This is a genomic window from Stenotrophomonas acidaminiphila (assembly GCA_002951995.1).
Classification (GTDB): Bacteria; Pseudomonadota; Gammaproteobacteria; order Xanthomonadales; family Xanthomonadaceae; genus Stenotrophomonas; species Stenotrophomonas acidaminiphila_A.
The window spans coordinates 174,926-231,488 of the sequence record CP019797.1; the positions used below are offsets into that span (position 1 = coordinate 174,926).

The following is a 56,563-nucleotide window of genomic DNA, read 5'->3' on the forward strand; positions in this document are numbered from 1 at the left end:
CGGAATCGCCCCTGAATATCAAACTGACCAGTACATAAATTAGGTGGCGTCCACGGGAACTTCCGCGTGGGCTGCCGACGGGCACTACCGCGGCCGCCGTTGCAACGGACTGGCGCAGCGTCACCCTGCCGATTCCCCTGGGCCAGCGCGGTCGTCCGCGCGCGGCGGGGCGGGTGGCAATGGACCCGCCCACGCTTGCCGGGGTGCTTTCACCCCGGATTTCCTCCGCCACCGGCACAGTGCGGCTTCACGCCCGGCAACCGTCCCGGGCCGGGCACCGCGTCGGCCGACCGGGGCGTGCCCGGCATGACCGGGCGCGTGCCCTCACCCGGAAGGAGACGCCCATGAACCCGAACCCGCTTTTCGATCTCAGTGGAAAGGTCGCCATCGTCACCGGCGGCGGCAACGGCATCGGCCGCGCGAGTGCGTTGATGCTGGCCGCCCACGGCGCGGCGGTGGCGATCGCCGACCTGAAGCTGGCCGATGCCGACGCCGTGGCCGCGGAGATCACCGCCAACGGTGGCCGGGCGCTGGCGCTGGAATGCAACGTACTCAAGGACGAGCACCTGGTGCGCACCGTGGAGCGCACCGCCGCCGAGCTGGGCGGCATCCACATCCTGGTCAACAACGCCGGCGGCGGTGGCGCCGGGCGCGAGAGCCCGTTCGAGATCACCGTGCAGCAGTTCGAGCGGCCGTTCCAGATCAATGTGTTCAGTGCGTGGCGGCTGGCCCAGCTGTGCGCCCCACACATGAAGAAGGGCGGCTACGGCTCGATCATCAACATGTCCTCGATGAGTTCGATCAACAAGAGCCCGGCCATCAGCGCGTATGCGGCGTCCAAGGCCGCGATCAACCACATGACCGCCAACCTGGCCCATGACTACGGCCCGGACAACATCCGCATCAACGCCGTGGGCCCCGGTGCGGTGCGCACCGCCGCGCTGGCTACGGTGCTGACCCCGGAGATCGAGCAGCGGATGCTCTCGCACACGCCGATCAGGCGCCTGGGCGAGCCGGACGACATCGCCGGGGCGGTGCTGTACTTCGCCGCGCCGATCTCCAGCTGGGTCAGCGGGCAGATCCTGTTCGTCAACGGCGGCGGCGTGCAGACCCTGGATTGAAGCCGCGCGGCTGCCGGCGCGGATCGCCCCCGGCAGCGGTCACGGGGAGTGGATCGCGCCCCTGCCGCCGCGCGCCGCCGGGCGTTGGCCATCCGGGGGGCGTCCGCTGCCTGGCGGAAGGGCTTGCGGCAAGGCATCCACAGCGCGCGTCGCCTCACGGGGAGGCGGCGCCCGGGCCGATGCTGGCCCGGCCGGGGGCACCGCGTGCGCGAACCCGGCGGAGTCCTGCATGCCGCCGGAATCATTCCTTGACAGCGCGTTGGCGCGAACTGACGCTAACGCCATGCCTATCGACCTGACCCCGCTGAGCGTCCGCGAGCTGGACGCGCTGATCCGTGATGCCCGCGCGCGGCACACGACCCTCACCGAGCGCCCGCCCGCGGCCCAGGTCAGGCGCCTGCTGGCGGCCCAGGCACGCACTGCCGGTTATACGATCGAGGAAATCTTCGGGACCGACGCCGCCATGGTGCCCCCGGAACCCAAGGGGCGCGCCAAGCGCAAGCGTGGCAAGGTCGAGCCGAAGTACCGCGACCCGGAGAACCGCCGCAACACCTGGACCGGTCGTGGCCGCATGCCGCGCTGGCTTGCGGCGAAGACGAAGCATGGCCGCAGCGTGGCCGACTTCCTGATCCCGGGCGTGGCCCGGCTGACCCCCAAGGCGCAGGCGGCCACCGGCCGGCGCCGGCTGGTCAAGCACAGCTGAGTCCCACGCCGCGGCGCGCGCCGGCCCGCGGCCGGCATCCGCTGCCCGCGCACCCGGCGCTGCTGGCCGTGGTCGGAGGGGCCGGCTTCACGCCCGCGCCTACGCCGGTTCACCGGCGCATGACGAACGCGATGGGACGGTGGCCGCTCCGCATCGGGAGCGCCCATGTCGCCGTGTCGTCATCGCTGTCTGTTGCTGTTCCACCGTCGCGGGTGCTTCGCGTCGGCGCCCGGCGCCGCGGCCGGCGCACGCGCTGGGCGCCATGCCTGAGGGCCCGTCGATCGTGCTGCTGCGCGAGGCGGCCGGGCGCTTCGCCGGCCGCACCGTGCGCGAGGTCGGCGGCAACTCCCGCCAGCCGCTGGCGCGCATGCACGGTCGCCAGGTGCGGGCGGTGCGCAGCTGGGGCAAGCACTTCCTGCTGGAATTCGACGACTTCAGCCTGCGCATCCACCTGATGATGTTCGGCAGCTGGCTGATCGACCAGCGCAAGCCGGCCACCCCGCGGGTGGCGTTGCGCTTCGACAACGGCGAGCTCAACTTCTACGCCTGCTCGGTGATGTTCATCGAGCAGCCGCTGGACCAGGTGTACGACTGGCGCGCGGACGTGATGAGCGATTGCTGGGATCCGGCCCTGGCGCGCCGCAAGCTCAAGGCCTCGCCCGGCATGCTGGCCTGCGATGCGTTGCTGGACCAGCAGATCTTCGCGGGCGTGGGCAACATCATCAAGAACGAGGTGCTGTTCCGCATCCGCGTGCATCCGGCCACCCGCGTCGGCGACCTGCCGCCCCGCAAGCTGGGCCAGCTGATCGCGCAGGCACGCGGGTACAGCTTCGAGTTCCTGGCCTGGAAGCGTGCGTTCGTGCTCAAGAAGCACTGGCAGGTACATACGCGCCGCACCTGCCCGGCCTGTGGTGGACCGGTCAGCAAGCTCTACCTGGGCAGGACGCGGCGCCGCACGTTCTTCTGCGCCCGTTGCCAGGCCACCTACGGCACCGGCGACATGCCGCCGCCCTGAGCGGCGGCGTGCCCTTCCCGGGAACCGGTCGATACCCTACGCTGCGCGCACTACGTGGCTTCTGGAGTGTTGTCATGGGAAGGGGATGGCGCGGGCTCGTGTTGCTGTTGGCAGGGACGTTGGCAGGCATGGCGGCGGTGCCGTCGACACAGGCCCAGGCATTGCCGGTGGAGGCGTTCGCCAAAGCCAGCCCGTTCTCGATGCCGCGGCTGTCGCCGGGCGGCGACTACCTGGCGCTTTCCACCGACTTCGGCCAGGGCAACCACGCCGTGTAGGTGCTGCGCCTGTCGGACATGAAGCGGATGGCGGTACTGCGCCTGCCGCGTTACGAGAGCCCGTTCCAGATCGTGTGGGTGGGCGACGGGCGCCTGGTCGTGGCCAAGGGTCGCAAGTACGGCTCGCTGGAGAAGCCGCTGCCCACCGGCGAGATCATCGCCAGCGATTTCGATGGCCAGAACCAGCGCTACATCTACGGCTACGAGCAGCAGAACGCCGCAGCCGGCCTGGATCGTGGCTTCGGCTACATCGAAGGCGTGGCCGAGAGCAACGATGGCCGCTTCTACATGCGCCAGCTCAAGCGCGATCCGACCTCGTCCATGCTCTACGTGGTCGACACGCAGCGACCGACGTTCAAGCTCATCGCCGACATCAACGTGCCGCAGCTGGAGTTCGTGATCGACCGCAACGGCGTCGCGCGCTACGCATGGGGGCGCGACGAGGCTGATGCCCATCTGCTGTACCGGTCCGATGACGGCAGGCGCTGGCAGCCGTTGCCGCCGCCGCAGGCCGGGAGCGTGTGGACGCCGCTGTCGTTCTCGGCCGACAACACCCACGTATACGGCGCGCTCAGCCGGGCCGAAGGCCCATCGCAGCTGGTGTTGAGCGACCTGGATGGCGGCAATGCCGAAGTGCTGGTCGGCGACGGCTTTTCGAGCGTCGGCCTGACGCAATGGACCGGCTACCCCTCGGTGCCGTTCGCGGCGGCGCCGCAGGGCGGCCGCCCGCAGCTGGTCTACTTCGACCCGGGTCGCGCGGAGGCCGAGCTGCACCGGACGCTGGCGGGCCTGCTGCCGCAGCAGCACGTCAGCTTCGTCGATGTCAGCCGCAACGGCCAGGTGGTGCTGGTGCACATCGCCAGCGATCGCGACCCCGGCAGCTGGTATGTGTTGAAGCGCTCGACCAACAAGCTGGAGAAAGTACTCGTCGCGCGCGAGGGGATCGACCCGGTGCTGATGGCCGAGCGGCGCCCGCTGCGCTTCAAGGCCAGCGACGGGGTCGAACTGGAAGCGGTGCTCACGATCCCGCGCGACGGCGACGGGCGCCGTCATCCGGTCGTGGTGCTGCCGCATGGCGGCCCGCACGGGGTCAGCGACGACTGGTTCTACGACACCGACGCGCAGTTCCTGGCCAACCGTGGCTACCTGGTGGTCCAGGTCAACTACCGCGGCAGCGGTGGGCGCGGGCGCGCGTTCGAGCGCCTGGGTTACCTGCAGTGGGGCACGCGCATCCAGCAGGACCTGCTGGACGGGCTGGACCACGCGGTGGCCGCCGGGCTGGCCGATCCGCAGCGGGTCTGCGCGTACGGCGCGAGCTTCGGCGCCTACTCGGCGATGATGCTGGCCGCGCGCGCGCCGGAGCGGATCCGTTGCGCGGTGGGCCTGGCCGGCGTCTACGACCTGAAGATGATGTACAGGAAGGGCGACATCAAGGACAGCGCCTACGGGCGCAACTACCTTGAGCGGGTGATCGGCCGCAGCGACGACGAGCTGCTGGCGAACTCGCCGGCGAACCTGGCGGCCCGCATCAAGGCGCCGGTGCTGCTGGTGCATGGCGAACGCGATGAGCGCACGCCGATCGCGCAGGCCAACGCCATGCGCGCCGCGCTGGTCGCGGCGGGCAACGCGCCACGCTGGATGGCGGTCGCGGGCGAGGGCCACGGCTTCTACAACGACGACAACAGCACTGCGTTCTACCGCGCGCTGGAAGCGTTCCTGCGCGAACACATCGGGAGCTGAGTGCGACCGCGGCCGTCCGCCTCCGGCGTGGCCGCGCCGGCCCGGCTAGCGCGGGGTGCCGCCAGGTACTCGATCACCGCCCTGCGGCGTTGCGGGTCGGACGTCGCGTTGGGCATGCGGGTGCCCGGCACCTGTTTCTGCGGCGAGGCCAGGAACGCATCCAGGGTCCGCGCGTCCCAGACGATGCCGCTGTCGCGCATCGCCTCGGAATAGGCATAGCCCGGCGCGGTGCCGGCCCGGCGGCCGATCACGCCGTGCAGGTTGGGGCCGACGCGGTGGCCCAGGTCGGCGCGGGTGTCGTGGCAGCCGGCGCAGATGGCGAACGCCCGCTCCAGCTCGCGCTGGTGCGGGGTGGCGTCGCTGGCATGGTTGAACACGTCGCGCTGGCCGCAGGCGCACAGCACTGCCGCCATCCCGAGCAGCAACAGGCAGCGCCGCACGGCGTTCCCCCGGCACTGCTTCCGCAGCGGCCGGGCCTGCCCGGCGGAAAGCCGTGCCGTTTCCATTCCCCTGCCGGCAAACACGCGCGGTCGCGCCATCACATCGCCGGGTAGTTGGGCCCGCCGCCGCCCTGCGGGGTCACCCACACGATGTTCTGGGTCGGGTCCTTGATGTCGCAGGTCTTGCAGTGCACGCAGTTCTGCGCGTTGATCTGCAGGCGCGTGTCGGCGCCTTCGCCGACGAACTCGTACACGCCCGCCGGGCAGTAGCGCGCTTCCGGCCCGGCGTACTCGGCCAAGTTGATGCGCACCGGCACCGTCGGGTCCTTCAGGGTCAGGTGGCTGGGCTGGTCTTCCTCGTGGTTGGTCGAGGACAGGAACACCGAGCTCAGGCGGTCGAAGGTCAGCACGTTGTCCGGCTTCGGGTACTCGATCTTCGTGTGCCTGGCCGCCGGCTCCAGGCATTCGTGGTCGGCCTTGGTGCGGTGGATCGTCCACGGCGCGTTGCGCACGCCCAGCTTGGGCAGCAGCCACTGCTCGATGCCGGTCATCAGCGTGGCCAGAGTGCGGCCCTTCTTGAACCACTGCTTGAAGTTCTTGGACTGCAGCAGCTCGGTCTTGAGCCAGCTGTTCTCGAACGCCTCCGGGTAGGCGGCCAGCTCGTCACGCGAACGCCCGGCCGCCAGCGCCTCGAACGCCGCCTCGGCGGCCAACATGCCGGTCTTGATCGCGGCGTGGCTGCCCTTGATGCGGCTGACGTTGAGGTAGCCGGCCTCGCAGCCGACCAGCGCACCGCCCGGGAACACCGTCTTCGGCAGCGACAGGATGCCGCCGGCGGTGATCGCGCGCGCGCCGTAGGCGATGCGCTTGCCGCCTTCCAGGTGCTTGCGGATCGCCGGGTGGGTCTTGAAGCGCTGGAATTCCTCGAACGGGCTCAGCCACGGGTTGCGGTAGTCCAACCCGACCACGTAGCCGATCGAGACCTTGCCGCCGTCGGCGTGGTACAGGAACGCGCCGCCGTAGGTGTCGTCGTCCAGCGGCCAGCCGGCCGCATGCACCACCAGGCCCGGCTCGTGCCTGGCCGGGTCGATCTGCCACAGTTCCTTGATGCCGATGCCATAGCTCTGCGGGTCCTTGCCCGCATCGAGCTTGAAGCGGCTGATCAGCTGGCGGCCGAGGTGGCCGCGCGCGCCTTCGGCGAAGATCGTGTAGCGCGCATGCAGCTCCATGCCGCGCTCGAAGTTCGGGCCCGGGGTGCCGTCCTTGTGGATGCCCATGTCGCCGGTGGCCACGCCCATCACCGCGCCGTTGTCGTCGTACAGCACCTCGGCGGCGGCGAAACCCGGGAAGATCGCCACTTCCAGCGCCTCGGCCTGCTGCGCCAGCCAGCGGGTCACCTCGCCCAGGCTGACGATGTAGTTGCCGTGGTTCTGGAAGCACTCCGGCAGCAGCCAGTTGGGCGTGGCCTTGGCGCCGGTGGCATCCAGGAACAGGAACTCGTCGCGGGTCACCGCCTGCTTCAGCGGCGCGCCCATTTCCTTCCAGTCCGGGAACAGCTCGCTCAGCGCACGCGGGTCCATCACCGCGCCGGACAGGATGTGCGCGCCCGGCTCGGAGCCCTTCTCCAGCACGCACACCGACAGCTCCTGGCCCTTTTCCACCGCAAGCTGGCGCAGGCGGATGGCCGTGGCCAGCCCGGCGGGGCCGGCGCCGACGATCACCACGTCGAATTCCATCGCTTCGCGCGGCGGGAGGGCGGAGGAGGCTTCAATATTCATGCGGGGACTCTTGGCTGGGGCCGGCGACGGCGTGGCGACGGGCTGAAGGCCCATTTTCACCGACCCGGCGGCGATGTTCCAATCCACGGGCACCCGCGCCGGTGGCCGCCGCCGCTGCCGCAGGGCCGGGGCGGTGGGTCAAGCGTTGTCGCGTGGCCCGTGCTGCTTCAGGAACTCGACGATTGCCGGTGGCATCGGGCGGCAGCCGCAGGCCGCGGCGTGCGCCACGTGCCAGGCCACGCCCTGCTGGAACGTGGGATTGCGCGGCATGCGGTTGTGCTCATGCCAGGCTTTGTTGGTCGTTCCCATCGTATGCCTCCAGGGCGGCCGGAAGCGCGCCGATCACGACCGCGTCGGCGGCGGGCAGGCCGACAAGCACGGCGCCGAGCACTTCCTCGCGCGACGCACCGTGCGCCTTTGCCGACAGCACGTGGAACGGGACGCCGGCATTGTTGCCGGTGGCGGCCAGCACCGCGATATAGGCCAGCTCGGCGGTCTTCCCGTCCAGCGCGCCACGCCCCAGTGCATCCGCCACCTGGCCCCAGGCGCTGGCGACGGCGGGCGCCTCGCGCATGAACAGGGCAAACGCTTTCGATACGCTCATGCGTGTCTCCTGTGGGGCGCCGTGGTGGCCGGGTGCACCTGCATGATATCGGCATCGCACGGCGGCGTGACGCCGTTCCGGCACGGGGGGCGCCGTGGAGCCAGTGGATGCCGTTGCCGGTGCGCCGCGCCGCGCCGCCGGTCCGGTGGCCCGCAGGTGAGCCGTGCGTGCGGACGATCTGCGGCCTCGCGCACTGCCGTGCCGCCGGCATCCTGCCCCCGCAGGATGGCGTTGGTTGCCAGTCGATCGAGTGCGGGCCGTGCGCATCGACATTGTCGGTGGATGCAACGAAGGCCGCCCGCGCCGGGCGAGCGGAAGCGCCGCGTGGCGCTTCTGGCACTTCCGGCACGCGCGAGGCCGCCGTGGCGTGGCCGGCGGAGCGTCAGCCGGCGTTGTCCCGCGCCGGCAGGCGCTTGGTCATGAAGACATTGAACGCCGTGGCCGTGTACCCGCCGAACGGCCCACACCAGGCAAAGCCATTGCGCAGGTACAGCGCGTGCGCGGCGGCGAACGGCGCCCCGGTTCCGGTCTCCAGATACAGCCGGGTGTAGCCGCTGTCGCGCGCTGCGCGCACGATCTCGTCCAGCACCGCCTGGCCGACGCCGCGGCGCAGGAACGGCGGCCGCGTGCGCATGGATTTGATCTCGCCGGCACCGTCGCCCAGCGCCTTCAGCGCACCGCAGCCACACAGCTGGCCGTCCAGCCACGCCGACCAGAAGCTGACCCCCGGTGCGCGCAGGCCATCAAGCGCCAGCGCATGGACATGGCCTGCGGGGGTATTGCCGTGCATGCCGGCAAGGTGCTCGCCGACCAGCGCCTGGACCTGCGGCGAGGACAGGTCATCGCGGCGGACGAGGATCGACATGGCGGGCAGTCCGTAGGGTCGGATGGCGGCGCCGGTGGCGTGGACAACGGCACCGGCCAGCATGGCGCATCAGCGCTGTCAGGCCAGGAGCACGGCCTCGGCGATCAGCCGGTCGAGCCGGCGCACGTCGATGCCCTTGTTGAGGTTGACCTTGATGTGGCCGGCCTTGGTCCACAGCTCGATCTCCGAGTTGAAGTTGAAGATGCCGTGCCCGTTCTCGGACGACCACATGTAGATGGACGAATACGGCAGCGAATAGATCTCCACCTTCTTGCCGGTGAAGCCCTGGGCATCCCTGACGATCAGGCGCTTGTTGGTGAAGATGGCCGCGTCGCGGAAGGTCTTGTATGCGGCGATTGCGGTTTCGCCGGCGACCAACAGCTCATGCACGTCATTCGGGACCGGGCATTCGGACACCAGGGTCCATGCCAGGATTGCGGCGGTTTCTGCCATTGCGTGTTTCTCCTTGGGTAGCAGGCGCGGAAAGGCGCGCCGCATGCAGGCGTGCTGTGCGCTAGCGGATTTCGACCCGCTTGAGCGGGGTGCCGACGATGCTTCCGTCCGCACGCCGGTCCAGCTTGAGCAGCAGCACGAACGAGGTCAGCGTGCTGCCGATCTCGCGCGGGTGCGCCGTGCGGTCCTTGGCCTCGATGAAGTAGCACCACGGCTCGTAGCCCTGCTCGAACACCAGCGCCAGCTTCGCATCCTGGTCGTTCCTGGCCGGCGACTTGCTGCCGTTCTCGTTGATGCCCCACTCCGGCCCCTGGACGATGTACGCCTTCGCGCCATCGTGCGTGCAGCTGTTGTCGGTCCAGATGCTGAAATACACCCTGCGCTCGGAATCATTGACCGCGCACCAGCTCCAGACGGTGTTCAACTGCACGGCACCCAGCCGGTCCATCAGCTGCGAGCGGTTCTCGGGTCTGGCCATGTCGATCCTCGGGTGTGCAACGGGTGTCGCGCCGCGGGCCCGCGGCAATCGGGCGAGTATGGCCGCTGGCAAACGCCTTGTGAATCAGGAAAACCCCGCGCCCGCGGCTGTGCTGCATGGCGTTGCCGCACCCGCTCATCCACCGGGTGGTGCGCCACCCCGGACATCGAGCCAGGCTGCCGGGACCCCGGACCCCGGACCCCGGGGGGTGCGCCCGGATCACCCCGCACCGGGGTGCGGCGGATGCGCAGCCCGCGGCACGTTCGCAGTCGTCCGGTTACCCGGGCCTCAACCAACCCGCACCGGCCTGGAATTCAGACGGCACGCCCGCGCCAGTACGCGTGCAGGCCGGCAATGTCGGACGTGCACAACAGCGGCATGGCGGCCTCGATCCAGTCGATCGGCCAATCCCACCACGCCATCTCCAGCAGCAACGCGATCTCCGTATCGGAGAAGCGCTTCCTGATCGGTCTGCCGGGGTTGCCGCCCACGATCGCATACGGCTCCACATCCCGCGTGACCAGGGCGCGGCTGCCGATCACCGCGCCATGCCCGATCCGCACGCCAGGCATGATCATCGCCTCGGACCCGACCCATACGTCGCTGCCCAGCACCGTGTCGCCGGCGCGCTGGAACGCATCCTGCGCGCTGGCGAAAGCGGGCTCTTCCTGCATGTAGAAAAACGGAAAGGAAGACACCCAGTCGTGCCGGTGGCCCTGGTTGCCGGCCATGATGAAGCTGGCCCCCGAGCCAATGGAGCAGAAGCTGCCGATGACCAGCTGGTCGACATCCTCCCGGTCCGGCAGGAGATAGCGCGCGCAATCGTCGAACGAATGGCCGTGGTAGTAGCCGGAGTAGTAGCTGTATCGCCCGACCTTGATGTTCGGGTTCGTCACCTGCTCGGAGAGCAGCTTGCCCTTGAACGGGCTGTCGAAGTAATTGGTCATGAAGGACTGCCTGTAATGCACGTCTTGCCCGGCCTGCGGGCGCCTGTGCCGGTCGCCGTCCGGAAACCGGCCTGGATGGAACGCCGGCGACGGCCGGCGTGAGGCCGCGTCATGGATGCTGGGCAACCCAGGTGCGCATGCCATGCCACGGCCGCGCATGGTAACCCCACCACGGTGGCGGCCACGCGCAGCGGCGGAGGAAGGACAGCCTGGCCTGGCAACGCGATGCAGGCCGACGAGCAGCAGCGCTGCGCTGATACTGGGCACCGCGCACGGCCGCTCACGGGCACGCACCGCGTATGCGATCGGGCTGCCGGGCACAGACAGCACGAGAAACGCCTGCCCGGGCGATGGCCGGCACCCCGCATGGCTTTCCTGCACCGCGTAGTGCCCGCGGCGGCCCATGGCACGCGGCGCGCGCGTGGGCCGACCTGCAGGCCTCGGCGCGGCCGCCTACCGCTTCTCTTCCGCAGGGCAGGCCAGCGCCTTGCTGTAGAAGCCCGATGGATCAAAGCAGCACACACGCTTCTTCCCCTTCTCCAGCATGTCGATCGCATTGGCGGCCCGCTCGCGCCGGGTCGCCTCCTGCTTGGCGGACTCCATCCAATGAACCCAGTCGATCCTGGCCAGCGTGGTGGTATCCGCCCAGGTCGCCCGTGCCGATGGACTTCCGGCCAGAAGCGTCTGGAAGTAATCGGGAAGCGCCGGATCGGGCTGCTCATCCAGGCTGGCCAGGGTGAACAGCACATTCCCCTCGGCCGCCAGCGCTTCCGTGCCGATGACGCCGGGCGGAACAACGAACCAATGCCCGAGCTTGCCATCGGGCTCCATCAGCGCATCGAAATGACGTTCACCGATGGACACGCGGGCCGTCATCCTGCCGCGTCGCAGATGGGATCTGCTCACTTCGGGCGGAACCCGGGCGAACGAGAACGCCCGGCCCGCGGCAACGAAAACCGGGCTGGAAAACATGGTCGGCGGGGTTCTGGTGGGCATGCGGCACGCTCCTGTCGATATCCCTGGCACCTGGGCTGCGCTGCGGTGCCGGGCGACGCCAGTTTCCGTGGATTGCCAGGTGGTGATGCGCGGGATGCGGCGGACCTTTGCGGAGCAGAATCCGCACACGGCCCGGATAACTGTGCCCGCATCGGTCGGCGCTCCCGCCACCATCTTGCTGCGCCCCATCCTCGCACGTCATGCACCGGCCCTGCAGCCCTGAATCATCCGGGGTATCGAACGCCCCCGCACGGCAGGCGACTTCTCCTGTGGCGCGTTTGCCGGGGGCAGGGTCGGGTTCGGTTTGATGGCATGTGCCGGGCGGGCCCGGCACCTACAGGACGTGTGCGAGCCGCGGAGGGGCGGCCCCTGTGGGCGTTCAGCCGTCCAGCAATGCCTTGTCGCGCACGGCGCCCTTGTCCGCGCTGGTCGCCAGCAGCGCGTACGCCTTCAACGCGGTGCTGACCTTGCGCGGGCGTGGCTGTGCCGGCTTCCAGCCGCGCGCGGCCTGCTCGTCGCGGCGGCGGGCGAGTTCGGCGTCGTCCACCAGCAGGTGGATGCCACGCTGCGGAATGTCGATGCGGATGCGGTCGCCGTCGCGGACCACGCCGATGCTGCCGCCGGCGGCGGCTTCCGGCGAGCAGTGGCCGATGCTCAGGCCCGAGGTGCCGCCGGAGAAGCGGCCGTCGGTGAGCAGTGCGCAGGCCTTGCCCAGGCCCTTGGACTTCAGGTAGCTGGTGGGGTAGAGCATTTCCTGCATGCCGGGGCCGCCCTTGGGGCCTTCGTAACGGATCACCACCACGTCGCCGGCCTGTACCTCGTTGCCGAGGATGCCCTTCACCGCGGCGTCCTGGCTTTCGTAGACGCGGGCGCTGCCTTCGAACACGTGGATGGATTCGTCCACGCCGGCGGTCTTGACCACGCAGCCATCGGCGGCGAGGTTGCCGTACAGCACCGCCAACCCGCCTTCGCTGGAAAACGCATGGGCGACGTCGCGGATGCAGCCGTCGGCACGGTCGGTGTCCAGCGACGGCCAGCGCGTGCTCTGGCTGAAGGCCACCTGGGTGGGAATGCCCGCCGGGCCCGCCTTGTAGAACTCATGGACCGCCGCGTCCTGCACCTGGGTCACGTCCCAGCGCGCGATGGCGTCGCCCAGGGTGCGGCTGTGCACGGTCGGCACGCCGGTGTGCAGCAGCCCGCCGCGCGCGAGTTCGCCGAGGATGGCCATGATGCCGCCGGCGCGGTGCACGTCCTCGATGTGGTACTTCTGCGTGTTCGGCGCCACCTTGCACAGCTGCGGCACGCGCCGCGACAGGCGGTCGATGTCGCGCAGGTCGAAGGCCACCTCCGCTTCCTGCGCGGCGGCGAGCAGGTGCAGGATGGTGTTGGTCGAGCCACCCATGGCGATGTCCAGGGTCATCGCGTTCTCGAACGCCTCGAACGTGGCGATGCCGCGCGGCAGCGCGCTGGGGTCCTCGCCGCCGTACCAGCGGTGGCACAGCTCCACCACCAGCCGCCCGGCGCGCTTGAACAGCGCCTCGCGGTCGCTGTGGGTGGCCACCACGGTGCCGTTGCCCGGCAGCGACAGGCCCAGCGCTTCGGTCAGGCAGTTCATCGAGTTGGCGGTGAACATGCCGCTGCACGAGCCGCAGGTCGGGCAGGCGCTGCGCTCGATGGCAGCCACCTGTTCATCGCTCACCGCCTCGTTGCCGGCGGCGACCATCGCGTCGATCAGGTCCAGCTTGTGCTCGGCCAGCCGGGTCTTGCCGGCTTCCATCGGCCCGCCGGAGACGAACACCACCGGGATGTTCAACCGCAGCGCGGCCATCAGCATGCCGGGGGTGATCTTGTCGCAGTTGGAGATGCACACCAGCGCGTCGGCGCAGTGCGCGTTGACCATGTACTCGACCGAGTCGGCGATGATCTCGCGGCTGGGCAGCGAGTACAGCATGCCGTCGTGGCCCATCGCGATGCCGTCGTCCACGGCGATGGTGTCGAATTCCTTGGCCACGCCGCCGGCCGCCTCGATCTCGCGCGCCACCAGCTGGCCAAGGTCCTTCAGGTGCACGTGCCCGGGCACGAACTGGGTGAAGGAATTGGCCACGGCGATGATCGGCTTGTGGAAGTCGCCATCGGTCATGCCGGTGGCGCGCCACAGGGCGCGGGCGCCGGCCATGTTGCGGCCGGCGGTGGAGGTTTTCGAGCGGTAGTCGGGCATGGGGAAGGCAACGGAACGCAGTGCCATCGATTCTGCATGAAGAACCCGGTTGCTGTTGCAACCATCGCGCTCGCCACGCCGCGGCGGAAAAGCCGTCCACCGGGCACGCGGCTGCCTGGCCGATGCCCGGCGCAGGGGCCGCGGGACCGGGGGTTACCTGAAACGACGTTCAGGTTGGTGGCGCGGCCGATTTCCGCCCGCGCGCGTGGATCGGGCATCATTCGGGGACGACTTTCATGGGGCTACGACGATGAAGCGATCCAGGACCACCGCGCTGCTGCTGATGAGCACCGCGCCGCTGCTGTTCACCGCCTGCCAGAAGGAGCAATCCGTGCAGGTGCAGGAAGGGCTGTACACCTCGGTGGAAGCCTGCAGCGAAGCCACCGGTGATCCCTCCGCCTGCCGCACCGCGTTCGCCGCCGCGCAGCAGCAGGCCGCTGACGCCGCGCCCAAGTACGCCAGCAAGGAAGAGTGCGCCAAGGAGTACCCGGCCGAGCAGTGCGTGCAGCAGCACACCAGCGCCGGCACCTCGTTCATCGGGCCGATGATGATGGGCTTCTTCATGTCGCAGATGCTCAACGGCGGCCGCGCCGGGGCGGTGGCCGCGCCGCCGGCCGCGCAGCCGGCGTTCAAGGACAACGCCAATGGCTGGGCCAAGCCGGCCGGCACCGGCGGCATGAACACCGCCAGCGGCATCGGCGCCGGCAAGGCCGGGCTGGCGCCGGTCAGCAGCGAGCCCAACCGTGCCGTCACCGCCAGCCGCGGTGGCTTCGGCGCGCGCAGCGGCGGCCGCACCACCGTCGGCGGTTGATGCAGTGAAGCGGGTTGCCATTGCCGAACGCTCCAACTGGCGCGCGCGCGCGGCCGAGGCGGGGTTCCGTTTCCACACCATCGACGGCGCGCCGTACTGGGACGAAACCGCGTACTACGCCTTCACCCTGCGCCAGATCGAGAACGACCTGGAAGACCCCAGCGCCGAGCTGCACGCGATGGCGCTGGACCTGGTCGGCGACGTGGTCGCCAGCGAGGAACTGATGGAGCGGCTGGCGATCCCGGCGCCGTTCCGCGACTGGATCGCCGAGAGCTGGCGGCGCCGCGACCCGCACCTGTACGGCCGCCTGGACTTCGCCTACGACGGCAATGGCCCGGCCAGGCTGTACGAACTGAACTACGACACCCCGACCTCGCTGTACGAGGCGTCGTTCTTCCAGTGGCAATGGCTGGAAGACCAGCGCAACCGCGGCGCGCTGCCGCAGCAGGCCGACCAGTTCAACTCGCTGCACGAGGCCCTGGTCGAGCGCTTCGCCGAGCTGTCGGCGCAGCTGCCGCCGCCGCTGTATTTCAGCGCGGTGGGCGCCTCGGAGGAGGACCAGGGCACGGTGGCCTACCTGCGCGACTGCGCAGCGCAGGCCGGCCTGCACGGCGCGGCCATCGCCATCGAGGACATCGGCCTGTCGGCCGACGGCCGCTTCACCGACCTGGACGACGTGGTGATCGGCAGCCTGTTCAAGCTGTATCCACTGGAAGACCTGATGCGCGAGGAATTCGGCGCGGCGCTGCCCGGTTCGGGCGTGCGCCTGCTGGAACCGGCGTGGAAGGCGGTGCTGAGCAACAAGGGCATCCTGCCGCTGCTGTGGCAGCGCCACCGCGGCCACCCCAACCTGCTGGAAGCGCACTTCGACGACGGCAGCGCGCTGCCGGCGGGCTGGGTGCGCAAGCCGCTGCACTCGCGCGAAGGCGCCAACATCGCCATGCACATGAGCGATGGCCGCTGGCAGGAGAGCGAAGGCCCGTATACGGGGCCGTGCATCGTGCAGGCGTTCCATCCGCTGCCGGCATTCGACGGCAACTACCCGCTGGTCGGCAGCTGGGTGGTGGGCGACCGTGCCTGCGGCATCGGCGTGCGCGAGGACGACAGCCGCATCACCCGCGACAGCGCGCGTTTCCTGCCGCACGCCATCATCGACGACGCCCCGGCCGGCAGCACCCGCATCTACGTCTGAGCCCAAAGCCAGTGCCTGGCCCGGTCCCGCCCGCGCGGGGCCGGGCGTCGCCCGTGCGCGGAACGCACTGGAAGGCAGCGGCGTGGTCGCGCGCAACCGTAAAACAGGGGCAGAAAACCTCATGAAAAACGCGGGTCTGCGAAAAATATAGTGATTGACTTCGCGTCCCCGCGAAGCTCAAATCCCGCTGCCAATTCATGAATACACCGGCGCCGTTGGGGAGAACGGCGCCGCGTGCCAGGGCACCCATCCCCTCTGTGCATGAAGGAACCCTGATGTTCGACAAGAAGCTTTTCGCCGGCGCGCTGCTGGCGGCCCTCGCGTTTGCGCCGGCGGCCCACGCCCAGGACCTGGTCTTCACCCTGAAGAACGGTACCTCGGCGGTGATGACCTACTTCCATACCTCGCCGGCCGGGGTGGACGACTGGGAAGAGGACGTGCTCGGCTCCGATGTCCTGGGCCCCGGCGAGTCGGTCCAGGTCACCATCGCCGACGGCCGCAGCCAGTGCGTGTACGACATGCGCTTCGAGTTCGACGAGGATTCGGGGCTGGAGATCACCGAAGACACCCAGGACCTGTGCAAGCTCGGTTCCTACACGATCCACGAGTGATTGCCGCCGCTGGCGGGTCCACCAGGACCTGCCAGCGCTGCCCCGCGCGCGCTTACAGCAGGCCGTCGCGCTTGACCGCCAGATAGCGTTCCACCAGCGCGCCGGGCAGCTCCTCGGCGGTGACGTCCAGCACCATCACCCGGTGGCTGCGCAGTGCCTCGTGCGCGGCGGCGCGCTGCTGCAGGTAGCGGGCGATGGCGCCGGCCTGCACCGCGTCGGGCAGGGTATCGGCGCCGCGCGCCAGGGCATCGTCCAGCTCGCGCTCGCGCAGGCTGGCCACGCACACCAGGTGGCGCTTCTGCAGCAGGCGCACGGCGGCCAGCAGGTCCTCGATGTCCTCGTCGCGCACGTTGGTCACCAGCATCACCAGGCAGCGGCGCGACTGCCGCAGCGACAGCCCGGTGGCGGCGGCCAGGTAGTCGGTGGCCACCGGCTGCGGCTGCAGGTCGAAACTGGCGCGCAGCAGCGTGTCGATCGCGCCCAGCCCGCGCTGCGGCGCCACCCAGCGGCTTTCGCCGCCACTGGCGAACAGGCCCACGCCGTCGCCCTGGCGCAGGGCCAGGTAGGACACCACCAGCGACGCGTTGAGCACGTGGTCGAAATGCGACAGCCCGCCCTCGTCGGCCAGCATCCGCCGGCCGGTATCGATCATCATCACCAGCTGCTGGTTCTTCTCGTCCTGGTACTCGCGCGAGATCAGCTTGCGCGCGCGCGACGTGGCCTTCCAGTCGATCTGGCGCAGGCTGTCGCCGACCCGGTACTCGCGCATCTGGTGGAAATCCGTGCCTTCGCCACGGCGCCGCTTCAGGTGCGCGCCGACCAGGCGCGAGGCCATCTCCGCGCTGAGCAGCGCCAGCCGCGTGAGCGGCACGAAATTCGGGTAGACCCGCACGTTCTGCACCGGCCCGGCGACGCGCGATTGCCGCCACAGCCGCAGCGGCGAGTGCAGGCGCAGCTGCACGCCGTCAAAGACGAAGGAGCCGCGCGCGCCGGGCGTGAAGTGGTAACTGAAGCGCGACTCGCTGGCGCGCGCCAGGCGCAGCGTGCGTGGCAGGCCACGCAGTGCCCAGCCGCCGGGCACCAGGTCGAACACGTCCACCCGCTGCCGGACGGCAGCGTCCAGCTGCAGCCAGGTCTCGCGCTCCACGCCCAGCGCCAGGGTTTCGGGCAGCTCGCGCCGCACCGTGGGCGTGGGCCGGCGCCACAGCCGCAGCGCGTCGACCAGGGCGGGCAGGGCGATGGCGCAGGCGGTTGCCGTCCAGATTTCGACGGGCAACAGGTGCAGGGCAACAGGAATGCCGAGCAGGCCCCATGCAGATAGCAGTGCAATCAACAGTGGTGAAGGCCTCATGCGGTGGGCCTCATGGAAGGTTTGAGGCTTGCGGGCAGGTGGGGAAGCGCGAAGATTCTTGCGGTTGCTTGCTCTTGATCTACCCATCCCCTTCCGCAGCGACGGAGCCGACGGGAAAAACCCGAAGGGCGACGCGCAGGACGCGCGTCGTTTTTCGACGAGACAGGGATGTCTCGTCGAAAAATCCCGACGGCGGAGTGGCCCCGGAGTGCCGTAGGCACGGAGGGCGCGGAGGCAGGGGCGTGTTTCTTTGGGCCACGTTTCTTTGCACGAGCAAAGAAAGGTGGCTCGCGCCCCGAAGGGGAGCGAAAGCCTTTGATCCTGCTCTTGTCGGCCTCAATTGCTTCAGGTTCAGAAGGAAGAGGACGTGCAAGGGGAGGAGAGTACGCTGCCCAAACGCTGGGAAAGCCATGGGAAAGGCGTGAAAGCAGAAGCTTGAAAGCAGGGCTTTCGCCCCTGCTTCGCAGGAGCGAGTTACTTCTCTTTGCTCGTGCAAAGAAACGTGGCCCAAAGAAACACGCCCCTGCCTCCGCGCCCAGCCCGCTGCGCGGGCTGGGTCCACTCCGCCGCCGGGATTTTTCGACGAGACATCCCTGTCTCGTCGAAAAACGACGTGCATCCATGCACGCCGCCCCTGCGGGGTCTTGTCCGTCGACTCCGTCGCTGCGGAAGGGGACCCGGAAGGCAGAAGCCGAAAGCAAAATCACGGCAACGGCAACGGCAACGGCAACGGCAACGGCAACGGCAACGGCAACGGCAACGGCAATTCCTGCCGGTGCAGCCGCCGCGACGGGCGCATGCAGCGCCATGACGGCAACACCGGCCCACCCCAACCCCACCCCTCGCACCACGTACGAAGAAGCGCGAACCGAAGCCGCCTGGCCGCCACGCGGGCTCATTTGCGCGGTGCCTCCACCTTGGCCAGCAACGCGGTCAGCGCATCGTCCGCCGACTGCCCTTCGATCTGCAGCTCCGGCGCCAGCGCGATACGGTGCCGCAGCGCCGGCCTGGCGATCTCGCGCACGTCGTCGGGAGTGACGAAATCGCGCCCGGCCAGCACCGCCTGCGCGCGCGCCGCGCGTACCAGCGCCAGGCTGCCACGCGGGCCGGCGCCCAGCGCGATGCCCGGCCATTTGCGGGTGGCGGCGACGATCCGCACCGCGTAGTCGATCACCTGCGGGTCCACGGTGATCGCCGCCACCGCCTGCTGCAGGGCCACCACGTCGGCGCCGTTCATCACCCGCGGCACCTGCGACAGGTCGAAATCGCTGGCGCTGCGGCCGGCGGTGATCGCCGCGACCATGCGCTTCTCGTCTTCCAGCTGCGGGTATTCGATCAGCACCTTGAGCAGAAACCGGTCCAGCTGCGCTTCCGGCAGCGGGTAGGTGCCTTCCTGCTCCACCGGGTTCTGCGTGGCCAGGGTCAGGAACGGCGGGGTGAGCGGGAACGCGCGGCCCTCGATGGTGACCTGGCCTTCCTGCATCACCTCCAGCAGCGCCGACTGGGTCTTGGCCGGGGCGCGGTTGATCTCGTCGGCCAGCAGCAGGTGGGTGAACACTGGGCCGCGGCGGATCTTGAAGCTCTCGGTCTTGGGGTCGTACACGGCGTGGCCACTGACGTCGCTGGGCATCAGGTCGGGGGTGAACTGCACGCGCGCGTAATCCAGCTCCAGCGCCTGCGCCAGCGCGCGCACCAGCAGGGTCTTGCCGAGGCCGGGCACGCCTTCGATCAGCACGTGGCCGCCGGCCAGCAGCGCCACCAGGATCTGGTCCAGCACCTCGGCCTGGCCGATGAAAGCCTGGCCGACGGCGTCGCGCAGGCGTTCGACGCGTTCGATCAGTTCGACGTTGCCAGGGGCGGGCGCCGGAGTCGGGGCATCGCCGGGCAGGGCGGGCGGAGCGGGCAGGTCGGTCATAGCTGGTTTCTCATCTGGATGAGCAGGGCGATACGTTCGCGCAGCGCGGCGTCGTCGCGTGACGGGGGCAGTTGCAGCGCCAGCCGCACCCGTTCGGTGGGCCAGCGCAGGTGGTCGGCGATGGCCTGCAGCTGGGCGTCGCCGGCAAGTGCGGCGGCCAGCGGCGCGCGCCGCCGCAGGCGCGCCAGGAACGACTGGCGCACCGCGTCGTACAGCAGCGGCGCCTTGCCGTAGCGGTGCAGGTGTTCGCCGCTGGCGCGCACGTGTTCCAGCAGCGAGCGGCGCTCCTGCCGCGGCGACGGCTGCAGCGGGCCGAAGCGCTGGGCGCGCATCCACAGCCACGCCAGCAGCGCCAGCAGCAGCGGCAGCCAGATCGGCCAGCCGCGTTGCAGCACGGTGCGCCACAGCGACGGCGCTTCGGCGGCGTAGACCAGGTGCATGCGGCCCTTGCCGTAGTTGGGCGCGAGCACCAGCCGCGCCAGGTCGCGGTGCGGCAGGTCGCGCAGGCCGGTGTCCTGTTCGTCCTGGCCGTTGCGCAGGAAATCCATGTCGGCCAGCACGTCCACCCGGCCGCTGCCGTAGCGCAGCCGCGCGTAGGCCAGGGTGGTGTCGGTGGCATCGCCCCAGCGGCGTTCGACGCGGGCATGCTCGCCCACGGTGAAGCGCGGTCCGGCGCAGAATTCCTGGTGTTGTTCCTGCCCCGGCACATGCCAGGGCTGGCAGCGCGGCGCCACCTTGCCCGGTGCGATGCCGAAGCGGCCCAGCAGTGTCTGCTCGCCATCCAGCGCCTCGTCGGCCGCGGGCATGCGCAGCAGCAGGTGGCCGCCGTACTCCACCCAGTCCACCAGCTGCGCCACCTGCGCGGGCGTGAGCTGGCGCGGGTCGTCCAGCAGCAGCACGGTGTCGCGCGGCTGTAGCTGCATGCCGGCCAGGTCGAGCGTGCGCCGGGTGTCGGCGTCCACGCCGTCGCGGCGCAGCGCTTCGCGCAGCGCGAACAGCGGGTTGAAGGTGGGCTCGCCGTAGGCCGGCAGCGTGGCCGGTTCGCATGTGCGCTGGTGGGTGCGCAGGAACCACGTCACCGCCAGCGCGGCCAGCAGCAGCACCGCCAGGGCGATCAGCGCATTGCGCACGCGTGCGCTCATGCGGCCCACCCGTACTGCTGGCGCAGGTCGTCAAGCAGCGCCTGGAATTCGGCGTCCGACGGCAGCCGGCCGGCATAGGCGGCGTACTGCCAGGTGCGCACCATGCGCGCGAACAGGCGCCGGTCCGCGTCCTGCGGCATGCGCCTGGATGCGCGCAGGCACTGTGCCTCGGTGCTGCCCGGCGGCAGCACGATGTCGGCGCGCTGCGCCAGTTCGTCCAGGCTGGCGCGGTACAGCAGCGCCAGCGCATGCCGCGGCCTGCCGTCCTGCCACAGGCGGCGGGCGCTGGCGAGGATGTCCGGCGGCAAGGTGTCGGGCAGCTGCAGCGCGTGCGCGGTGACCTCCGATTCGGCTCCGCGCCGGCGGCGGTGCCCGCTGCCCCGCAGCCACGGCAGCCACCAGCGCACGGTCAGCGCCAGCGCCAGCAACAGCGCACCGACCAGGATCCACAAGGCGGCTTCGCTGAGCAGCGCCAGCAGCCTGGCCGCCGCGGCGAACAGTGAGCCCCCCGGGAAATTCCAGTCGCGGTCCGGCTTCTCCACCTCCGCGTCGCGGCGCTCCCAGCGGCAGACGGTATGCCGGGCGCCCAGCTGCGGGTCGTCATAGGCGCGTGCGGCCGCCTGGCGGAAGCCGGCGGTATCGGCCGGTGCGGCGCCGAACACGCCCGCGGGCGTGGCGGCGGCCGTGGCCTGCGACCCACCCGCCTTGTGGTTGTCATGTGCCGCCGGGGCCTGAGCGGCGGCATCCTGGGCATGCACCGGCGCCGCCAGCGGCAGCATGGCCAGCCCCATCATCATTACCAGCACCAGCGGCGCCGCCTGCGCCAGCCGTGCGCGCAGGCGGCGGAAGGCGATTTCCACGTCCCAGGCTTCCAGCTGGGTGCGGCGGTTGAGGTACAGGCCGAAGCCGGCGCCGCTGTAGAACGGGCCGATCAGCGTCATCGCCGCCCACGCCAGCAGGTTGAAGCCCAGCCACACCCACGCGGGGGTGTCGCTGCCGATCAGCGACACCGCCACGCGCAGCGACTCGGGCAAGGAATCCAGCGGCACGAACATGAATACCAGCGCGATGCCGGCCACCTGCAGCATCACCTCGAAATGCCAGCACACCAGCGTCAGCAGCGTGGCATGGCCATAGGCCGCACCCCCAGCACGCGCCGCCGTTGCCGCCGCTGCGCGGCGTCGCCGCCTTCGAGCAGGTCCACCGGCATCAGCAGCGCACGCGCCGGGCCCAGCCGGCGCCACAGAAGGTAACCGGGCAGCGCGCGCACACCCCAATGCATCTGCGCGCGCAGGGTCTGCACGGTACCGGGCACCGCACCGAACGCGCCGCGCGAGATGACGTACAGCGGGATGCGCTCGAACACCGGCTTCAGCCACCACAGCAGCAACGCCGGCAGCCAGAAGGCGTCCAGCCACCACCCGCCCAGGTTGAGCAGCACGAACACCGGCGCGGTGAGCAGCAGCCACGGCGTCCAGATGGCCGCGGCATGGCGCCGCACCAGCGCGGTGCCCAGCTCCATCGCCTCCCACTGCGAGCGGGCGCGCAGCACCACGTCGAGCTGGTCAATGCGCATCGCGTCCCCCGTGGCCGCCGCGCCACAGCCAGCCGAACACCAGCGCCCACAGCACGCCGGATACGGTGAACTTGCCCCACGCCGGCACCGTGGCGATGGACGACCAGAACGCCTCGACGAACGCCGCCAGCAGCAGCATGAACGCTACCCCCAGGCACAGCCGCGCGCCGATCACCCCGCCTTCCACCAGCGCGTCGATGCGCCGCTTGCGGCCCGGCGCGATCAGCCGCAGCCCCAGCTGCAGGCCGGCGCCACCGGCAATGACAATCGCGGTCAGTTCCAGCGGCGCGTGCCCGGCGACGAAACGCCAGAACGGGTCGCCGTAGCCCATGTGCTGCAGGTGGCCGGCCACCGCGCCGATGGCCAGCCCGTTGTACAGCAGCACCAGCACCGTGCCGACGCCGGCCAGCAGCCCGCTGGCGAAGGTGCGCAGGCCGATGCTGATGTTGTTCATGATGTAGTGGCCGAACATCGCCCAGTCGGTGCCGCTGTCGCGGGTGCGGCCCAGGTGCTCGGCGGACGGGTCGTACGACTTCTCCATGTGCGCGATCTGCTGCGGGTCCAGCAGCAGGTGCACCAGTTCGGGCTTGTACTGCAGCAGCACGAACACCCCCACCAGCGGCAGCACGAACAGCGCGCACGCCACCCACATGGCCGCGGCCTGGCTGCGCACCAGCTGCGGGAACCCGGCGAACAGGAATTCCAGCGCGCGCTGCCAGCGCGGCGGCGGCGCGCGGTACAGCAGGTTGTGGCCGCGCTGCATCAGCTGCTGCAGGCGCTCGACCAGCTGCGGGCTGTAGCCGCGGCGGCGCGCCAGCGCCAGCTGCTGGCACAGGCGCCGGTAGCGTTCGGGAATGGTCTCGTCGCCGGGCAGGTCCGGCGCCGGCGTGTTGCGCGCCTTGCGCGCACTGCCGCCGCGCTGCTGCAGCCAGTCCTCGAACTGGCGCCATTCGTGTTCGTGGCGGGTGACGAACTGTTCCTGCCTCATCGCCGCCCCAGCAGCCAGTTGGCCATCGCATACAGGCGCAGCACGCCGGTCTGCCCGCGTGCGCCGCTCAGCCCGCTGGCGATGTCGGCCAGCTCGTTCTGGCGCGGGCCGGACAACGCCGGCGCGCGGTCGGCAAAGGCGATCACCGCCTGCTGTTCGGCCGGCTGCAGCGGCAGCGGCGGCGCCAGCACGCTGTCGATGCGTGCCGGCGGCACTGGTGCCGGCGCCGGTACGTGCACCACCAGGCTGCCGGCCACCAGGTCGCCCAGCCGCCGCCCGTGCGGATCCCACAGGCAGGCCAGCAGGCCCAGCGCGTAGCCGAACGGCAGCATGTCCACGGTGCGCAGCAGGTTGCGCACGATCGCCGGCACCCAGCCCAGCGGCGCGCCGTCGCGCGCCACCACCCGCAGGCCCAGCGCGCGCTTGCCCAGGGTCTGCCCGAACCACACCTCCAGCACGATGGGGTAACCCCAGAACAGCAGGAACATCAGCCCCAGGTACAGGCCCTGGCCCAGCCCGCCCAGCGCCATCAGCAGCGGGCTCATCAACCCCAGCACGCCAAACCGCACCATCAGGTCGATCAGCCACGCCAGCGCGCGTGGCACCGGGCCGGCCGCCGGCAACTGCAGCGGCACGCCTTCGGGCGTGATCACCTCGCGGTAGGTATCGAGCATGGGCGGCGCGGTGCTCAACGGCCGGGCGCCGCCGGTCGCGCGCAGGGTCGTGGGTTGTCGCAAACCCGGTATCCAAACCGGGCGGCTGCCGCTGGCATGCGTGTCTCGGTGGCGTCCTGTCAGCGGCTGACTTTACCCGCCGCCGCCGCCGATGCCCAGCCTGCGCCGGGCACCGTGGCGGCGTGCGCGCAGCTCAGCGCACCGTGCCCTTGTTGCGCTCGCCGAAGAACTTGCGCGCCACCCCGCCCAGCGCGATGGCGCCGATCAGCAGCAGCTTCCAGAACTTGGCGAAGACCAGGCCCAGCTTGGCGAACAGCCCGGCCTTGGCCGCCAGCCCGCCGCCGATCAGCGTGGCCACGCCGTAGGCGGCGATCTTGTCGGTCTTGGGGTTGTGGTCGGCATAGCGCGCGCCCGGCTCGAACTCGGCCATCGGCAACAGCTTCTCCATGCCGCTGCGCACCAGCCCCAGCTCATTCATGCCCGACACCGCGTTGAGGCTCAGGTAGCCGTGGCGGCCCAGCACGCGGATGTCGTAATTGAGCACGTGGTTGGGCTGGCCGTTGAACGCCAGCTCCTTGGCCCAGTACAGCTTGTTGTTGCCGGCGTCGTAGCGCGGCGGCACCGCCCAGCCCACCAGCTGCAGCGTGCCGTAGCCGGCCTTCTCGCGCTCGGGGTTGGCCGCTTCGGTCTGCTCCTGCATTTCGCGCAGCAGCTTGGCGTAGTTCATTTTCGACGCGTCCTCGTCGGACACGTAGCCGTCGTCCGAGTAGGTCACCACCACCGCCCAGCTGTCGTCATCGGCCAGGCTGGGCGAACGCGGCACCACCAGCCCCAGTACGTCGGCGTCGGGCGGGTTGCCCCACAGGTCTTCCAGCACGCGCCGCGCATCGGCCTGGTCCAGGTACTGGAACTCCGGGCCCAGGTTGAAGCGCGCCTTGGCCGCGGGCACTTCGATGGTGCCGGAGCGGAAATGCAGCGACTGCACGAACGCCGCCGGGTCCGGAGCGTCCTGCTCATCCTGTGCGTGGGCGGCCGGCGCAGCGGCGCAGAGCAGCGTTGCACCGGCCAGCAGGGCCAGCGCCATGGTTCTGATCGACATGAAATATTCCTTTCCCTGGAAAAAGGGCGTCCCCACGCCCGAGGCCGGCAGTGTGGGCCAAGCCCGGCCCGCGGGCAACGGCCAGCGCCGCCGATGCCCTGTAGCTGCGGGGCTTGCCCCGCAGGCTCCTTCAGCCCGCCATGCCCAGGTACTGGTCCTTCAACCGCACGTAGTGGTCCGCCGAATAGCGCAGCCCTTCAATGTCCTTCGCACTCAACGTGCGTACCGGCCGCGCCGGGTTGCCCACCCACAACTCGCCGCGCGCCACCCGCTTGCCCGGCCCCACCACCGCGCCGGCGCCGATGAACGCCTCGTCCTCGATCACCGCGCCATCCAGCACGCACGCGCCCATGCCGATCAGGCAGTAATCGCCAATGCGGCACGCGTGGATGATGCAGCCATGCCCCACGGTCACGCCCTCGCCGATCAGCGTGGGGTAGCCGCCCTTGTTGTACGGGCTCTCGTGGCTGACATGGATGATGGTGCCGTCCTGCACATTGGTGCGCGCGCCGATGCGTACATGGTTCACATCGCCCCGGATCACCGTGCCCGGCCACACCGACACGTCATCGCCCAGCACCACATCGCCGATGATGGTGCAGGCAGGGTCGATGTAGACGCGCTGGCCGAGGGTGGGGGTTTTGTCGAGGAAGGGGCGGAGGGATGGCATCGGAACAACTCAAGAGTTCAGACAAGAAACGAATGATACGGGTGCTGAGTGAAGCTGTTCGTCTGTCCGTTTTTCGACCCTTTGCAGTCGCTTGGAGCACGCGAGCTGTGTGCTTGCCACCAGAAATACGCGTGTTCCAGTGTCGTGGCCTAGTGCCGGCAGTGACCCGACTGCTGGTTATCAGGGAGGTCTTTAGAGCCTTGTCAATCTTCTCACCTACGGGTAAATAGAGGAAATCTGCACGGCACGTGCACCTTTACCTAGCCCGGTTACGGGCTCCGGCATTCAAACGGAACTGTTTGTCTGGGGGAGACATGTCAGTAATCGAACCTACGCTTCTCGCGCCGGACCAAGTCCTAGCGAAGAACGACCCAGGTGATGCAACCGAGCAACGATATAGGTTTCAGCACACTTGGGCAGCGGTCGTATCTTGTATGCTGCTGGATGACACCCAGGATGTTTGCGAGATTTTCTGTGAGCATCATGAGGATATCCTGCTAAAGCATCACGATGGCACCTTTACGGGCGAGCAAGTAAAGACCCGTGACTCGAGCCAGCCGATTTGGAAAGCAAGCGATTCCCAAGTGCGCGATGCATTCGCGCGATTTGTCCGACTTCAGGAGCAGTATCAGGGGCACTTTCGTGCCTTTCGGTTCCTCACCAATCATCCGCTTCATGTCGCGAACAATGCTCAGTCCATTGGATACGTACTTTCAGAAATAGCCAAAGCCCCTGAAATTTCGGATCTTCCCTCACCTGTCAAAGCTTGGCTTAAGCGCATTGCTCGCGATGTCGATGTCCCGGAGTCAATCGCATTTGGAGCACTGAAGAAGGCCACCGCTTCGGACAAACTCCCCAAGCTGGCTGACTCCACCATGCGACTTGTGCATGCTCTTGTGGGGTGTTGGTCGGGTGCAAAGGAATGTCCGCATGCTTCCGTTGAACGCGCTGCGTATAGTCTGATCGATGAGTGCGCGCGCGCCGCATCTCTAGATCATCTACAGCTGCTGCCCGCCTATTTGTTGGCAACTGACAGTCCTAATGTTGATGCATTAGCGCGCATTAATGGGAAGCGCCTGACGGCTGAACGAGTCATAGCCGTCCTTGACCAAGGGGTGAGCGCTACAGCTTCACTTGCGGGCGCACCAGATAAGTGGGCGGAGCCAGGACAGGGAAGCACGGACCTCATGCTGAGGAAGCTTGATGCCGGTGGTTTCTCAGCTGTATCTCGTAACGCAGCCGAGAACCTGCGTGATAAGGCTGACTACCTAGCAATTTCATGGACAAAGAAGTTCGGCCGCGAAGGAATGGGACGGTATGAGCACATTCGCACAATTGCCCTGAGCGACGCGGCCAAAGCGTTTGAAGCGACAAAAGCTGAAGGCAAATACTTCGGCCCCGAGATGCAGGAGAACCTGCGAGAGCGCTTTCAAGCGCGGAGAACCAACAACGAGCAGCTATTTGACTGCACAAACGACCATCTAGAGGGTTTCGCTTTCTCGCTTACCTCGCAGTGCAAAGTACAGTGGAGTATCGATAGACCTTGGGAAGATGACTAATGGACATAGTCGAGGCTGTCGTCAACCTAGATGGAGCACCGGAACTTCATCTGGCTCGGATCCTATTACTGCTCAATGCATTTGCAGGGGACGAGGGTGACGGATCAATTGAAGGACTTACGAAGCTTGCGAAACTGGACTTCTTGTTGCGTTATCCCGTAATGCTAGATCGAGCGCTTCAGGCAAAAGGCCGCTCCGCCAAAGAGGTTCGACTGGAAGACTATGAGCGGCAGAGCGTGGAATCCGAGATGGTCCGCTATCGCTTTGGCCCTTGGGATCACCGTTACCGTGAGTTTTTGAACATTCTTGTCGCCAAGAATCTAGCTGCTGTCTCAATCGAAGGTCGCAAAGTGGTGATAACGCTGACAGACAAGGGGCGCGGGATCGCAACGAATCTCATGGAGAGGCCAGCCTTCGAATCGTACGCACGCCGATCACTTCTGCTGAAGCGGAACTTCGACATGACTGCCACCAACCTTATGCGTTTCATCTATCAAACATTTCCGGAGATTGTGACGCTTCGTTCTAACCAAGTCATACCCACATGAATATACGGCTCAAAAGTCTCTTCATAATAACTAGGCAAACGACCGAGGTGCTTGAATTCTCCCCGGCGTCACCTTTTTGTATGGACCAGTCGGGACCGGAAAATCCACTGTCGCTCGCCTCATTGACTACTGTTTGGGCGGGGAGCTTGAACGAACACCTGCCGTGCAGAAGGAGTTTGTCTCCGTGCGACTTTCCGTAGGGCTCGGAGCTTTCGCCTGCACTCTAGAGCGATCGGCAACAGACACACAGGCAGTGCGAGTTTCCTGGGAAGCATCAGAGAATCAGATTGAATCGATCAATGCGCCGCTAGACGCAGGCTCTGAACCTATTGTCGGTGCAGACATTTATAATCTGAGCGACCTCTTGTTTCATTTGTGCGGAGCTGTCCCGATCAAGGTGAGAAAACGCGCTCGTGACCCGGACTCGCCGATGATCCGACTCAGCTTTCGGGACGTTTGGTGGTACTGTTATTTAGATCAAAGTCATCTTGATTCGTCATTTTTTAAGCTTGAAGACCCGTTCCGTGGTCGCAAGAGCCAAGATGCAATGCGCTTCTTTACTGGGCTTCATTCCGAGCGACTGAGCCAGTTGGAGACGGATCTTTATCGTGCAATCGACGATCAGAAGGGAAAGCGCGAGGCGGCGAATCAGATCCGGCGATTCATGGATCGGTTCGAGCTTGGGTCAGAGCTTGATGTTGAGAGCCGAATTGAAGCCGCCAAGCGCGATTTGTCTGACAATGAGGATAAGAAGCAGAAGCTCGAGTTGGAGCGTCACGCCGACATTCATCCGACAGACCCACTGCGATCTAAGCTGCGAGAAATGGGGGCACAGATCGCGGACTTGCGTAGTTCGATAGCAGAGACGGAGGCCGCAATCTCTGAGCAGAGATCGCTTCGGGCAGAGCTCATCACCACTAAGCTCAAGGCAGACCGTGCTGAGCAAGCTGGTCAGCTCCTTTCAGGAGTTGAGTACGTTAGGTGCCCAGAGTGCGCAACCGATATTTCAAGTCGTGCAGTAGAAGCTGGCAAGTGCGGACTCTGTTGTTCCGCGGCATCACCGCTGTCTTCTATTTCAAGCTTGGAACTGGAGGCCATGCGTCGCGAACTTAATGATCGAATTGATCAAATTTCCGATTCCATCCAGCGTCGGGAGCGCGCCATGGGTAAGTCTGTGAGGCAACTCGACATGGTTATGTCGGAGAAGGCGGCCCTAGACAGAACGTTGCAGCAAGAACTTGCTAGGTACGATTCCGCCTTTGTTGAGAATATCCGTTTATTTGACCGTGAAAGTGCCACGCTCTTGGAGCGTATCCGGTCACTTGAGAAGCTTCGTCAGATGCCTATGGCAATTACGGACCTCGAGAACCAAGCCGGTGAGCTGCAAGGGAAGATCGATTGCGTGCGAAGCGCCATCGAGAGCGAGGTCGAACGACTCAGAGCAGCAGATGCGAATGTGTCCGCTATTGCTGACCATTTTAAGGCAATCATGATTTCAGTCGGGTTTCCAGGAGTATCGGAAGATGATGAGGTGATAATCGATACTCGGACTTGGCGTCCCACTATTCTACATGGGGGCCAAGAGTGGACTTTCTGGGACGCCGGTAGCGGCGGGAAGAAAACGCTCTTCAACGTCTGCTATGCCCTAGCTGTCCACGAGGCTGCATTAGAGCGCGGCATGCCGGTGCCCAACGTGCTGGTTATCGACAGTCCTACTAAGAATATCAGTGACGATGAGAACCCTGAGCTTGTAGCCGGGCTGTATCGTGAGATCTATCGAATTGCATCGCGTCAGGAGGGAGACGCTATCCAGTTCCTGCTGATCGACTCCGATCTTGTAACCCCAGCTGGCGAATCCGCGTTCTTTACTTCCAGACACTTGGCAGGGGAACCGGGCGCTCCGAGCCTAATCCCCTACTACGCGGGCCCTTAGTCTTCGTTAGGAGACGTCGGGTGACCGGTTGATATCGCGTTCGACTAGCGCATTCTTTCCGCCAGTGTTAACGCGCACTGCGATGTCCGCTTCTGGCCGTAGCGGAAAGATCTGATTGACGATCTCGAAGACCACCTAGCACCATCAGCTCGCTACGGAGAAATCCGCAGCCGAGTTTGGCAGCTCGAAAACACAAGGATTCCCTATCGCACACGGAGTCCTACATGAGCCGTACCAAGGAAGTCACTCGCGTCTCCACCCCTGCGTCCAACCGCAGCCCATCCAGGCACGAGGCGTCCGCGCCGCGGATGATCGATTCGGCGCCCGTCCCGGAGTTGTTTTCGCCCCCGTTGCCACGCCATCTGCTTCCAGCGGTTGGGCGCGCATGCCCAAGCGCTGCACGATGGGCTGCCTGTACTACGACGAGCGCCGGGGCCAGCAGGTCGTGGGCAGGGCCGTGCCCAGGCTGCGCCTGTCCGGCCGTTGGCTGGAACGTTGCGGCTTTGCCGTGGGCGATGCGTTGCAGGTGACGGTGGGGAACGGGTTGTTGTTGATCAGCCGCAACACGAACGACGACTGAGCGGTGCCGCGCTGCGTCTGTTCAACGGTTGATGGCCGCCGCAGCGTGCATTCCGCAGTCATGAAAAGAAGAAGCCCGCTTGTGCGGGCTTCTTCTTGGTAATGCAGTCAGGTGCATGACGCGAAGGCATTGCGCAGGAGATCAAACGCCTTCTGCTCGACCAACGCCCCGCGCAGCAGACGCACTCACGCCACCTTCCCGCGCCGCGCCCGCTCCAGGTGCACCAGCAGCAGCGAGATCGCGGCCGGGGTCATGCCGGGAATGCGCTGGGCCTGGCCGATGGTCTGCGGGCGCACGCGTTCGAGCTTCTGCAGCACTTCGGCGGAGAGGCCGCGCACGGCGGCGAAGTCGAAGCCTTCGGCAATGGCGGTGTTCTCGTGGCGCTGCTGGCGTTCGATCTCTTCGCGCTGGCGGTCCAGGTAGCCGGCGTACTTGACGCTGATTTCCACCTGTTCGGCCACGCGCGCATCGTCCACGCCGGGGCCGAGCGAGGGCACCCGCATCAGCTTGGCGTAGTCCAGTTCCGGGCGCTTGATCAGGTCGAGCACGTTGGTTTCGCGGCTCACCGCCACGCCGGTGGTTTCCTGCACCTCGCGGCCCAGGGCGTTGGCGGGGGTGGCCCACAGGCCGCGCAGGCGCGCGCTTTCGCTGGCCACGGCGGCCTGCTTGGTTTCGAAGGCGTGCCAGCGGCGGTCGTCGACCAGGCCCAGTTCGCGGCCGGTGGGGGTCAGGCGCGCGTCGGCGTTGTCCTCGCGCAGCTGCAGCCGGTATTCGGCGCGGCTGGTGAACATGCGGTAGGGCTCGCTGGTGCCGTGGGTGATCAGGTCGTCCACCAGCACGCCGATGTAGGCCTCGTCGCGGCGCGGGCACCAGCCTTCGCGCCCCTGCACGAACCGCGCGGCGTTGATGCCGGCCAGCAGGCCCTGCGCGCCGGCTTCCTCGTAGCCGGTGGTGCCGTTGATCTGGCCGGCGAAGAACAGGCCGGCCACCTGGCGGGTTTCCAGCGTGTTCCTGAGCCCGCGCGGGTCGAAGAAGTCGTACTCGATGGCGTAGCCGGGGCGGGTGATGTGCGCGTGCTCGAAGCCGCGGATGCTGCGCACCAGTTCCAGCTGCACGTCGAACGGCAGCGAGGTGGAAATGCCGTTGGGGTAGATCTCCACCACGTCCAGGCCTTCGGGTTCGACGAAGATCTGGTGGCTGTCCTTTTCGGCGAAGCGCACCACCTTGTCCTCGATGGACGGGCAGTAGCGCGGGCCGATGCCTTCGATCTGGCCGCTGTACAGCGGCGAGCGGTGCAGCGCGTTGCGGATCACCTCGTGGGTGCGCTCGCTGGTGTGGGTGATCCAGCAGCTCACCTGGCGCGGGTGTTCGGCCACGTGGCCCAGGTAGGACATCACCGGCAGCGGGTCGTCGCCGGGCTGTTCTTCCATGACGCTGTAGTCGAGCGAGCGGCCGTCGATGCGCGGCGGGGTGCCGGTCTTGAGCCGGTCGATGGCGAACGGGCGCTCGCGCAGGCGCGCGGCCAGGGTGGTGGCCGGCGGGTCGCCCATGCGCCCGGCGGTGTACTGGGTTTCGCCGATGTGGATCTTGCCGGCCAGGAAGGTGCCGGCGGTGAGCACCACGGCCGGCGCATGGAAGGCCAGCCCGGTCTGGGTGATGGCGCCGCGCACGGCGTCGCCTTCGATGATGAGGTCGTCCACCGCGGCCTGGAACACGCTCAGGTTGGGCTGCGATTCGACGATGCGGCGGATCGCCATGCGGTACAGGTTGCGGTCGGCCTGGCAGCGGGTGGCGCGCACCGCCGGGCCCTTGGACGCGTTGAGCGTGCGCCACTGGATGCCGGCCAGGTCGGCGGCATGGGCCATGGCCCCGCCCAGCGCGTCGATTTCCTTGACCAGGTGGCCCTTGCCGATGCCGCCGATGGCCGGGTTGCAGCTCATCGCGCCCACGGTTTCCACGTTGTGGGTCAGCAGCAGGGTGCGGGCGCCGCCGCGCGCCGCGGCCAGTGCGGCCTCGGTGCCGGCGTGGCCGCCGCCGATGACGATGACGTCGTAACGATGGAAGGAGTCGGTCATGGGAAGCGGTGTGCCTGAAATGTGAAATCCATCGCCGGGGGCCGGGTTGCGGCCGCGGCGGCGGGCTGGTGATTTTACCGCCAATGCCCGGTGGGTACCGGCGGTGGCCTAAAGTTGGCACGCAAACTGCAGTTAACGTCATTGCACCCGGTGTGGCATGCGACATGGGCGCAGTGGCTGGAATTGGAACAGGGGCCAGCCGAAGCGCATACCGGGGAAGCATGGGGCCGGCAGTCGGGGACTGCCGGCCCTTGTTCTTTCCAGGGCCTGCACGGCGCCCGCGGCCGGTGGCCCTGCGTTGCCGCCCGCAGGTTGCGGTGGTGCCCGGCGCTGCTGCCGCTGGCTGCTCGCGCGGCGCCGGCGGGCGCCTGCCGCGATGCGCTGAAGCCAAAAAAGACGAAGCCCCGGCATGGCCGGGGCTTGTCATGTGTAGGCGCCGATGCCCGACAGGGCCGGAACAGGGGGGATCCAGATTTCCTGTGCGGACATCGACATGGAAGCGGTCGAGTGTGAAAGCCGGTTCGCGTCAGTTATGGACGCTTTCGGTCACTCGGCCAGACAAGATTGCCTGGTTTTTCAACAAATGCAAGCGGTTTCAGGGTTCCTGCTGCTGTGCCGATTCCATGCGCCGGGACTGTGACGGCGGTCGGGGTGGCGCGGGGCGGTGCATCATCGGCCGGGGTGCGCCGTTGGCCTGGGGCGAGGGCATGGCCCGCGGCACCTGCGCCTGCGGGCGCGGTTGCGGGCGCTGCAGGCGGTCCATGTCGCGCCAGGGCGACTTGCCGCCGCCGTCCACCGGCGGGCGGGGGCGCGGCGGGCGTCCGTCGCCATCACCGGGCCACGGCGGGCGGTGGCCGCCATCGCCGTTGCCATGCCCCGGCGGCGGCCGGTGGCCACCGTCATGGCCGTGCGGCGGCCGCGGCCGGTACGGCGGGCGGTACACCGGGTACGGGTAGCGGTAGTCGTAATAGCCGTAGCTGCCATAGCCATAAGGGCCGTAGCCATAGGCGCCGTAGGGATAGCCGTACGGGTAGGTGCGCTGCACCGACGTCGCGCCGCGGTAATAGCCGCCCGCGCCGCCGTCGACGTAGTCGTAGGTGGCGCAGCCGGACAGGCCGAGCAACAGGCCGGCCGAAAGGATCAGGCGCTTTTTCATGACAGTCCCCCGTTGGGTGCGCGGCCAGCTTCGGGCCCGCGCATTGAATCGGTCCTTAACCCTGCCGGCAGGGCTGAACGCAGGTGCAGTGGTGGCGTGAGATGGTCCGGCACCGGGGGCCTACGTTAACCTTTCCCCATGGTTGAACTCACCCTGCCAGGGCCGGCCGACGTGCTGGCCGCCGCGGCCCGCATCGCGGCCCACGCCACGGTCACCCCGGTGCTGCGGTCGCGCGAACTGGATGCGCTGGCCGGCGCCCGCCTGCATTTCAAGGCCGAGCACCTGCAGCGCGGCGGCGCTTTCAAGTTCCGCGGTGCCTGCAACGCGGTGTGGGCGCTGGACGCGGACACCGCGCAGCAGGGCGTGGTGACGCATTCGTCCGGCAACCACGGCGCGGCGCTGGCGCTGGCGGCGCGTTCGCGCGGCATTCCCTGCCACGTGGTGGTGCCCGAGGGCGCGGTGGCGGCCAAGCTGGCCAACATCGCCCGCCATGGCGCCACCCTGTGGCGCTGTGCGCCCACCCAGGCCGCGCGCGAGGCCGAGTGCGCGCGGGTGCAGCGCGACACCGGCGCGGTGCTGGTGCACCCGTATGCCGACGCGCAGGTGATTGCCGGCCAGGGCACGGCGACGCTGGAACTGCTGCGCCAGGCCGGCACCGCGCTGGACGTGGTGGTGGTGCCGGTCGGCGGTGGCGGGCTGGCCTGCGGCACCCTGCTGGCGCTGCAGCAGGCGGCGCCGGGCTGCGAGCTGGTGCTGGCCGAGCCGGCCGGGGCGGCGGACACCGCGCGGTCGCTGGACGCCGGCCGGCGGCAGGTGGATTTCGTGCCCGATACCGTCTGTGACGGCCTGCGCGGCGCGCTGGGCGAACCCAATTTCGCGCTGCTGCACGGCAAGGCCACGGTCGTGACCGTGGACGACGACGCCACCGTGGCGGCGATGCGGCTGCTGTGGCAGGTGCTCAAGCAGGTGCTGGAGCCGTCCTCGGCCACGGTGCTGGCGGCCGTGCTGGCGCAGCCGCAGCGCTTTGCCGGGCGCAACGTGGGCCTGGTGCTGTCCGGCGGCAACGTCGACCTGGACGCGCTGCCGTGGATGGGCGCATGAGCCGCCGGCGCGCGCGTCTGTTCGACTGGCTGTGGCGCCTGTGCGTGCTGCTGCTGCTGTGGCTGCTGGGCGTGGCGGCGTGGATCATCTGGGTGGGCGACCGCGACCAGGCCGCGCCGGCCGACGCGATCATCGTGCTGGGCGCGGCGGCCTACGACGCCAAGCCGTCGCCGGTGTTCGAGGAACGCATCCGCCACGGCCTGGACCTGTACCGCCAGGGGTTCGCGCCGAAGCTGATCTTCACCGGCGGTTTCGGCGGCGCCGGCGCGCGTTTTTCCGAATCGCAGGTGGCGCGCCGCTACGCGCTGAAACAGCAGATTCCGGCCAAGGACATCCTGATCGAAAGCCAGTCGCGCACCACCCGCCAGAACCTGGTCGAGGCCAAGCGGCTGATGGACGCGCACGGCATGCGCCGCGCCATCCTGGTCAGCGACCCGCTGCACATGGCGCGCGCGCTGCGCCTGTCCCAGGAGCTGGGCATCGACGCGCTGGCCTCGTCCACGCCGAGCACGCGCTTCCGCAGCTTCCACACCAGCTGGCGCTTTCTGGCGCAGGAAATCTATTTCTTCCACCGCGACCTGTTCGCCCGCGGCGCCTGAGCGCCGCTGTTCCTTCCGCGAGAACCCCATGAGCCACGACCTTTCCCCGCGCAGCAACAGGCCATCGACCTGGTGCGCGGTTACTACGATGCCTTCAACCGCGGCGACTGGGCCGGCATGCTGGAGCGGCTGAGCGACGATGTGGCGCACGACCTCAACCAGGGCGCGCGCGAAAGCGGGCGCGAGGCGTTTGCCGCGTTCCTGCGGCGCATGGAGGCCAGTTACCGCGAGCAGCTGCGCGAGGTGGTGGTGATGGCCAGCGCCGACGGCACCCGCGCCGCGGCCGAGTACGTGGTGCATGGCGAGTACCACCACACCGATGAAGGCCTGCCGCCGGCCAACGGCCAGCGCTACGTACTGCCGGGCGGCGCGTTCTTTGATATCCGCGGCGGGCGCATCGCGCGGGTGAGCAATTACTACAACCTGCAGGACTGGATCGCCCAGGTCGGCGGTTGAACGCAGCGCGGCGCATGCGCCGCGCACCCTTCCCGGCCGCGGCCGTGGCGGCAGGCCCCGCGGTTACGGGCTCTGCGGCCGGCGCCGGATCGGAATGGCCGACAGCGGCACCGCGGCCACGTCATGGCCGTGTTCGCGGATCGGCGCGCCCGGCTCCGGCGCCCAGGCGTGGGCGTAGATGACTTCCCAGCTGCTGGGCAGCTTGCCGTCGGCACGGCGCAGCGGTTCGTAGGCCGCCTGCGCGGCGTTGAAGCGGCTGCGCCCGGTGAGGGTGTGGCGGCGCCCGCTCAGCGCGTTGGTGGCGCCGATGGCCTTGAGCTCGCGCATCAGCGCCGGCAGGTCGTCGTAGGTGAGGGTGAACAGGTCGCGGTCCAGCACCGGGTCGCGGAAGCCGGCCATCATCAGCGCGTCGCCGAACTGCGCGATCTGCACGAAGCGGCTCACGTGCGGGGTGTCGTCGGCCTGGGCGAACGCCTCGCGCAGTTCCACCAGCGTCTCCGGGCCGAAGGTGGAGCACACCAGCAGGCCGCCGGGCTTGAGCACGCGGCGGAAGCCGGCGAACACCGACGGCAGGTCTTCCACCCACTGCAGGCACAGGTTGCTGAAGATCACGTCCACGCTGTTGTCGGCCAGCGGCAGCGCCCGCGCGTCGGCGCACACGCGCGAGAACGGGCGCCACCAGCCGGCCTGCTTCCTGGCCTCGGCCAGCATCGGCAGGGCCAGGTCCAGCGCGATCACCTGCGCCTTGGGCCAGCGCTTTTTCATCGCCGCGGTGGCATGCGCCGGGCCGCTGCCCACGTCCAGCACCACCTGCGGCTGCCGCGCTTCCAGGTAATCCAGCGATTCCAGCAGGCGTTTGCCGACCTCCTGCTGCAGCACGGCGGCGGCGTGGTAGCTGGTGGCGGCGCGCGAGAAGGCGCGGCGGACGTGCTTGGAGTCGAACAGGGCAGGCATGGGAATACGTGGTTGCTACGGGGTCAGAAGGTACCGGGGTAGGCGCCGCCGTCGATCAGCAGGTTCTGCCCGGTGATGTAACCGGCGTGCACGCTGCACAGGAAGGCGCAGGCGGCGCCGAACTCGTCCGGCGTGCCGAAGCGGCCGGCGGGAATGCCGGCGCGGCGGCGCGCGGCCACCTCGTCCAGCGGCAGCTGCTGGCGCCGCGCGCTGGCGTCCAGGGTGCCACGCAGGCGGTCGGTGTCGAACGCGCCGGGCAGCAGGTTGTTGAGGGTGACGTTGCGCGCCAGGTGGGTGCGGGCGACGCCGGCGACGAAGCCGGTGAGCCCCGAGCGCGCGCCGTTGGACAGGCCGAGGATGTCGATCGGCGCCTTCACCGCGCTGGAGGTGATGTTGACCACGCGGCCGAAGCCGCGCGCGGCCATGCCGTCGACGGTGGCGCGGATCAGTTCGATCGGGGTCAGCATGTTGGCGTCCAGCGCGGCCAGCCACTGTTCGCGCTCCCAGTCGCGGAAGTCGCCCGGCGGCGGGCCGCCGGCGTTGGTGACCAGGATGTCCACCTGTGGGCAGGCGGACAGCGCGGCCGCGCGGCCGGCGGCGGTGGTGATGTCGGCGGCGACGGCGATGACCTGCCCGGCGCCGGGCAGCGCGCGCAGTTGCGCCGCGGCCGCTTCCAGCGCGTCGGTGCCGCGGGCGACGATGACCACGTTGGCGCCTTCGCCGGCCAGCGCACGCGCGCAGCCCAGCCCCAGCCCCCTGCTGGCGCCGCAGACCAGTGCCCAGCGCCCGGCGATGCCCAGATCCATCGCGTTACTCCCGGTGTGTCCCGTGGCCGCACATGATCGGCGATGCGCGCAGCTGGCGGCTCACGCGCAGGCCGCAACGAAGCGTTGCAGCCGCCCGGCGACGTCGTCGGCGTGGCCCAGGAACGGCGCGTGGCCGCCGCCGTCGATGGTGTGCGCGGTGTGCAGCCCGGGCGGGGCCAGCGCCGCGGCGCCGTGCATGGCGTTGGCCGGCACCAGCCGGTCGCGCTGGCCGCCGATCCACAGGCCGGGCACGCGCAGCCCGGGCAGGGCGCCGCGCAGGTCGCTGCGGTCCAGCAGGGCCAGGCCTTCGTGCAGTGCGCGCGGTGCCGGTTCGCCGCGCGCGACCAGGGCCTCGCGCAGGGTGCGCAGTTCGCTGCGCGCGTGCTGTGAGCCCATCACGTCCAACGCCAGGAAGCGTTCCAGGGTGCCGCGGTAGTCCTGTTCCAGGTCCTGGCCGAACTGTTCGAACACGCTGCGCTCCACCGCGTCGGGCCAGTCGGCGTCGCGCACGAAGCGCGGCGTGGCGGCCAGCATCGCCAGCCCGCGCACCTGCGGCAGGGTGGCCGCGCCGTGCAGCGCCACCAGCCCGCCCAGCGACCAGCCGCACCACACCGCCGGCGGGGTGGCCGCGGCAATGGCGTTGACCAGGTAGGGCAGGCGCAGCGGGGTGTCGTCGTCGCGGCTGAAGCCGTGGCCGGGCAGGTCCACCACGTGCAGCTGGAAGTGTGGCGACAGGCGCTGCACCAGCGGCGCGAAGATGCCGCCGTGCAGCGCCCAGCCGTGGATCAGGACCAGTGCCGGGCCGCTGCCGGTGACGTCGATATGCATGCGTATACGGTGTGCTTCAGGCGCTGGCGGTGTTCAGCGACTGCTCGTAGGCGAGCAGGTCGCGGGCGCGGGCGGTGGCTTCGACCAGCGCCTTGACCTGTTCCAGGGTGTGCAGCGCCGACAGGGTGATGCGCAGCCGCGCCTTGCCTTCGGGCACGGTGGGCGGGCGGATCGCCCCGACCATGAACCCGGACTGCTCCAATGCCGCGCCCAGCGCCATCACCGTGGCCTCGTCGCCGCACAGCAGCGGCTGGATCGGCGTTTCCGAGGGCATCAGTTCCAGGCCGTTGCGGCGCGCGCCATCGCGGAACGCGGCGATCAGTTCGACCAGCTTCTCGCGGCGCCAGTGGTCGCGCCGCGCCAGCTTCACCGCGGCCAGCGAGGCGGCGGCCTGCGCCGGCGGCAGCGCGGTGGTGTAGATGTACGGGCGCGCGGTTTCGGCCAGGTGCTGGATCAGGCTTTCCTCGCCCAGCACCACCGCGCCGTGGCCGCCCAGCGCCTTGCCCAGGGTGGCCAGCTGCAGCGGTACTTCGTTGACCCGAGCCCGGCGTCGGCCACGCAGCCGCGGCCGTGTTCGCCGACCACGCCGATACCGTGCGCGTCGTCCACGTAGAACAGCGCCTCCTGCATGCGCGCCACCAGCGACAGCGAGCGCAGCGGGGCGACGTCGCCGTCCATGCTGAACACGCCGTCGGTGGCGAGCATGGCGGCGCCGTCGGCGGCGTTTTTCAGCTGGCGCATGGCGCCTTCGCTGTCCAGGTGCGGGTAGCGGCGCAGGCGGCAGCCGGCCAGGCGGGTGGCGTCGAGCAGGCTGGCGTGGTTGAGGCGGTCCTGCACGCAGACGTCGCTCTCTTCGGACAGCAGTGCCTGCTGCACGGCGAGGTTGGCCATGAAGCCGCTGTCGAACAGCAGCGCGCGCGGATAGCCGAGCCAGTCGGCCATTTCGCGTTCCAGCTGCTCGTGCAGCGCGTGGTGGCCGCAGACCAGGTGCGAGGCGGTGCTGCCGGCGCCTTCGCGGCCGGCGGCGTCCTGCAGCGCGGCGATCACTTCGAACTGCTGCGACAGGCCCAGGTAATCGTTGCTGCAGAAGCCGGTGAGCCACCTGCCGCCGACTTCCAGGCGCACGCCGTCGCGGCGGCCGACGCTGCGGCGCACGCGGACGCGCCCCTGCGCTTGGCGGAGCTTGCGCTGGTCCTGCAGGCGGGCGAGGAGGTCGGGGCGGGCCATGGCGTCAGTTCATGGACGGGTGGGCGGCTAGCGTAACCGGTCGCCGCTGCAGCCGCTTGCGGCGCGGCCCGGCGGCAGGCCGCGCGGCGTGGGGGCGCGGCGATGCCGGGCACCGCCGCCGCTGCCTGCCGCGGCCGGTTCAGGCGGTCGCCGCGCAGGCCGGGGCGATGTCCAGGTGCACGGTGCCGGGGTGGTCGTGGTCGTCGGCATCCACGTTGACCTGCATCGGCGAAATGCCCAGCCGCGCGAACAGCGCCTGGTCGCGCGCGGTGTCCGGGTTGCCGGTGGTCAGCAGCTTTTCGCCGTAGAAGATGGAGTTGGCGCCGGCGGCGAAGCACAGCGCCTGCAGTTCGTCGCTCATGCTCTCGCGCCCGGCCGACAGCCGCACCATCGAGCGCGGCATGGTGATGCGCGCCACCGCGATCATGCGCACGAACTCGAACGGATCCAGCTCGGCGCTGCCATGCAGCGGCGTGCCGGCGACCTGCACCAGGCGGTTGATCGGCACCGAGTCCGGGTGCGCCGGCAGGTTGGCCAGCGCCAGCAGCAGGCCGGCGCGGTGTTCGCGGGTCTCGCCCATGCCGACGATGCCGCCGCAGCAGGTCTTCAGCCCGGCGTTGCGCACGTGTTCGAGCGTGTCCAGCCGGTCCTGGTACTGGCGGGTGTGGATGATCGAGTCGTAATAGTCCGGCGCGGTGTCGAGGTTGTGGTTGTAGTAGTCCAGCCCGGCGTCCTTGAGCGCCTGCGCCTGGTGGCCTTCGAGCATGCCCAGGGTGGCGCAGGTTTCCAGGCCCAGCGCCTTCACTTCGCGGATCATCGCCGCCACCTTGGGGATGTCACGGTCCTTGGGCGAGCGCCAGGCCGCGCCCATGCAGAAGCGCGAGGCGCCGGCCTGCCTGGCGGCGCGGGCGCGGGCGACCACGCTGTCGGTGTCCATCAGCTTCTGCGCGTCCACCCCGGTGTCGTAGCGCTGCGCCTGCGGGCAGTAGGCGCAGTCTTCCGGGCAGCCGCCGGTTTTGACCGACAGCAGGGTGGAGACCTGCACCTGCGCCGGGTCGAAATGTTCGCGGTGCACGCTGGCGGCGCGGAACAGCAGTTCGGGGAACGGCAGGTCGAACAGCGCCAGCAATTCCTCGCGGCTCCAGTCGTGGCGGATGACGGCGGGCATCGGTGTTTCCTGACAGATCGGGCAACGGAAGCGGGGCAGTCTGGTGAGCATGCAGTCTGCTGTCAACAAATCATTCGGCGCTTTGGTTTACAGGGTGGGCGCGGCGCTGTCCGGGCTGGTGTTCCCGCCGTTGTGCCTGGTCTGTGGCGAGCCGGGCACGCCCGGCCGCGACCTGTGCGCCGCCTGTGCGGCCGCGCTGCCCTGGCTGGAATGCGCCTGCCGTGGCTGCGCCCTGCCACTGCCGGTCACCGAGCCGGACGGGGCGCTGTGCGGCGCCTGCCAGGGCGCGCGTTCGCCGCTGGCGGCGGTGCATGCCGCGCTGCTGTACGCGGCGCCGGCGGACGGGCTGCTGCGGCGTTTCAAGTTCCATGGCGACCTGGCCGCCGGGCGCCTGCTGGCGCAGCTGATGCACGCCCGGCTGGCGCCGGTGGCGCGGCCGCAGGCGCTGGTGCCGGTGCCGCTGCACCTGTCGCGCCTGCGCCGCCGCGGCTACGACCAGGCGCTGGAGCTGGCGCGGCCGCTGGGCCGCGCGCTGCAGCTGCCCGTGCTGGCCGGCCTGCACCGCACCCGCGCCACCCCGCCGCAGTCCGCGCTGGATGCGGCCGCGCGCCGGCGCAATCTGCGCCAGGCCTTCGCCGCCCGCGGGCGCCTGCCGGCGCACGTGGCGCTGGTCGACGACGTGATGACCACCGGTGCCACCGTGCAGGCCGCCGCGCGCGCGCTGCGCCGGGCCGGGGTGGTGCGGGTCGATGCCTGGGTGTGCGCGCGGGTACCCTGAACACGGCAGGGCGACACGCCCGGCCTATGCTTGTCCTGCAACGCATTCCCTGACTGCAAGGAGCGATGACATGAATGGCAACCCGAATTTCCCTTCCGACACGCTGCTTGGCGCGATGTCGCGCCACTGGTGGGTGGTCCTGCTGTTCGGCCTGTTCGCGGTGGCTTTCGGCGTGCTGGCGGTGATGGCACCGGTACGCACCGCCGCGGTGCTGGCGCTGTGGCTGGGGGTGGTGGCGATCGTCGAGGGCGTGGTGGCGCTGGCCGCGGCGATCGCCGGTTCGGCGCCGGTATCGCGGGGCTGGGCGGTGTTCTACGCGCTGGTGTCCATTGCCTTCGGCGTGCTGGCGATCCTCAACCCGCTGGCCACGGCGAGCGTGTTGCTGCTGTTCCTGGCGGCGTGGCTGGTGGTCGGCGGCATCTACCGCATCGTCTTCGCCATCCGCGTGCGCAAGCACATCCGTGGCGAATGGCTGCTGGTCCTCAGCGGCCTGCTGGCGGTGGTGCTGGGCGTGCTGTTCGCGCTCAACCCGCTGAGCGGGCTGATGGTCACGTCGCTGTGGATCGCCGCGATGGCGCTGGTCTACGGCGTGCTGCAGGTGGTGGCGGCGTTCCGCCTGCGCCGGCTGGGCAGGATGGCGGCCTGAGGCACCGCCGCGATGGCAGCGGCCCGTCCGGTGGCGGGCCGCTGCCCGGTCAGTGCAGGTACTGGCTGGCGACGATGCCGGCGAACAGCACCGCCCCGACCCAGTTGTTGTGCAGGAACGCGCGGAAGCAGGCCTGGCGCTCGCGCGTGCGGCAGATCCAGAACTCCCAGGCCACCAGCGCCACCGCCACGCCGAGGCCGGCCCAGTACGCCATGCCCAGCCCGGCACGCTGGCCGGCCAGTGCCATGGCTGCGAAGAACAGCGCGTAGAGGATGCCCTGGATCACCAGGTCCAGGTCGCCGAACAGGATGGCGGTGGAATGCGAGCCGACCTTGAGGTCGTCGTCGCGGTCGACCATCGCATACCAGGTGTCGTAGGCGGTGGACCACAGGATGTTGGCCGCGTACAGCACCCAGCCCAGCGGCGGCACTTCGCCCTGTACCGCGGCGAAGGCCATGGGGATGCCCCAGCCGAAGGCCATGCCCAGGTAGACCTGCGGCAGGTGGGTGTAACGCTTGAGGTAGGGGTAGGTGGCGGCCAGGAACACGCCGACGAAACTCAGCCCGATGGTCAACGCGTTGAGGGTCAGCACCAGCGCGAATGCGACCAGCATCAGCCCGGCGAACAGCGCCAGCGCCTGGCGCCCGGACACCGCGCCGGTGGCCAGCGGGCGGTCCTTGGTGCGCTTGACGTGCGGGTCCAGCCAGCGGTCGGCGTAATCATTGATCACGCAGCCGGCCGAGCGGGTCAGCCACACGCCGGCGGTGAACACGAACAGCGTCCACGGTGCCGGCATGCCACCGGACGCCAGCCACAGCGCCCACCACGTCGGCCACAGCAGCAGCAGGGTGCCGATCGGGCGGTCGGCGCGCATCAGTTTCCAGTAGCTGGCCAGCCGCGACGGCACCGGCGCCGGCTGTTGTTGGTAGCGTTCGTAACCCATGCGCACAGGTTACCAGCCGGGCCCGGCGGTCCGTTGCCCCGGGTGGGTGCGATGGGGGCAGACCTGCGCATGCATTTACCGTTAGAATGCGCGTCCGCCCGGCAGCGCCGGACGGTGGGGAGCCACCTGGCTCCCGCAGCGACACACAACGCGCCCGTAGCTCAGCCGGATAGAGTAGTGGCTTCCGAAGCCATTGGTCGGGGGTTCGAATCCCTCCGGGCGCGCCATCTTTCGATGTCGCTTCGTCGCGATTGCCGGCCTTCGCGCAGGGCGCCAAGGCGTTCGATGCCGCGCACGCCGGTGGCGTGCAGGCGCGGCCTCTCACCCCTCCGGGCGCGCCATCTTTCGATGTCGCTTCGTCGTGATTGCCGGCCTTCGCGCAGGGCGCCAAGGCGTTCGATGCCGCGCACGCCAGTGGCGTGCAGGTGCGGCCTCTCACCCCTCCGGGCGCGCCATCTTCGATGTCGCTTCGTCGTGATTGCCGGCCTTCGCGCAGGGCGCCAAGGCGTTCGATGCCGCGCACGCCGGTGGCGTGCAGGCACGGCCTCTCACCCCTCCGGGCGCGCCATCTTCGATGTCGCTTCGTCGCGATTGCCGGCCTTCGCGCGGCGCGCCAAGGCGTCCGATGCCGCGCACGCCGGTGGCGTGCGGCTCGCGTCATCCCATGCTGGCGTCGCTGCTGGAAGTGCCCCCGCGTGCCGCAAGAACTGCTAAACGCCGCGTTTCCGGCTCCGCTATCCTTGCCCGTGTTCACCCGCAGGACGCAGCATGAACGCAACGGCAAAAGTGTTGTGGCACATCGAATGCCATGACGATGGCGCGCTGGCGCTGGCGGATATCGCCGCCGCGGTGGGGCTGTCGCCGTTCCATCTGTCCCGCGTGTTCCATGGCCGCACCGGTACCCCGTTGATGCGTTACCTGCGTGGCCGGCGGTTGACGCTGGCCGCGCGGCGCCTGGCCCAGGGCGGCGATGACATGCTGCAGCTCGCCCTGGACAGCGGCTATTCCACGCATGCCGCCTTTACCCGCGCGTTCTGCGGCCAGTTCGGCAGCACTCCCGTGCAGGTGCGCGACCGTGGCCTGGCGTCCCTCGCCCTGGTGGATGCGCTGAAGGTGGACGAGGCGGCCGCGGGCGACGGGATCGCGCTGCGACGGGCCGCGCTGCCGGCGTTCTCGGTCGCCGGCATCGGCCGCCGCCATAGCCGCTTCAGCAACGGCGAAATCCCCGGCCAATGGCAACAGCTCGGCCGCCAGTGGACGCGCCCGGCGCCGGTCAGCTATGGCGTCTGCATGAACCGCGACGACGACGGCGGATTCGACTACATCGCCGCGGTGCCGCTGGACCCGGCGCTGCCACCGCCCCGCCACTGGCAGCGTGTGGACCTGCCGGCGATGCGCTACCTGGTGGCCTGGCATGCCGGGCACGTGTCGTCCATCCGTTCGACCTGGCGCTGGCTGCGCGAGCACTACCTGCCCGCGGCGCGGATCGCGCTGGCCGACACACCGGCGTTCGAGCGCTATGACCGGCGCTTCGACGACCGCAGCGGCGATGGCGGCGTGGAGCTATGGCTGCCGCTGGCCGAAACCCCGCAACCGGATTGACCGATGCCCTTCCTGTACCCGGCCCTGGCGCTGGCCCTTGGCGCCCTGCAACTCGTTTCCACCCCACCGCCGCCCAAGGCGGGCGAACGGACCGGCATGGCCACCTCGGCGACCGCTGCCATCCGCGATGCCGGGCAGCGCGATGCCCTGCGCTTCACGGTGTGGTATCCGACGCACACGGCAACCGCGGAAACGCCGCTGGCGATCGGCCCGCCCGGCGCCCCGCTGTTCCAGGAAGCGGGGCGGGTCGAGGACGCACCGGTCAGCGGCGGGCGGCTTCCCACCCTGCTGCTGTCCCACGGCAACGGCGGAACGGCGCGGATGATGGGGTGGCTGGGCACGGCGCTGGCCCGCGCGGGCTACCTGGTGATTGCGGTCGACCACCCGGGCAACAACGGCATCGACCCGATGACCCTGGCCGGCAGCGTGCTCCCCTGGCTGCGCGCCGATGACCTGGCGACGGCGCTGGCGGCGGTGCAGGCGGATCCGGTGCTTGGCGCGCATGTGGATGCCACGCGGCTCGGCCTGGTCGGGTATTCGGCCGGTGGCTTCACCGCGCTGGTCGCGGCCGGGGCGCGCCCGGACATGCCGCGCCTGGCGCGTTTCTGCGCCGCGCACCCCGACGATGGCGTATGCCGGCCGCAGGACGAGTCGCCCACCCACACCCAGGCCGCCCGTCTGGCCGCGGCGGCCTCCCCGGAACTGGCGCCGCATGTGCGCCAGGCGGGCCAGTCCCGCGCGCTGCCCGGGGTGCGCGCGGCTTTCCTGCTGGCGCCGGCGATCGTGCAGGCGTTCGACCCGGCGGAACTGGAGGCGCTGCCGCTCCCGCTGTCGATCATGGTGGGCACGGACGACGCGGTGGCCGCCCCCGCCAGCAACAGCGACGTGGCCGCGGTGCTGGCCGGCAATGCCGTGCTCCGCCACCTCCCCGGCGTGGCCCACTACGATTTCCTGTCCGAATGCACGCCGCTGGGGGCGAGCCGGCTGCAGGCGCTGTGCCACACCCGGGTCCCCAAGGCCGCCACGCACGCGGCGGCGGTGGACGAAGCCCTGCGTTTCTTCGGCGAAAACCTGCGTTAGCGGCGCGGGCCGTGCCTCCGGCGCGGGCGCGCCGGGGATCGGCCGCGGCGCCGGGAAGTACCCGCACCACCCGCGGGCGGCGGGCAGCCCCGGCACTTTGCGGCGGCAGCGGGGCAGCACTGGCTACGGCGCTCGCTTGGGTGTACAAATGTACACCCATGATCCCCGCCGACCTGCCACCGCAGCGCGCCGCCGTCCTCGCCTTCCTGCGCGGGGAGCTGGCGGCCGGGCGCGCGCCCAGCCTGGCCGAGATCGCCGATGCCTTCGGCTTTGCCTCGCGCAACGCCGCGCAGAAGCACGTGCAGGCGCTGCTGGCCGATGGCCTGCTGGAGCAGCTGCCGGGGCGCAAGCGCGGCCTGCGCCTGCCCGGTGGCGACGCCGACCTGCTGCCGTTGCCGGTACTGGGGCGGGTGGCGGCGGGCCAGCCGATCGGCGCCGACATCGGCCTGGACCAGCAGTTCTGGCTGGACCGGCGGCTGTTCGCGCTGCGCCCGGATTACCTGCTGCGGGTGCAGGGCGATTCGATGATCGACGACGGCATCCTCGACGGCGACCTGGTCGGGGTGCAGCGCACGCCCGAGGCGCGCGACGGCCAGACCGTGGTGGCGCGCGTGGACGGCGAGCTGACCATCAAGCGCCTGCAGCGTGGGCCGCGGCGCATCCACCTGCTGCCGCGCAACCGCGCGCATGCGCCGATCGAGGTGCGGCCGGGCCAGGATTTCGCCATCGAAGGCGTCTACTGCGGGCTGGTACGCCCGGGTTGAATGGGCACCGTGGTCGCCCTCGACAGCCTGCTGGCGGCGCAGACGCTGTGGCACGCCGGGCGTGCCTCGGCCGCGGCGCTGGGCGAGCCCACCGGCCACGCCGCGCTCGATGCGCTGCTGCCGCAGGGCGGCTGGCCGCGGCACGCACTGACCGAACTGCTGTTGCCGGCCGATGGTGTAGGCGAGCTGGCGCTGCTGCTGCCCACGCTGGCGCGGCTGAGCCAGGCCGGCGCCACGGTGGCGGTGGTGGCGCCACCGTATGTGCCCTACGCCCCGGCCTGGCAGGCCGCGGGCGTGGCGCTGGAACGGCTGGAGATCGTGCAGGCCACGCCGCGCGATGCGCTGTGGGCGTTCGAGCAATGCCTGCGCAGCGGCGCCTGCGCCGCGGTGCTGGGCTGGCCGCGGCAGGCCGACACCCCGGCGCTGCGGCGGCTGCAGGTGGCGGCCGACAGCGGCCAGTGCCTGGGGTTCGCCCTGCGCGACCGCCGCCATGCGGCCAATCCCTCGCCGGCCGCGTTGCGCCTGGAAGCGGTGCGCGACGCGCACGGCGGCAGCGCCTGGCAGGTGCGCAAGTGCCGTGGCGGCCCGGCGCCGGCGCGCGCCTTCGCCCTGGCCAAGCGGTGAGGCGCGGCCATGCTCTGGGCCTGTGTACTGCTGCCGCAGCTGGCGCTGGACGCCGTCCTGCGCCGTTGTCCTGACCCGCAGGCGCCGCTGGCGCTGGTCGGCGGCCCGGCGCAGCTGCGCACCCTGCAGGCGGTCAACGCCGCCGCGGCCGCCGCCGGGGTCCAGGCCGGCATGCGCCTGACCGCGGCGCATGCGCTGCTGCCCGGGCTGGCCCTGGTCGAACACGATCCGCAGGCCGAGGCGCGCTGGCAGCGCTTCCTGGCCGCCTGGGCCTACCGCCACAGTTCGCTGGTCAGCGCGCAGTGGCCCGGCTGCATCGTGCTGGAAGTGCGTGCCAGCTTCGCCCTGCTCGGTCCGTGGCCGCGCATCGAGGCGCGGCTGCGCGAGGAACTGGCGCTGCTGGGTTTCAGCCACCGCATCGGGCTGGCGCCGACGCCGCGCGCGGCGCAGGTGCTGGCCGGCCTGGGCGATGGCCTGGCGGTCACCCAGCCGGCGGCGATGACGGCGCTGCTGGACCGGGTGCCGGTGGCGCACGCGCGGTTGCCCGGGGACACCGGCGAGCGCCTGCGGCACATGGGCATCGGCGACCTGCGCACGCTGCGCGCGCTGCCGCGCGATGCGCTGCGCCGCCGCTTCGGCCTGCCGCTGCTCGAACACCTGGAGCGCCTGTATGGCCAGGCCGACGACCCGCTGGCGTACTACGCGCCGCCGGACCATTTCGACGCGCGGCTGGAGCTGGGCTACGAGGTCGAGAGCCACACCGCGCTGCTGTTCCCGCTGCGCCGCCTGGTCGGCGACCTGTGCACTTACCTGTCGGTGCGCGACGGCGGCGTGCAGCGTTTCGTGCTGCGGCTGGAACACGAGCAAGGCCACAGCGACGTGGCGGTGGGGCTGCTGGCCGCCGAGCGTGAGCCGGCGCTGCTGTTCGAACTGGTGCGCAACCGCCTGGAGCAGGTGCGGCTCGAGCGGCCGGTGGTGGCGCTGCGCCTGCTGGCACGCGAACTGCCGCCGTTTGTGCCGGCCGCGCGCGACCTGTTCGATCCGCGCACGCGCCAGCAGCAACCGTGGCCGCAGCTGCGCGAGCGGCTGCGCGCGCGCCTGGGCGACAGCGCGGTGCATCGCATCACGCCAACCTGCGATCCGCGCCCGGAGCGTGCCTGGCGGCCGCTGCAGGGTGACGAGGTGCGCATCGGCGATGCCGCGCCGGGGCTGCCGCCGCGCCCGGGCTGGCTGCTGCCGCAGCCGGTGCCGCTGCGCGATCCGCGCCTGCGCATCGTGTCCGGCCCGGAACGGCTGGAAAGCGGCTGGTGGGACGGCGACGACGCGCGCCGCGACTACTACGTGCTGGAAACCTCGCAGGGCCAGCGCGCCTGGGCGTTCGCGCCGCCGGGCGAGCAGGGCGGCTGGATGCTGCACGGGTGGTTCGCATGAGCCGCCGCGAAGCCCGCGATTCGCATGCCGGCACCCGCGTGCCGCGCGCCTGGGAAGTGGCGCAGCGCCTGGGGCGCGTGGCCGCCAACGACGGCGCGCCCGGCGAGGACGCCCTGCCGGCCTATGCCGAACTGCATTGCCTGTCGGATTTCTCGTTCCTGCGCGGCGCGGCCAGCGCCGAGGAACTGTTCACGCGTGCGCGCGACTGTGGTTACGAAGCGCTGGCGATCACCGACGAATGCTCGCTGGCCGGCATCGTGCGCGCCTGGGAGGCGGCGCGCGCCAGCGGCGTCAGGCTGGTGGTCGGCAGCGAGTTCACCCTGGCCTGCGGCCTGCGCTGCGTGCTGCTGGTGGAAACCGCCGACGGCTACACGCGCCTATGCGAGCTGATCAGCCGCGGCCGCCTGGCGGCCGGCAAGGGCACGTACCGGCTGGCACGGGCGGACGTGGAAGCGGTGCTGGGCGGCGCCGATGCGGAGGCCTCGGGCCTGTTCGCGTTGTGGTTGCCGGGCGCCGAGCCGCAGACGGAACAGGGGCGCTGGCTGCGGGCGCTGTTCGGCGCACGCGCGCACCTGGCGGTGGAACTGCACCGCGAGCAGGACGACGCCGCGCGCCTGCAGCAGCTGCTGGCGCTGGCCGATGCGCTGGCGATGACGCCACTGGCCAGCGGCGACGTGCACATGGACGTGCGCCGCCGGCGCATGCTGCAGGACACGATGACTGCCATCCGCCACAACCTGCCGCTGGCCGAATGCGGCGCGCACCTGTTCCGCAATGGTGAGCGCCACCTGCGCACCCGCCGCGCGCTGGGCAACATCCATCCGCCTGCGCTGCTGCAGAACGCGGTGCGGCTGGCGCGCCGTTGCCGCTTCGACCTGGGCCAGCTGCAGTACCGCTACCCGACCGAGCTGGTGCCCGACGGGCACACGCCCGGCAGCTGGCTGCGCGAACTGACCGAACGCGGCATGCGCGAGCGCTGGCCGGAAGGCGTGCCGCCCGATGTGGTCCGGCAGATCGAAAGCGAACTGGAACTGATCGCCTACAAGCAGTACGAGGCGTTCTTCCTGACCGTGCAGGACATCGTCCGTTTCGCGAAGGAGAACGGCATCCTGTGCCAGGGGCGCGGTTCCTCGGCCAATTCCGCGGTGTGCTTCGCGCTGGGCATCACCGTGGTGGATCCTGCCGAGAGCCGGTTGCTGATGGCGCGCTTCCTGTCGCGCGAGCGCGACGAGCCGCCGGACATCGACGTGGACTTCGAGCACGAGCGGCGCGAGGAAGTGCTGCAGTACGTCTACGCCAAGTACGGCCGCCACCGCGCCGCGCTGGCGGCCACGGTGATCCGCTACCGCGGCAGGAGCGCGGTGCGCGACGTGGCCCGCGCCTTCGGCCTGCCGCCGGACCAGATCGCGCTGCTGGCCGGATGCCATGGCTGGGGCAATGGCGAGGTGCCGATGGCGCAGCGCCTGCGCGAGACCGGCTTCGACCCGGACAACCCGCTGATCCGGCGGCTGATGGCGATCACCGCGCAGTTGAACGGCCACCCGCGCCACCTGTCGCAGCACGTGGGCGGTTTCGTCATCAGCGATGCGCCGCTGTCCACCGTGGTGCCGGTGGAGAACGCGGCCATGGACGGGCGCACCATCATCCAGTGGGACAAGGACGACCTGGAGACGATGAAGCTGCTCAAGGTCGACTGCCTGGCGCTGGGCATGCTCACCTGCATCCGCAAGGCACTGGAGCTGGTGGAGCGGCACCGCGGCCAGCGCATCGACCTGGCGCGGTTGCCGGCCGGTGACGAACCGACCTACGCCATGATCCAGGCCGCCGACACCGTGGGCGTGTTCCAGATCGAATCGCGCGCGCAGATGAGCATGCTGCCGCGGCTGAAGCCGGCGTGCTTCTACGACCTGGTGATCGAGGTGGCGATCGTGCGCCCGGGGCCGATCCAGGGCGACATGGTGCATCCGTACCTGCGGCGGCGGCAGGGCCGCGAGGAGGTGACCTACCCCTCCGATGGCATCCGGAACATTTTGAGGCCCACGCTGGGCATTCCCCTGTTCCAGGAACAGGTGATGGAGCTGGTGATCCATGCCGGCTACCAGGAGCACGAAGCGGACCACCTGCGGCGCTCGATGGCGGCCTGGGGCCGCGGTGGCGACATGGAGCCGCACCGCGAGAAGATCCGCGCGTTGATGAAGCAGAAGCACTACTCGGACGCATTCATCGAGCAGATCTTCGAGCAGATAAAAGGGTTCGGTTCCTACGGCTTCCCGCAGAGCCACGCCGCCTCGTTCGCCAAGCTGGTCTACATCAGCAGCTGGCTCAAGCGGCATGAACCGGCGGCCTTCGCCTGTGCGCTGCTCAACGCGCAGCCGATGGGCTTCTATTCGCCCAGTGAGATCGTCCAGGACGCGCGCCGCGCCGGCCGCGGCGGACGCCGCGCGGTGGAGGTGCTGCCGGTGGACGTGACCCGCAGCGACTGGGACAACACCCTGGAAGGCGGGCGCGTGCGCCGCGGCCCGGGCGATGACGACGGCCAGCCAGGCATCCGCCTGGGCCTGCGCCAGGTGGCCGGGTTGCCGCAAGGCGCGGCGCTGGCGATCGTCGCCGCGCGGGCCAGGCGCCCGTTCACCGACGTGCGCGACCTGTGCCTGCGCGCCGGCCTGGACGAGCGCGCGCGGCGCGCGCTGGCCGAGTCCGGCGCGCTGCAGGCGCTGGCCGGGCACCGCCACGCCGCCCGCTGGGAAGTGGCCGGCATCGAGCGGCAGCGCCCGCTGCTGCCCGGCAGCCCCGACGAGGACACGGTGTCGCTGCCGGCGCCTTCGGCCGGCGAGGAGGTGCTGGCCGATTACCGGGTGCTCGGCCTCACCCTCGGCGAACACCCGCTGTCGCTGCTGCGCGCGCGGCTGCAGCGCGAGCGCGTGCTCGACATCGCCCAGGTCCGGCAACTGCCGCACGGGCGCGGCGCCCATGTGGCCGGCATCGTGGTGCAGCGGCAGCGCCCGGGCACGGCCAAGGGCACGGTGTTCGTCACCCTCGAGGACGAGCATGGCCCGCTCAATGTGGTGGTCTGGCAGGCCCTGGCCGCGCGCCGGCGCAAGGTGCTGCTGGGCGCGCGGCTGATGGCGGTGCGCGGCCGCTGGGAGCAGGTCGATGGCGTGCAGCATCTGGTCGCGCGCGACCTGCACGACCTCAGCCACCTGCTCGGCGACCTGCGCACCCAATCGCGGGATTTCCACTAGCGCGACGACGCGCCGCGACGAGGTCGGCGCGGGGCGTGCCTTCGCGCTGGGCCCGGCAGAGCCGGCGCCGGGTGCCGCCCGGAGCCCGTGCGCGCCGCACCCCGCTGGCCCGGGTGTACTTGCGCAAGCCCAAGCCCAGGCGCGCGAAGATCGGCGACAGGGCTCCGCAATCACCTCAAACCGTTGCAGGTCGGGCGCGGCGTGGTCATGCGTGCCGGTGCCGCGCAGGCCGCAGCAACGCCGGCGTGGGTCCCGCCTGCGTTGCTGCGGCAACCGGAGAACACCGCCGCCAGCGACCCGTTACCGCCTCACACCCACTGCGACAGCGCGATCTTCAGTTCCGCGGCGAAGCCCTTGGCCGAGGCCACCGGCACCGTGAACACGTCCGGCGCCTGCTGGGCGATGCCGATGGCCCGCGTGCTGGCTTCGTCCAGTTCGGCCTGGGTCTTCGGGCCGCCGGCCCAGTGGTCGTCGGCCCAGACATAGCGCAGCCGCCAGCGGTCGCCGTCGGGCCGGGCGAACAGCACCAGCGTGTTGCGGAACAGGTACTCGCCGGGAATGTGGTTCTTCAGGAACAGCGCGCCATCGACCTCGTAGCCGGCGTTGCACACCGCCAGCTCGATGGAGAAGGCGACCTCGCTGCCGGCGGTGATGCGGCGGCTGTCCAGGAACACCGAGAACAGCACCGGCGCGCGCGCGTCGCGGCGCACGTTGCCGTCGGCGTCGAAGATGTCGTCGTACTCGCGGCGCACCGCCGATTCGTTGGCCTGGGTGCGCGCGGTGAGCTGGTAGGTATAGGCGCCGCGCGGCGCCACCGTGGCCTCGATGTAATACGACGAACGCACCCGCCTGCCACGCCGGCGCGCGGCCTCGACCTCCGGTGGCAGGGCCAGCGCGGTGATGTCCAGCTGCGCGGTGGCGCAGATGTCGCCGAACAGGAAACGCGACAGGTTCTGGTAGCCCTCCTCGGAATTGACGATGCCGAAGTAGCCGCTGTGGCTGCGGTTGACGAAGGCGCGCGGCGCGCCCTCGACGTACGCGTTGGCGATGCGCACCAGGCCATCGCTGAGCGCGCCGACCGCGAACGAGGACAGCCCGCGCGCCACCGCGTAGTCGCGGCTGTTGGTGCCGATCAGGCAGAACATGCGCTCGGGCGGGAAACCGGAATCGCCCAGCGTGTTGACCTTGTCCCGTGGCACCTTCAGGTAGCGCGCCATGTTGCCGCGGTTGAAGTTGTTCATGTCGTTGATCGACAGCAGGTCGGGCACGTTGATGCCGGCGATGTCGATGCCGTTGTGCGGGGTGGCGTAGGTGAACACCTTGTCCACCAGCGTGCGTGCCTCGGCGCTGGCCACCTCCGGGTTCTGCAGCAGGCAGCGGCAGATCAGCCCGCCCATCGAGTGCGCCACCAGGTACACGCGGAAGTCGCGACGCTGGCTGGCGTTGTTGCCGCACACGCTGTCGCGCAGCTCCAGGATGCGCCGGCCCAGACTGGCCGCGGCCTCGGTGATCGACGGCGCCTTGCCGTCGCCGAACGCCGGGTCGGCCACATCGTAATACCGGTGGATGACGATGCTGCGTGGCGAAATGCCACTGCGCAGCTCGGCACCGCCGTCATAGACGTCGCGGTAGCCGTAGTCCTTCATCAGCCGCACCAGCGGCGACTCGAACACGAACTTCACCACCGAGCCGTCCTGGGCCTGGCGGATCTTGGTGGAACCGGCCTCCAGCCCCATGAACGGCGTGGAGGTGGTCTCGACGATCTCCGCGCGGGTCATGGCATAGCCGCGCACGTAGATGATCGGGAAGAAAGGGCGCTGAATCCTGTCCATGTCCGGCTCCACGGGAGGGAAGGTCCATAGTCGGCCATTGTCGTCGCATACGTGGCGACTGGAACGCGAACGGGTGCACGGCCTGCCGCGTGCAGCCGTGGGCCGGGTGCGCATCCGCCGCTTCGTGGCGCCCGTGGGCATCGCGTCGCTGAATGGCGTGCGCGCTGCCAGCTGCGGCCGCGCCGACGTGCCGGGCCGGGGGCGAATGCGCCGCGCTCAATCGCCGGCGGCGCGATCCAGCTGGCGGTAGCCGATGGCTTCGGCCAGGTGCGTGCGTTCGATGGGGCCGCCACCGGCCAGGTCGGCGATGGTGCGGGCCACGCGCAGGATGCGGTGCATCGAGCGCGCGGACAGTTGCAGGCGCTCCATCGCCTGTTCGAGCATGGTCTGGTCGGCGGCGGTCAGGACGCAGTGGTGCGAGGTCTGTCCCGGATCGAGGCGGGCGTTGGGGGTACCGGCACGTTGCAGCTGGCGGGTACGTGCCTGCGCTACGCGGGCCTGCACGGCGGCGCTGGCTTCGGCAGGCGGAGCATCGCCGCGCAGTTCGGACGGTGGCAGCCGTGGCACCTGCAGCTGCAGGTCGATGCGGTCCAGCAGCGGGCCGGAAATGCGCGCGCGGTAGCGGGCGATCGCGTCGGCCGAGCAGCGACAACGGCCACTGCGGTCGCCGGCCCAGCCACATGGGCACGGGTTCATCGCCGCCACCAGCTGGAAGCGGGCAGGGAACTCGGTGCTGCGCGCGGCCCGCGCGATGGTGACCACGCCCGATTCCAGCGGCTCGCGCAGCACTTCGAGCGTCTGCCGCTTCCATTCGGGCAATTCATCCAGGAACAACACGCCGTTGTGCGCCCGCGAGATCTCGCCGGGTCGCGGCAGTGCGCCGCCGCCGACCAGGGCGACCGCGCTGGCGGTGTGGTGCGGGGCGCGGTACGGCCGTTGCCGCCAGCGTGTCGGGTCCACGCCGTGGCGCCCGGCCGAGGCGATGGCCGCCGTTTCCAGCGCTTCGGCCTCGCTGGCCTCGGGCAGGATGCCGGGCAGCCGCGAGGCCAGCAGGGTCTTGCCGCAGCCGGGCGAACCGACCAGCAGCAAATGGTGGCCGCCGGCGGCGGCGATCTCCAGTGCGCGGCGGGCCTGCGCATGGCCGCGCACGTCGGCCAGGTCCGGCAGCGGCGCGGGGTCGCAGGTGCTGACCTGCGCGTCGGGCAGGGTCTTCTCGCCAGCCAGGCCGGCGCAGACCTCCAGCAGGGTACGCGCGACCTTGACCGTCGCCTGCCGCGCCAGCGCGGCCTCGTCGGCGTTGTCCGGCGCCACCACCAGCGTGCGCCGTTCACGCGCCGCGGCGATGGCCGCGGGCAGCGCGCCGTCCACGCCGCGCAGTTCGCCGGTCAGCGCCAGTTCGCCGATGAACTCATGCGCGGCCAGCGCCTGGCGGTCGATCTGGCCGCTGGCGGCGAGGATGCCCAGTGCGATGGGCAGGTCGAAACGGCCGCCGTCCTTGGGCAGGTCGGCCGGGGCCAGGTTGATGGTGATGCGCCGGGCCGGGAACTCGAACTGTGCGCAGAGAATGGCCGCGCGCACCCGGTCGCGCGATTCGCGTACCGCCGCTTCGGGCAGGCCCACGATCTGGGTGCAGGGCAGCCCGCCGGACAGGTGCACTTCGACCCGTACCGGCGGCGCATCCACCCCGGCGCGGGCACGGCTGTGCACCAGCGCCAGGCTCATGGGCGTGGCTCAGGCGTCGCCGGCGGGGCGCTTTTCCAGTGCGGCGACGGCCTGTTCCAGGGCCTCCAGCTTCTCGCGGGTGCGCAGCAGCACGGCGCGCTGCACTTCGAACTCCTCGCGGGTGACCAGGTCCAGTTTGGCCAGGCCAGCCTGCAGCGCACTCTTGAAGGTGGCCTGCAGTTCCTCGCGCGATTCGCGCAGGCCCGGCGGCACCAGCTCGCTCAGGCGGCGGGCCAGCGCATCGATGTGATTGAGGTCGATCATGGGGGCGTCTCCGCGGGGCAGGCTGGCAGGTTAGGCGCCGCCGGCAACCACGGCCATCGGGCTCTGTTGCGTGGGGGCATCAGGATAATCCCTTGCCGTCCGCGCGGCACGCCCCGCGCCTGCCGGGTCAGCGCCGGGCAGGCTATGCTTTCCCCGGCACACAGACAGGGAAACGACCGATGAAAATGATCATGGCCATCGTCAAGCCGTTCAAGCTGGACGACGTGCGCGAGGCGCTCGCCGAGCGCGGCGTGGCCGGCATCACCGTCACCGAGGTCAAGGGCTTCGGCCGGCAGAAGGGCCACACCGAGCTGTACCGCGGCGCCGAGTACGTGGTCGATTTCCTGCCCAAGGTGAAGATCGAGGTCGCGGTGACCGACGCCCAGGCCGACGAGGTGGTGGAAGCCATCGTCAAGGCCGCCGGCACCGGCAAGATCGGCGACGGCAAGGTGTTCGTGTACGACCTGGGCAGCGTGGTGCGCATCCGCACCGGCGAGCTCGACGCCGACGCGCTCTGAACCATGGCGACCCTGGACGGTGAATTCGGCCAGCGCCTGCAGCGGGCCCTGGCGATGCTGGATGGCAAGGGCCTGCCGCGCGGCACGTCCGCGCCGTTGCTGTACCGCTGGTTGTGGAAGCTGGGCTGGCGCATGGCACCACCGCCGATGGCGGGGTTCGCTTCCACCGCCCTTGTGAGCGGCGCCTTCTTCGGGCCGGTGTGGGGCCTGATGATGTGGTTGATGCTGTGGCGCCGTTCGCAGATGCCGGTGGGCATGGTGCTGCTGGCCGCGGTGCTGGCCGGCGTGCTGTTCGGCCTGTCGATGGGGCTGTACGGGCGCTGGAATGCACGCCGGCGCGGCATTCCCCTCTGGCGCGACTTCCAGGGCTGAGCGCGGCTGGCGGGCCGCAACCGCGGCGCGCGAGCCGCGAGCAGTGGCATGCGTGCCCGGGCAGGCCGGTCACTGGTCGGTACCGCCGTGCAG

The 56,563-nt window shown here is 69.8% G+C and carries 49 protein-coding genes, 1 tRNA gene and 3 pseudogenes; 25 read left to right on the forward strand and 28 right to left on the reverse strand.

The window, feature by feature from the left end:
* The first annotated feature begins 344 nt into the window (after window positions 1-344).
* The 4 genes and pseudogenes from B1L07_00705 (at window position 345) to B1L07_00720 (ending at window position 4,854) form a co-directional block, all read left to right on the forward strand.
* Window positions 345-1,121: a 7-alpha-hydroxysteroid dehydrogenase gene (locus B1L07_00705; protein ID AUZ53894.1), complete on the forward strand. Its 777-nt coding sequence runs from the start codon at window positions 345-347 to the stop codon at window positions 1,119-1,121.
* 283 nt (window positions 1,122-1,404) lie between these two features.
* Window positions 1,405-1,824, forward strand: coding sequence for a DNA-binding protein (locus B1L07_00710; GenBank protein ID AUZ53895.1), 420 nt, complete (start codon window positions 1,405-1,407; stop codon window positions 1,822-1,824).
* A gap of 262 nt (window positions 1,825-2,086) precedes the next feature.
* Window positions 2,087-2,839 carry an endonuclease gene (locus tag B1L07_00715; GenBank protein ID AUZ53896.1) on the forward strand — a complete coding sequence of 251 codons (753 nt, stop codon included), beginning with the start codon at window positions 2,087-2,089 and terminating at the stop codon, window positions 2,837-2,839.
* A 128-nt stretch (window positions 2,840-2,967) separates the two neighbouring features.
* Window positions 2,968-4,854, forward strand: a pseudogene (locus B1L07_00720) (peptidase S9).
* Here B1L07_00720 and B1L07_00725 read toward each other — a convergent pair.
* The 9 genes from B1L07_00725 to B1L07_00765 form a co-directional block, all read right to left on the reverse strand.
* On the reverse strand, window positions 4,809-5,360 hold the full coding sequence (locus B1L07_00725; protein AUZ53897.1) for a hypothetical protein: 552 nt from the start codon (window positions 5,358-5,360) through the stop codon (window positions 4,809-4,811). The pseudogene B1L07_00720 and the gene B1L07_00725 overlap by 46 nt on opposite strands.
* 32 nt (window positions 5,361-5,392) lie before the next feature.
* Complete coding sequence (locus B1L07_00730; protein ID AUZ53898.1) at window positions 5,393-7,072, reverse strand: electron transfer flavoprotein-ubiquinone oxidoreductase; 1,680 nt, start codon at window positions 7,070-7,072, stop codon at window positions 5,393-5,395.
* 280 nt (window positions 7,073-7,352) lie between these two features.
* Window positions 7,353-7,676 carry a carboxymuconolactone decarboxylase gene (locus B1L07_00735; protein AUZ53899.1) on the reverse strand — a complete coding sequence of 108 codons (324 nt, stop codon included), beginning with the start codon at window positions 7,674-7,676 and terminating at the stop codon, window positions 7,353-7,355.
* A 382-nt stretch (window positions 7,677-8,058) separates the two neighbouring features.
* On the reverse strand, window positions 8,059-8,541 hold the full coding sequence (locus tag B1L07_00740; GenBank protein AUZ56382.1) for a GNAT family N-acetyltransferase: 483 nt from the start codon (window positions 8,539-8,541) through the stop codon (window positions 8,059-8,061).
* 78 nt (window positions 8,542-8,619) lie between these two features.
* The gene (locus B1L07_00745; GenBank protein ID AUZ53900.1) at window positions 8,620-8,994 is read right to left on the reverse strand and encodes a hypothetical protein; all 375 of its coding nucleotides are present in this window, start codon (window positions 8,992-8,994) and stop codon (window positions 8,620-8,622) included.
* 61 nt (window positions 8,995-9,055) lie between these two features.
* Entirely contained in the window at window positions 9,056-9,472 is a 417-nt protein-coding gene (locus B1L07_00750; protein AUZ53901.1) for a hypothetical protein, read from the reverse strand.
* A gap of 314 nt (window positions 9,473-9,786) precedes the next feature.
* Window positions 9,787-10,419 carry a type B chloramphenicol O-acetyltransferase gene (locus B1L07_00755; protein AUZ53902.1) on the reverse strand — a complete coding sequence of 211 codons (633 nt, stop codon included), beginning with the start codon at window positions 10,417-10,419 and terminating at the stop codon, window positions 9,787-9,789.
* A gap of 453 nt (window positions 10,420-10,872) precedes the next feature.
* On the reverse strand, window positions 10,873-11,391 hold the full coding sequence (locus tag B1L07_00760) for a hypothetical protein (protein AUZ53903.1): 519 nt from the start codon (window positions 11,389-11,391) through the stop codon (window positions 10,873-10,875).
* Window positions 11,392-11,794: 403 nt separating this feature from the next.
* Window positions 11,795-13,633 (reverse strand): dihydroxy-acid dehydratase, encoded by a 1,839-nt coding sequence (locus tag B1L07_00765; protein ID AUZ53904.1) that lies wholly within the window; start codon window positions 13,631-13,633, stop codon window positions 11,795-11,797.
* A 250-nt stretch (window positions 13,634-13,883) separates the two neighbouring features.
* On the opposite strand from B1L07_00765, the gene B1L07_00770 reads away from it, so the two are divergent.
* The 3 genes from B1L07_00770 to B1L07_00780 all read left to right on the forward strand — a co-directional run bounded on the left by B1L07_00770 (window position 13,884) and on the right by B1L07_00780 (window position 16,247).
* A complete protein-coding gene (locus B1L07_00770) occupies window positions 13,884-14,444 on the forward strand; it encodes a hypothetical protein (GenBank protein AUZ53905.1) in 561 nt (186 codons plus the stop codon).
* Window positions 14,445-14,448: 4 nt separating this feature from the next.
* Window positions 14,449-15,636, forward strand: coding sequence for a hypothetical protein (locus B1L07_00775; GenBank protein AUZ53906.1), 1,188 nt, complete (start codon window positions 14,449-14,451; stop codon window positions 15,634-15,636).
* Window positions 15,637-15,911: 275 nt separating this feature from the next.
* Window positions 15,912-16,247 carry a hypothetical protein gene (locus B1L07_00780; GenBank protein AUZ53907.1) on the forward strand — a complete coding sequence of 112 codons (336 nt, stop codon included), beginning with the start codon at window positions 15,912-15,914 and terminating at the stop codon, window positions 16,245-16,247.
* 52 nt (window positions 16,248-16,299) lie between these two features.
* Here the strand turns inward: B1L07_00780 and B1L07_00785 are convergent, their stop codons facing one another.
* The 8 genes and pseudogenes from B1L07_00785 to B1L07_00820 form a co-directional block, all read right to left on the reverse strand.
* Entirely contained in the window at window positions 16,300-17,598 is a 1,299-nt protein-coding gene (locus B1L07_00785; GenBank protein ID AUZ53908.1) for a hypothetical protein, read from the reverse strand.
* 895 nt (window positions 17,599-18,493) lie between these two features.
* Window positions 18,494-19,513, reverse strand: a complete 1,020-nt coding sequence (locus B1L07_00790) for an AAA family ATPase (protein ID AUZ53909.1) — start codon at window positions 19,511-19,513, stop codon at window positions 18,494-18,496.
* Complete coding sequence (locus B1L07_00795; protein AUZ56384.1) at window positions 19,510-20,655, reverse strand: hypothetical protein; 1,146 nt, start codon at window positions 20,653-20,655, stop codon at window positions 19,510-19,512. The genes B1L07_00790 and B1L07_00795 overlap by 4 nt, the downstream gene beginning before the upstream one ends.
* Window positions 20,652-22,231 (reverse strand): annotated as a pseudogene (locus B1L07_00800) (DUF4129 domain-containing protein). Before B1L07_00800 ends, B1L07_00795 begins: the two are co-directional and overlap by 4 nt.
* On the reverse strand, window positions 22,221-23,219 hold the full coding sequence (locus B1L07_00805) for a hypothetical protein (GenBank protein ID AUZ53910.1): 999 nt from the start codon (window positions 23,217-23,219) through the stop codon (window positions 22,221-22,223). The pseudogene B1L07_00800 and the gene B1L07_00805 overlap by 11 nt, the downstream one beginning before the upstream one ends.
* Complete coding sequence (locus B1L07_00810) at window positions 23,216-23,893, reverse strand: hypothetical protein (GenBank protein AUZ56383.1); 678 nt, start codon at window positions 23,891-23,893, stop codon at window positions 23,216-23,218. Before B1L07_00810 ends, B1L07_00805 begins: the two co-directional genes overlap by 4 nt.
* A 193-nt stretch (window positions 23,894-24,086) precedes the next feature.
* Complete coding sequence (locus B1L07_00815; GenBank protein ID AUZ53911.1) at window positions 24,087-24,992, reverse strand: hypothetical protein; 906 nt, start codon at window positions 24,990-24,992, stop codon at window positions 24,087-24,089.
* A gap of 130 nt (window positions 24,993-25,122) precedes the next feature.
* Window positions 25,123-25,662, reverse strand: coding sequence for a gamma carbonic anhydrase family protein (locus B1L07_00820; protein ID AUZ53912.1), 540 nt, complete (start codon window positions 25,660-25,662; stop codon window positions 25,123-25,125).
* Window positions 25,663-25,976: 314 nt separating this feature from the next.
* Between B1L07_00820 and B1L07_00825 the strand changes: the two genes are divergently transcribed.
* The 4 genes from B1L07_00825 to B1L07_00840 all read left to right on the forward strand — a co-directional run bounded on the left by B1L07_00825 (window position 25,977) and on the right by B1L07_00840 (window position 30,282).
* On the forward strand, window positions 25,977-27,221 hold the full coding sequence (locus tag B1L07_00825) for a hypothetical protein (protein ID AUZ53913.1): 1,245 nt from the start codon (window positions 25,977-25,979) through the stop codon (window positions 27,219-27,221).
* Entirely contained in the window at window positions 27,221-27,769 is a 549-nt protein-coding gene (locus B1L07_00830; protein AUZ53914.1) for a hypothetical protein, read from the forward strand. Before B1L07_00825 ends, B1L07_00830 begins: the two co-directional genes overlap by 1 nt.
* Before the next feature lie 76 nt (window positions 27,770-27,845).
* Complete coding sequence (locus B1L07_00835; GenBank protein ID AUZ53915.1) at window positions 27,846-29,702, forward strand: hypothetical protein; 1,857 nt, start codon at window positions 27,846-27,848, stop codon at window positions 29,700-29,702.
* 403 nt (window positions 29,703-30,105) lie between these two features.
* Complete coding sequence (locus B1L07_00840) at window positions 30,106-30,282, forward strand: alginate O-acetyltransferase (protein AUZ56385.1); 177 nt, start codon at window positions 30,106-30,108, stop codon at window positions 30,280-30,282.
* 185 nt (window positions 30,283-30,467) lie between these two features.
* On the opposite strand, the gene B1L07_00845 is transcribed toward B1L07_00840, so the two are convergent.
* Entirely contained in the window at window positions 30,468-32,357 is a 1,890-nt protein-coding gene (locus B1L07_00845; GenBank protein AUZ53916.1) for a tRNA uridine-5-carboxymethylaminomethyl(34) synthesis enzyme MnmG, read from the reverse strand.
* Between the two features lie 595 nt (window positions 32,358-32,952).
* On the reverse strand, window positions 32,953-33,513 hold the full coding sequence (locus tag B1L07_00850) for a hypothetical protein (GenBank protein AUZ53917.1): 561 nt from the start codon (window positions 33,511-33,513) through the stop codon (window positions 32,953-32,955).
* 138 nt (window positions 33,514-33,651) lie between these two features.
* On the opposite strand from B1L07_00850, the gene B1L07_00855 reads away from it, so the two are divergent.
* The 3 genes from B1L07_00855 (at window position 33,652) to B1L07_00865 (ending at window position 35,669) form a co-directional block, all read left to right on the forward strand.
* Entirely contained in the window at window positions 33,652-34,614 is a 963-nt protein-coding gene (locus B1L07_00855) for a serine dehydratase (GenBank protein ID AUZ53918.1), read from the forward strand.
* Window positions 34,611-35,213 carry a protein sanA-like protein gene (locus B1L07_00860; protein ID AUZ53919.1) on the forward strand — a complete coding sequence of 201 codons (603 nt, stop codon included), beginning with the start codon at window positions 34,611-34,613 and terminating at the stop codon, window positions 35,211-35,213. The genes B1L07_00855 and B1L07_00860 overlap by 4 nt, the downstream gene beginning before the upstream one ends.
* 63 nt (window positions 35,214-35,276) lie before the next feature.
* The gene (locus B1L07_00865; GenBank protein ID AUZ53920.1) at window positions 35,277-35,669 is read left to right on the forward strand and encodes an isopropylmalate/homocitrate/citramalate synthase; all 393 of its coding nucleotides are present in this window, start codon (window positions 35,277-35,279) and stop codon (window positions 35,667-35,669) included.
* A 63-nt stretch (window positions 35,670-35,732) separates the two neighbouring features.
* Here the strand turns inward: B1L07_00865 and B1L07_00870 are convergent, their stop codons facing one another.
* From B1L07_00870 to B1L07_00890, 5 genes and pseudogenes are all read right to left on the reverse strand, one after another.
* Window positions 35,733-36,623 carry a malonyl-[acyl-carrier protein] O-methyltransferase BioC gene (locus tag B1L07_00870; GenBank protein AUZ53921.1) on the reverse strand — a complete coding sequence of 297 codons (891 nt, stop codon included), beginning with the start codon at window positions 36,621-36,623 and terminating at the stop codon, window positions 35,733-35,735.
* Window positions 36,624-36,646: 23 nt separating this feature from the next.
* Complete coding sequence (locus B1L07_00875; GenBank protein ID AUZ53922.1) at window positions 36,647-37,429, reverse strand: 3-oxoacyl-ACP reductase; 783 nt, start codon at window positions 37,427-37,429, stop codon at window positions 36,647-36,649.
* A gap of 60 nt (window positions 37,430-37,489) precedes the next feature.
* Complete coding sequence (locus B1L07_00880; protein ID AUZ53923.1) at window positions 37,490-38,257, reverse strand: pimeloyl-[acyl-carrier protein] methyl ester esterase; 768 nt, start codon at window positions 38,255-38,257, stop codon at window positions 37,490-37,492.
* Between the two features lie 16 nt (window positions 38,258-38,273).
* Window positions 38,274-39,484, reverse strand: a pseudogene (locus B1L07_00885) (8-amino-7-oxononanoate synthase).
* Between the two features lie 139 nt (window positions 39,485-39,623).
* Entirely contained in the window at window positions 39,624-40,652 is a 1,029-nt protein-coding gene (locus B1L07_00890) for a biotin synthase BioB (GenBank protein ID AUZ53924.1), read from the reverse strand.
* A gap of 43 nt (window positions 40,653-40,695) precedes the next feature.
* On the opposite strand from B1L07_00890, the gene B1L07_00895 reads away from it, so the two are divergent.
* Window positions 40,696-41,430: an amidophosphoribosyltransferase gene (locus tag B1L07_00895; GenBank protein ID AUZ53925.1), complete on the forward strand. Its 735-nt coding sequence runs from the start codon at window positions 40,696-40,698 to the stop codon at window positions 41,428-41,430.
* A 70-nt stretch (window positions 41,431-41,500) separates the two neighbouring features.
* On the forward strand, window positions 41,501-42,076 hold the full coding sequence (locus B1L07_00900; GenBank protein AUZ53926.1) for a hypothetical protein: 576 nt from the start codon (window positions 41,501-41,503) through the stop codon (window positions 42,074-42,076).
* Between the two features lie 49 nt (window positions 42,077-42,125).
* Here B1L07_00900 and B1L07_00905 read toward each other — a convergent pair whose 3' ends face one another.
* Window positions 42,126-43,019, reverse strand: a complete 894-nt coding sequence (locus B1L07_00905) for a 4-hydroxybenzoate polyprenyltransferase (protein ID AUZ53927.1) — start codon at window positions 43,017-43,019, stop codon at window positions 42,126-42,128.
* Between the two features lie 150 nt (window positions 43,020-43,169).
* On the opposite strand from B1L07_00905, the gene B1L07_00910 reads away from it, so the two are divergent.
* The 7 genes from B1L07_00910 (at window position 43,170) to dnaE2 (ending at window position 51,762) form a co-directional block, all read left to right on the forward strand.
* Window positions 43,170-43,246, forward strand: a tRNA-Arg gene (locus B1L07_00910).
* A gap of 541 nt (window positions 43,247-43,787) precedes the next feature.
* Window positions 43,788-44,621 (forward strand): AraC family transcriptional regulator, encoded by an 834-nt coding sequence (locus tag B1L07_00915; GenBank protein ID AUZ53928.1) that lies wholly within the window; start codon window positions 43,788-43,790, stop codon window positions 44,619-44,621.
* Between the two features lie 225 nt (window positions 44,622-44,846).
* A complete protein-coding gene (locus B1L07_00920) occupies window positions 44,847-45,701 on the forward strand; it encodes a hypothetical protein (GenBank protein AUZ56386.1) in 855 nt (284 codons plus the stop codon).
* A 158-nt stretch (window positions 45,702-45,859) separates the two neighbouring features.
* Entirely contained in the window at window positions 45,860-46,465 is a 606-nt protein-coding gene (locus B1L07_00925; GenBank protein AUZ53929.1) for a repressor LexA, read from the forward strand.
* Complete coding sequence (locus B1L07_00930) at window positions 46,466-47,089, forward strand: DNA lesion error-prone repair protein ImuA (protein ID AUZ53930.1); 624 nt, start codon at window positions 46,466-46,468, stop codon at window positions 47,087-47,089.
* A 9-nt stretch (window positions 47,090-47,098) separates the two neighbouring features.
* On the forward strand, window positions 47,099-48,520 hold the full coding sequence (locus B1L07_00935; GenBank protein AUZ53931.1) for a DNA repair nucleotidyltransferase: 1,422 nt from the start codon (window positions 47,099-47,101) through the stop codon (window positions 48,518-48,520).
* On the forward strand, window positions 48,517-51,762 hold the full coding sequence (gene dnaE2, locus B1L07_00940) for an error-prone DNA polymerase (protein AUZ53932.1): 3,246 nt from the start codon (window positions 48,517-48,519) through the stop codon (window positions 51,760-51,762). Before B1L07_00935 ends, dnaE2 begins: the two co-directional genes overlap by 4 nt.
* A gap of 308 nt (window positions 51,763-52,070) precedes the next feature.
* On the opposite strand, the gene B1L07_00945 is transcribed toward dnaE2, so the two are convergent.
* The 3 genes from B1L07_00945 to B1L07_00955 form a co-directional block, all read right to left on the reverse strand.
* Complete coding sequence (locus B1L07_00945; GenBank protein ID AUZ53933.1) at window positions 52,071-53,594, reverse strand: hypothetical protein; 1,524 nt, start codon at window positions 53,592-53,594, stop codon at window positions 52,071-52,073.
* A gap of 216 nt (window positions 53,595-53,810) precedes the next feature.
* A complete protein-coding gene (locus B1L07_00950; GenBank protein ID AUZ53934.1) occupies window positions 53,811-55,316 on the reverse strand; it encodes an ATP-dependent protease in 1,506 nt (501 codons plus the stop codon).
* A gap of 9 nt (window positions 55,317-55,325) precedes the next feature.
* Window positions 55,326-55,580, reverse strand: a complete 255-nt coding sequence (locus tag B1L07_00955; GenBank protein ID AUZ53935.1) for a hypothetical protein — start codon at window positions 55,578-55,580, stop codon at window positions 55,326-55,328.
* Between the two features lie 179 nt (window positions 55,581-55,759).
* Here B1L07_00955 and B1L07_00960 point away from each other — a divergent pair, with 179 nt between their 5' ends.
* Together B1L07_00960 and B1L07_00965 are read left to right on the forward strand one after the other, a co-directional pair.
* Window positions 55,760-56,098 carry a transcriptional regulator gene (locus B1L07_00960; GenBank protein AUZ53936.1) on the forward strand — a complete coding sequence of 113 codons (339 nt, stop codon included), beginning with the start codon at window positions 55,760-55,762 and terminating at the stop codon, window positions 56,096-56,098.
* Between the two features lie 3 nt (window positions 56,099-56,101).
* Window positions 56,102-56,470 (forward strand): hypothetical protein, encoded by a 369-nt coding sequence (locus B1L07_00965; protein ID AUZ53937.1) that lies wholly within the window; start codon window positions 56,102-56,104, stop codon window positions 56,468-56,470.
* Window positions 56,471-56,563 lie beyond the last annotated feature (93 nt).

Bases quoted from the DNA above. Each gene is read 5' to 3' on its own strand.
- B1L07_00745 (AUZ53900.1), bottom strand. From the start codon at position 8,994: ATGGCAGAAACCGCCGCAATCCTGGCATGGACCCTGGTGTCCGAATGC.
- B1L07_00735 (AUZ53899.1), bottom strand. From the start codon at position 7,676: ATGAGCGTATCGAAAGCGTTTGCCCTGTTCATGCGCGAGGCGCCCGCC.
- B1L07_00755 (AUZ53902.1), bottom strand. From the start codon at position 10,419: ATGACCAATTACTTCGACAGCCCGTTCAAGGGCAAGCTGCTCTCCGAG.
- B1L07_00715 (AUZ53896.1), top strand. From the start codon at position 2,087: ATGCCTGAGGGCCCGTCGATCGTGCTGCTGCGCGAGGCGGCCGGGCGC.
- B1L07_00795 (AUZ56384.1), bottom strand. From the start codon at position 20,655: ATGAGCGCACGCGTGCGCAATGCGCTGATCGCCCTGGCGGTGCTGCTG.
- B1L07_00925 (AUZ53929.1), top strand. From the start codon at position 45,860: ATGATCCCCGCCGACCTGCCACCGCAGCGCGCCGCCGTCCTCGCCTTC.
- B1L07_00930 (AUZ53930.1), top strand. From the start codon at position 46,466: ATGGGCACCGTGGTCGCCCTCGACAGCCTGCTGGCGGCGCAGACGCTG.
- B1L07_00805 (AUZ53910.1), bottom strand. From the start codon at position 23,219: ATGAGGCAGGAACAGTTCGTCACCCGCCACGAACACGAATGGCGCCAG.
- B1L07_00955 (AUZ53935.1), bottom strand. From the start codon at position 55,580: ATGATCGACCTCAATCACATCGATGCGCTGGCCCGCCGCCTGAGCGAG.
- B1L07_00960 (AUZ53936.1), top strand. From the start codon at position 55,760: ATGAAAATGATCATGGCCATCGTCAAGCCGTTCAAGCTGGACGACGTG.
- B1L07_00815 (AUZ53911.1), bottom strand. From the start codon at position 24,992: ATGTCGATCAGAACCATGGCGCTGGCCCTGCTGGCCGGTGCAACGCTG.
- B1L07_00810 (AUZ56383.1), bottom strand. From the start codon at position 23,893: ATGCTCGATACCTACCGCGAGGTGATCACGCCCGAAGGCGTGCCGCTG.
- B1L07_00900 (AUZ53926.1), top strand. From the start codon at position 41,501: ATGAATGGCAACCCGAATTTCCCTTCCGACACGCTGCTTGGCGCGATG.
- B1L07_00905 (AUZ53927.1), bottom strand. From the start codon at position 43,019: ATGGGTTACGAACGCTACCAACAACAGCCGGCGCCGGTGCCGTCGCGG.
- B1L07_00785 (AUZ53908.1), bottom strand. From the start codon at position 17,598: ATGAGGCCTTCACCACTGTTGATTGCACTGCTATCTGCATGGGGCCTG.
- B1L07_00935 (AUZ53931.1), top strand. From the start codon at position 47,099: ATGCTCTGGGCCTGTGTACTGCTGCCGCAGCTGGCGCTGGACGCCGTC.
- B1L07_00945 (AUZ53933.1), bottom strand. From the start codon at position 53,594: ATGGACAGGATTCAGCGCCCTTTCTTCCCGATCATCTACGTGCGCGGC.
- B1L07_00740 (AUZ56382.1), bottom strand. From the start codon at position 8,541: ATGTCGATCCTCGTCCGCCGCGATGACCTGTCCTCGCCGCAGGTCCAG.
- B1L07_00710 (AUZ53895.1), top strand. From the start codon at position 1,405: ATGCCTATCGACCTGACCCCGCTGAGCGTCCGCGAGCTGGACGCGCTG.
- B1L07_00725 (AUZ53897.1), bottom strand. From the start codon at position 5,360: ATGGAAACGGCACGGCTTTCCGCCGGGCAGGCCCGGCCGCTGCGGAAG.
- B1L07_00830 (AUZ53914.1), top strand. From the start codon at position 27,221: ATGGACATAGTCGAGGCTGTCGTCAACCTAGATGGAGCACCGGAACTT.
- B1L07_00875 (AUZ53922.1), bottom strand. From the start codon at position 37,429: ATGGATCTGGGCATCGCCGGGCGCTGGGCACTGGTCTGCGGCGCCAGC.
- dnaE2 (AUZ53932.1), top strand. From the start codon at position 48,517: ATGAGCCGCCGCGAAGCCCGCGATTCGCATGCCGGCACCCGCGTGCCG.
- B1L07_00760 (AUZ53903.1), bottom strand. From the start codon at position 11,391: ATGTTTTCCAGCCCGGTTTTCGTTGCCGCGGGCCGGGCGTTCTCGTTC.
- B1L07_00965 (AUZ53937.1), top strand. From the start codon at position 56,102: ATGGCGACCCTGGACGGTGAATTCGGCCAGCGCCTGCAGCGGGCCCTG.
- B1L07_00860 (AUZ53919.1), top strand. From the start codon at position 34,611: ATGAGCCGCCGGCGCGCGCGTCTGTTCGACTGGCTGTGGCGCCTGTGC.
- B1L07_00730 (AUZ53898.1), bottom strand. From the start codon at position 7,072: ATGAATATTGAAGCCTCCTCCGCCCTCCCGCCGCGCGAAGCGATGGAA.
- B1L07_00705 (AUZ53894.1), top strand. From the start codon at position 345: ATGAACCCGAACCCGCTTTTCGATCTCAGTGGAAAGGTCGCCATCGTC.
- B1L07_00840 (AUZ56385.1), top strand. From the start codon at position 30,106: ATGGGCTGCCTGTACTACGACGAGCGCCGGGGCCAGCAGGTCGTGGGC.
- B1L07_00820 (AUZ53912.1), bottom strand. From the start codon at position 25,662: ATGCCATCCCTCCGCCCCTTCCTCGACAAAACCCCCACCCTCGGCCAG.
- B1L07_00950 (AUZ53934.1), bottom strand. From the start codon at position 55,316: ATGAGCCTGGCGCTGGTGCACAGCCGTGCCCGCGCCGGGGTGGATGCG.
- B1L07_00750 (AUZ53901.1), bottom strand. From the start codon at position 9,472: ATGGCCAGACCCGAGAACCGCTCGCAGCTGATGGACCGGCTGGGTGCC.
- B1L07_00825 (AUZ53913.1), top strand. From the start codon at position 25,977: ATGTCAGTAATCGAACCTACGCTTCTCGCGCCGGACCAAGTCCTAGCG.
- B1L07_00780 (AUZ53907.1), top strand. From the start codon at position 15,912: ATGTTCGACAAGAAGCTTTTCGCCGGCGCGCTGCTGGCGGCCCTCGCG.
- B1L07_00770 (AUZ53905.1), top strand. From the start codon at position 13,884: ATGAAGCGATCCAGGACCACCGCGCTGCTGCTGATGAGCACCGCGCCG.
- B1L07_00915 (AUZ53928.1), top strand. From the start codon at position 43,788: ATGAACGCAACGGCAAAAGTGTTGTGGCACATCGAATGCCATGACGAT.
- B1L07_00790 (AUZ53909.1), bottom strand. From the start codon at position 19,513: ATGACCGACCTGCCCGCTCCGCCCGCCCTGCCCGGCGATGCCCCGACT.
- B1L07_00850 (AUZ53917.1), bottom strand. From the start codon at position 33,513: ATGAAAAAGCGCCTGATCCTTTCGGCCGGCCTGTTGCTCGGCCTGTCC.
- B1L07_00845 (AUZ53916.1), bottom strand. From the start codon at position 32,357: ATGACCGACTCCTTCCATCGTTACGACGTCATCGTCATCGGCGGCGGC.
- B1L07_00765 (AUZ53904.1), bottom strand. From the start codon at position 13,633: ATGCCCGACTACCGCTCGAAAACCTCCACCGCCGGCCGCAACATGGCC.
- B1L07_00870 (AUZ53921.1), bottom strand. From the start codon at position 36,623: ATGCCTGCCCTGTTCGACTCCAAGCACGTCCGCCGCGCCTTCTCGCGC.
- B1L07_00855 (AUZ53918.1), top strand. From the start codon at position 33,652: ATGGTTGAACTCACCCTGCCAGGGCCGGCCGACGTGCTGGCCGCCGCG.
- B1L07_00880 (AUZ53923.1), bottom strand. From the start codon at position 38,257: ATGCATATCGACGTCACCGGCAGCGGCCCGGCACTGGTCCTGATCCAC.
- B1L07_00890 (AUZ53924.1), bottom strand. From the start codon at position 40,652: ATGCCCGCCGTCATCCGCCACGACTGGAGCCGCGAGGAATTGCTGGCG.